Genomic DNA, 57671 nt, shown 5'->3' with positions numbered 1-57671 from the left:
GTCGATACCGGGGAGGTTGGGCATGGCCGGCCGGGAGAGCTGGCCGACGGCGGAGATCAGGACGTCGGTGGTGAGCCGGTCACCGTCGGTGGTGCGGATCTGCCATTTCGCGGCGCTCTCGTCGTATTCGGCGTCGCTGATCTCGGTGCCGAAGCGGATCTTGCGTTCGAGATCGTATTTGCCGACGACGCGGCGCATGTACTCGTGGATATCGGCCTGCTCGGAGAAGCGGCGGGGCCAATCGGAGCGTGGTTCGAAGGACCAGGAGTACAGCGGGGACGGCACATCGCAGGCCGCGCCCGGGTAGGTGTTCTCGCGCCAGACCCCACCGAGGTCCTGGGCGCGTTCGACGATGGTGAAATCGTGCACGCCGGAACGCAGTAGCTCCAGTCCCATGCCGAGCCCACCGAACCCGGCCCCGATGATGACGATCGACGGCGATGGCGTCGGCGACGGAGATGACATCTTCTCAGAGTAGGACCGGCGGCAGCCTGTCCGAAGATAACTGAGGACAGTGAATAGAGATTTCCGGCCACGAAATCGACCGCCGGGGGTGATGCGCGTGCATATGTAAGCGAGCGCTCGACAAATCCGGGCGATATGTCCACGAGGGCTGAAACCGGTGGTCTACGGGCTCTGGAGCTGCGGGTATTCATCCCATCAATGGGTCATGAACTGGGTTCGTGTCTCGTTTGGATGTCATTTCGTTATCTGACTTGGCGGCGGGCCTGATTCCCCGCTATCACAGTGGAGTGCTCGGCGGCGATGGCGCAGTGCCGGTGGCCCGCAGGGGGCGTCGCGGGCATTGCGTCCCATCCGGCCGTCGGGCGCGTTCACGGAATCCCGCTCCGGCCCGTATCGGCCGTTGAACGCGGGGAACTTCTCCCGTTTCCGTCGACCCTCACCGCTCCCGGCTACTCCACGGTAGTGTTCGGCGGTGTGATGTGAGTCATGTCTGTTCCTGTGTCTCACAGGGGTGCGATCGGACTCGCCGCACCGTCGCCCGCCGCCCAGATGAGTTAGGGGTATTCCCGATGTTGAGCACCATGATGGACGACCAGCTGTCCTTGGCCACGCTGCTGCGCTACGCGTCCACCTTCGTCGGTGATTCCACGGTGTCCACCTGGACCGGGGACGGGGTGCGCACCATGACCTATCGCGAGGTCGGCGCGGATTCCGCACGACTGGCCAACGCGCTGACCGACCTGGGGATCGGGGAGGGCGACCGGGTCGGCACCTTCATGTGGAACAACAACGAACATTTCCTGGCCTATATCGCGATCCCGGCCATGGGGGCGGTGCTGCACGCGCTGAACATCCGGCTCTCGGCCGAGCAACTCGTCTTCGTGGCCGACCATGCCGAGGATCAGGTGGTGCTGGTGGACGGCAGTCTGCTGCCGATGTTCGCGCAGTACCTGCCGAATCTGAAAACGGTCCGGCATGTGATCGTGGTCAACGGTGATGCCGCGGCGCTGACCGCCCCGGCGGGCGTGACCGTGCACGACTACGCCGAACTGCTGGCGAAATACCCTGCCGAATACGACTTCCCGGTGCTGGACGAGCGCACGGCCTCGTCGATGTGCTACACCTCCGGCACCACAGGCGATCCGAAGGGTGTCGTCTACTCCCATCGGTCCAACTGGCTGCACGCCATGCAGGCCACCGCACCGTCGTCGATGGGGATCACCAACGACGACACCATGCTCGCGATCGTCCCGCTGTTCCACGCCAACGCCTGGGGCCTGCCCTACGCGGCGCTGCTGTCCGGCGCGAATGTGCTCATGCCGGACCGTTTCCTGCAGCCGGTGCCCCTGCTGGAGATGATGGCCGCGGTGCGGCCCACGTTCGCGGCGGCGGTGCCGACGATCTGGGGCGGGGTGCTGGCCGCGCTGAGCGCCGCCCCACAGGACATCACCCATCTGCGCTCGGTGGTGGTGGGCGGGGCGGCCGCGCCGCCGGCGATGATGAAGGCATTCGACGAGAAGCACGGTGTGCAGGTGATCCATGCCTGGGGGATGACCGAGACCTCCCCGCTGGGCAGTGTGGCGCAGCCGCCGCAGGGGGTGACAGGTGAAGCGGCCTGGGCCTACCGCGTCACGCAGGGGCGGTTCCCGGCCGGGGTCCGGGCGCGGCTGGTCGGTGACGACGGCGAAGTGGTGCCCAACGACGGTAATTCGCTGGGCGAGGTGGAGGTGCGGGGTCCGTGGATCACCGGCTCCTACTATTCGCCCGACGGCGCCGAGGTGGATCCGAGCAAATTCGACGACGGCTGGCTGCGTACCGGTGATGTGGGCAAGATCAGTCCGGACGGTTACCTGACCCTGGTGGACCGGTCCAAGGATGTGATCAAGTCCGGCGGCGAATGGATCTCGTCGGTGGATCTGGAGAACGCCGTGATGGGCCATCCGGCCGTGGCCGAGGCCGCGGTGGTCGGTATCCCGGACGCGAAATGGGACGAGCGCCCGCTGGTGGCGATCGTGGTGGTCGAGGGCGCGACGGTGGAACCGGGGGAGCTGCGGGAGTTCCTCGCGGACCGCTTCGCGAAATGGCAACTGCCCGAATACTGGACCTTCATCGCGGAGGTACCCAAGACCAGCGTCGGCAAGTTCGACAAGAAGCGCCTGCGGGCGCAGCACGCGGACGGGGAACTGGATGTGACGGTCTTCGGCTGATCCCGGCCCGCGGTCGATCCCCGGCGCACCGAGCGCCGGGGATCGCACCGATCAGCAGTTTCGTAGTTCCGGGCTCTGGTTGAGTAACTGGTTACGGGGGCTGATGAACCGGCTGTAGGTCTCGCCGCCGACTGCCGCCAGCGGGAACGCCGCCACCCGGTGGCAGTTCTGGAAGGCGAGTTTCACGCCGAAATGCCGTTCCAGGCCACCACGGATGGCATCGGAAGCCAGGGCGCGCAGCAGCTGACCGCGTGCCGTCTCATCGGGCGGTTCGACCTCGTTGTCGGCGAATTCCGCGGTGCCGGAACCCAGTTCGCTCGCGACGCGACTCACGACCTCCCAGGCGTAGGGCAGCGAGGTACGGACACATTCGACGAATTCGGCGTCGGTGACATCACCGCGTTCGGCACGTTCCAGCAGAGCGGTGGGGACATCTAAGGACACGGCGACCTCCTGAGGTCAACTCGTCTTCGGCTGATGGCGCGGAAACCCGCGTGCAGATCTGCCGGGCCGAGTCTAATCGAAATTGGTTGTCAATAGCAGTGGATTGGCCGTGAAAGTCGTTAGAAGAGCCAGGTTTTCGGATTTGCGGCATCATTGCCCCGGCCGGTCCTTGGGGTGGTGGACGTCGGTGGGGAGGTCTTCCTTGTGGGATGTCCTGTCGGGTATGTGAGGTTGCCGGCGGATGTCCGTGCGAGTTGCGGGCCTGTTCACGCGGCAGGTAAATGTTACGAAAAGGGCAGTGTTCACAAGGTGGTCGCGGAACTGTATTACCCGGTTGAACTGGGTGTTTGCCGAAAAGGTTGCGATATGATCACGGACCGGTAGAGTTACCGTCACAACGGATGCCGAAACGTTACGTTTTCCGGCTCGAGTAGCTGGATCCGCGTACGGCGTTCGTGACCTTGATGATCGGACAGCGAGGACGGACCTTTGGCGCACCATCGATTAGGCCCCAGCTCCATCACCGTCATGAGTCTGATCGGTGACGAGGTGCAGGTCCGTCCCCGGCGCCATCGCGCGGATGCCACCGCGGCCGAAAAGGTCCGCGCCGCCGCCGGAGCCGCCGTCGCGGCCGGCGCGCTGATCGGTACCGCTTCCCAGATCGCTCCCGCCATCGCCTACGCCGCGCCGCTGCTGCCCGGTAACGGAAACGACGAAGCGGTGCGGGCCGAGCCGGTCGCGCCCGTCGTGGACGAGGTGGCCCGGGTCGCCGAGCGGATGACACAGGCCGCGCCGGTCGCCGATACGCAGCCCGCTCCGGTGCAGGCGGCACCGATCGCCGCACCGGCGCCGGTGGCCGCGCCGTTCGGTCTCCAGAATCTGCCGCCCGAGGTCGCCGCCCCGCTGACCCAGGCCGAGCAGGCGATCGAACAACTGCATCAGCAGATCGCTCCGGCGGCCGCGGTCCGGCCGGTCGCCGGTGTCGTGAGCTCCACTTATGGGAGCCGATGGGGCGCCATGCACTACGGTATCGACTTCGCCGATACACTCGGCGCGCCGATCAAATCCGTTGCCTCGGGCACGGTGATCGAGGCCGGTCCCGCTTCCGGATTCGGAATGTGGGTCCGGGTGCTGCACGACGACGGCACCACCGGCGTCTACGGGCACGTCAACGATATCTACGTCAGCGAAGGACAGCGGGTGAACGCGGGTGATGTGATCGCCACCGTGGGCAACCGGGGTCAATCCACGGGCCCTCACCTGCATCTGGAGATCTGGGATCAAGGTGGTAACAAAATCGATCCGATGACCTGGATGGTGTCAAAGGGGGTGCCACTGGAGTGGGGACCCTCGCACTGAGATCGACAGAATCGCTCGACCGTCCGATCCTTGCCACCCCCGCGGGGTTGCCGGGAGAACTGCGAGCGCCCGGCGTGACCGAACTGGCCGAGATCTTCGAACCCGACTCGATCCACGGCCGCGTATACGCGGCCCTGGTCCATCGGCCGCGGTCGGGTCTCGCCGATATCGCCCGGCATACCGGGTTGTCCGAAACCGAGGTCGAGAACGCGCTGGACGACCTGTGCGGGTTGCGGGCCGTTATCCGGCTCACCGACCCGGACGGCACTCCACGCTGGGATGCGCACGCCCCGGAATCGCTGTCGGAAGCCGAAGCCCGGCGGCGGCGCCAGGAGATCAGCACCATGCACGCGGCCGCGGCCCGGCTCAGCGAGACCTTCCGGTCCGTCCGGCGCTCGCAGGGTTGGAACGGTGTGATCTCGCCGGTGTTCGAACGCGCCGAACTGCTCGCCGATTTCGAATCGCTGCACGCGAACGCCGACTACTCGGTGAAGATGGTCGAGCGCAGCCCGCATCTGAGCGACCCCGAACGGGACAGCCGTATCGCGGAGCTAAAACAGGCCCGGATGGCCGAAGGCGTGCGATATCGGATCCTCTACCAGGACACGATCTATCAGGACGCCGACCGGCTGCGTCACACCCTGGCCACCAACGCCCGTGGCGCGCAGGCGCGCACGCTGCCCGATCCGCCGTTCAAACTCATCATCGCCGACGACGAACGCGCGAGTCTGGTACTGCACACCGACGAGCGCCGTCCCGATCCCATGGCGCTGCGGATCAACGGATCGCCACTGCTGGATATGTTGATCCGCAGTTTCGATGTGCTCTGGACGCTGTCCGCGCCGATTTCGGTACAACCGGAAGCCGACGAACTCGACGAACGCGACCGCGCGATCCTCACCATGATGGGTATGGGGGCGACCGACGATACGATCGCCCGCCGGCTGGGGATGTCGCGTCGCACGGTGGTCCGGCGCACCGCTCGGCTGCTGGAACGGCTCGGGGCCAGTACCCGATTCCAGGCCGGCGTGCAGGCGATCCGGCGCGGCTGGCTGTGAAACGGCTTCCGTGCCGGGTGCCGACGGCGGTATCCGCGCCGCTCGTCCGGGGATAGCCGGTACCGATCCGCCGGCAGTTCCGCAGGACGGGCGGGTGCCGCCGGTCGGGCTCGCTGCCCGAGCGGCGGTCCGGCGCACTCCCGAATATGATGGCCACACCGCGCCGGCCCGATCGTTATGCCCTTCCGCCCCCACAGGGCACGCAGGAGGCCGGGTCCCGGCTCGATGCGAGAGGTGAACGCACCCGAATGCAAACTGCCCGCCGTCCTTTCAGTGTCACTCGACGGCGCCGTTCGGGCAGTCCGCTGTTCGCACAGCTGCTGACGGCCGCGGTCGAATCCGCGGCCGCGGAAGTCGCGATTCGCTACAACCCGACGGGCCGGTCCGCCGACCAGCGGGAAATGACCTACCAGGAGCTCGACGAAGCGTCCTCGCAGCTCGCGCGCGAACTGATCGAACGCGGAATCGGGCCCGGCGATGTGGTGGCGATCGGTCTCGCGCGCAGTCCGGAATCGGTGCTGGCGGTATGGGCTATCGCGAAAGCCGGCGCCGCGCACGTCCCGATCGACCCTGCCCTTCCCGGCGACCGGATCGACCGGATCGCCGCGGGTTCCGGGGCCGCGCTCGGCCTGACCGATTCGAAACATCGCTCCGCGCTCGGGCGGTCGCTGTACTGGATGGAGCTGGACGATCCGGTGCAGTCGGCCCGGATCGCGCGGCGGCCGCGGCATCCGATCTCCTACGCCGACCGGGTGCGGATGCTCGATGAGCGTCACCCCGCCTATATCGCGCACACCTCGTGCGCGGCCGGTGATCCGGTGGGTGTGGTGGTGGCGCACAGCGGACTGGCCCCGGTGGTCGCGGCGGCCACCGACCTCTACGGGATCACCAGCGATTCCCGGGTGACCCATATCTGTTCCCCCGACTCCGATATCTCCGTTCTGGAACTGCTGCTGACCTTCACCTCCGGCGCGACGCTGGTGATAGTCCCGGCCGGTGCGTTCGGCGGGCAGGGGGTCGCCGAACTGCTGGCGCGGGAGCAGGTGACCCATATGATCACCACCCCGGCCGCGCTGGCAGGCGTGGATCCGGCCGGACTCACCGAGCTGGAGAGCGTCGCGGCGATCGCCGACGAATTCGACCCCGAACTGATCCGGCGCTGGGCCCACGGGCGCAGCGTTTTCATCTCCTACGGCTCCACCGAGACCACCATCGTCGCGACCGGTACCGGCACGATGCACCCGGGGGAGAAAATCACCGTCGGTACCGCGCTGAACGGGTTCGGTGCCTTCGTACTCGACGACCGGTTGCGGCCGGTGCCGCCCGGTACCGCGGGTGAGCTCTATCTGTCCGGGCCGGCGCTGGCGCACGGTTACCTCGACCGGCGCGGACTCACGGCACAACGTTTCGTGGCCGGGCCCTTCGGTACGGATCCGGGCCGGCCGGGGACCCGGATGTACCGGACCGGTGCGCTGGTGCGCCGGATCCGGACGGCGCAGGGTGCGGAAATCGAATATCTGGGCTGTGCCGATTCGCCCGTGCCGAGGCACGGTTCCGGCGCGATCGTCGAAGCGCCCGCCCCGTATCCCGCGGTGGACCGCACGGTCGCGCGTCCGCGAACACCGGAACCGGCCGCTCCGGCGGTGGGAGCGCTACCGTACGGGGAGCCGGACCACGGCACGGACGAGCGGGTGCCCGTACCGGAACAGCTGTCCGAGCCTGCCGGTTCGCGCCCGCCGCTCAGCGAGCCCGGGGCCCGGCTGGCCGGCCTGTTCGCGGCGGTACTCGGGGTCGAGCACGTCGGCGCCGGGGATTCTTTCGTCGCGCTCGGTGGTGATACCGCGAAGGCGGTCCGGTTGGTCGAGCGGGCGCGGGCGGCCGGGATCCGGTTCACCCCGCGCGATGTGTTCGAGTGCCGGACGGTCGCCGGGCTCGCCGAGGTCGCGGAGTTCGGGGCCGCGGTGGCGGCCGTTCCGGCGGAGTTGCCCGGAGGTGGTATCGGCGAGGTCCCGACGACCCCCATCCTGGCCGAATACCTGGCCGGGGGAGTGCATTCCGGTTTCGCGCAGACCGTGGCGCTGGCCCTGCCGAAGGGTATCGATCGCGCCGGGCTGGCGGCCACCCTGGGAGCGGTGGTGGACCGTCACGATATGTTGCGGGCCCGGCTGGTGGCCGAGGACGGGCGGTACCGGCTCGAGGTCCCCGATACCGGTCCTGTCGCGGTGGGCGCGCGGGTCTCGGAGGTGGAGGTACCGGCGGGCACCCGATCTGCCGAGTTCGCCGGGATCACCGATGCGGCCATGAAATCCACTGTGGCGCAACTCGATCCGCTGGGTGGCCGGATGGTCGCGGCGACCTGGTTGCGCCGGCCGGACGCCCGCGACGCACTGCTGCTCGCCGTTCATCACTATGTGGTGGACGGTGAGTCCTGGCGGATCATCCTCGCGGATCTGACGCTGGCCTGGTCCCGGGTGCGCCAGGGGCGGCGTCCCGAACTGCCCGCTGTCGCCACCTCGTTCCGCAGGTGGGCGCATGCGCTGACCGAAAACGTCACCGGATCCGAGAGCGAACTCGCCCACTGGCGTGGCGTATTGGACACTCCGGACCCGCCGCTCGGGTCGCGGGCACTCGATCCCACGATCGATACCCGCGCGTCGATGCGCAGGTTCACGGTGGAGATCTCCGCGGATATCGCGGAGGTGGTGCGTACCGAGGTACCCGCGTTGTACCGGACGGGGCCCGCCGAACCGCTGGTGGCCGCTCTCGCCCTGGCGGTGCGCAACTGGCGGTCCCGGCGCGGCGTGGACTGCGCGACCACCCGTATCCGGGTGCACGGTGACGGGCGCGCCGAACCGCTCCTGCCGGGCGCGGATCTCAGCCGTACCGTCGGCTGGTTCACCTCGGCTCATCCGGTGGCGTTGGATCTCGCCGCCATCGATCCGCGCGCCGCGCTGGCGGCGGGCCCGGTGACCGCCGCACTGGTGCGTTCGGTGAAGGAACAGCTCGTCGAAGCGGCCGGCCGGGGTGCCGGTTTCGGGTTGTCGCGGCAGACACCGGAGGGCGCCGCCGAACTCGCCGGCCCCGTGGCGCAGCTCGGTTTCGGCTATCTGGACCGCGCGTTCGCCGGACCGCCCTCCGGAACCGGTGACGCGTCCTGGCTGCCCACCGGTGAGCTGGGCGGTTTCGAGACCGAGTCCGATCGGGACATGCCGGCCGAGCTGGTGCTCGACACCTGCGCCGTGACCCGGCCCGACGGCGGGATCACCCTCGCGTTCGACTACGCCCGCGATATCGTCGACGAACCGGCGGTCCGGGAACTCGCCGACGAATGGCTGGCTGCCGTCCACGCCATCGCCCGGCACACCTCCGACCCCGCGGCGGGTGGCCTGACGCCGTCGGATCTGCCGCTCGTCCGGGTCGGGCAGTCCGAACTCGACACCTGGCGTACCGGCTATCCGGGTCTGGCCGAGGTGCTGCCGCTGTCGCCGCTGGGCGAAGGGCTGTACTTCCGTGCGCAATTCGCCGCGGACGAACCCGGCGACTACGTGATGTTGTTCGCTGTCGAGCTCGGCGGTGTCATCGATCCGGAGCGACTGCACCTGGCGGCGCAGCGGCTCCTCGATCGGCATCCCGTGCTGCGTACCGCGTTCGGCACGGCCGCCGACGGTGCGCCGGTGCAGTTGGTGCTCGAGGATGTCGAGGTGCCGTGGCGGGTGATCGACGATGTCGGCGACTACGAGATCCCGGAACTGCTGGACGCCGAGCGACTCACCCGCTTTCCCCTCGATACCGCGCCGTTGTTGCGGATCACGCTGTACCGCACCGTTTCCGGCCGCACCCATCTCGTGCTGGCCGCCCACCATCTGCTGTTCGACAGCTGGTCGGTGCCGATTCTCGTCCGCGATCTGCTGACCGCTTACGCCAGGCACGGCGGTCTGTCGGCGCTACCCGCGGTTCCCGCCTACCGCGACTATCTGCACCGGATATCGCAGCGGGACCGGGCGAATGCCCGGGCCCGCTGGTCGGAGGTGCTGCGCGGGGCCCGGCCGACCGAACTCGCGCAGGTGCTGACACCGCCCGAACAACCGGAAACCGGTATCGGAGAAGTCGATCTCGTGCTGGACGGAGGCGAGGCCGCCGTCCTGGCGGCCTATGCGGACGGGGCCGGCGTGGGTGCCGACACCGTGGTGCAGGCCCTGTGGGCGGTACTGCTGGCGGGTTTGACCGGATCCGCGGATATCGTGTTCGGAGCCGTAGTCCCCGGGCGACCGCCCGAGCTGACCGGGGCCGGCGAGATGACCGGCCTGTTCGCCAACACGATTCCGGTGCGGGTGCGATTCGAGGTCGAGTGGACCGTGCGGGATCTGCTGGCCCGTATCCGGTCCGAACAGGACGCCCTCGCCGAACACCACTATCTGGGCCTGAGCGATCTCGCGCCCGGCGCGGCCGGACTCTTCGACACCCTCGTGGCCTTCGAGGCCCGTCCGGCGGGTCCCGAGGTACTACGCGCCGCGGCCGGGGGTGTGGACGGTCTCGAAGTGGTGGATCTGATCTCGCGCACCTTCAGCCACTATCCGCTGACCCTGGTGGTGGAATCGGCGGACCGTTTGGTGCTGCGACTGTGGTATCGGCGTGATCTGGTGGCCGAACCGGCCGCGCGGGCCCTGTCCGTACTCCTCCACGCGCTCGTGGGACAGCTGCTGGCCGTGCCCTGGGCACCGGCGTCGCAGGCACCGGCTCAGGCGTGGTGGCGGGGGGTCGTAGCGGCCGGCGGGTACGGCGAGCTGCCCGCCGACCGACCGCGTCCGGCCACCCCGTCCGGTCGCGTCGGTCAGCTGTCGCGGGAGCTACCGCTGGATCTGCTCGATTCGCTCGACGATATCGCGGCACAACAGGGAGTGACCGCGTTCACGGTGGTGCAGACGGCGCTGGCTATTCTGCTGGCCCGGCTCTCCGGGAACCGCGATATCGCGGTCGGCGCGTTCAGCACCCACGAATCCGCGCCCGGTCTGTCCGTACTGCACACGACCATGGATCCGGCCCTGCGTTTCGGTGAACTGCTCGGTATCGCCCGGGCCGCCGGTGGAATGGCGCCGACGGGTCGCGGGGACGAGCAGCTCGGCCACCTGATCGATACGGTGCGCACCGCGGCCGGGCGGCCGCCCTTCCGGGTGCTGCTGGCCGCCGGGGACGCGCCCGCGAAGCTGCCGGCCACACTGGATCTGCGCGTGAACCTGGTGGAGGCGGGGGTCGATCCGCAGCTGACCTTCACCTACGCCCGCGATCTGTTCGATGCGCCCACCATCGGCGACCACGCCGACCGGCTGCTGCGGGTCCTGCACGCCGTGGTCGCCGATCCCGGTCGCGTCGTCGGCGATATCGATCTGCTCGCCCCCGGGGAACACGATCTGGTCCTGCGGGAATGGAACAGCGGCGGGGTCCGGGTACCGGCGGTGACACTGGTCGATCTCATCGAGGCCCAGGCACGGTTGCGGCTGCGGGCACCGGCCGTGCGATCCGGCGAGACCACACTGAGCTTCGACGAACTGCTGCGCCGTTCGTATCGGGTGGCGCGGGCGCTGATCGGCGCCGGTGCGGGCCCGGACGATCTGGTGGCCGTAGCGGTACCGCGTACCGAGGAGCTGCCGGTCGCGCTGCTCGGCGTGCTGCTGTCCGGTGCGGGCTGTCTGCCGATCGATACCGCGCACCCCCGGCAGCGACTGGAATTCGTACTCGCCGACGCTCGCCCGGTCGCGGTCCTCACCACCGCCACCGAACGGGACGCGGTACCGGCCGCGGGAGTGCCGGTGGTGTTGCTCGAAGGCACCGTGCGCCACTCCGCGGCGCCGGTCACCGATGCCGAGCGCCGTTCGCGGCTGCGCCCGGACAACCTGGCCTATGTCATCTACACCTCCGGTTCCACCGGCATGCCCAAGGGGGTGGGGGCCGCACATCGGAATGTGGTGGAACTGTTCGCCAATACCCAGCTGCTGTTCGAATTCGACGATGCCGATGTGTGGACCCTGTTCCACTCCTTCGCCTTCGACTTCTCGGTGTGGGAGTTGTGGTGCGCACTGGCCAGCGGCGGTTCGGTGGTGGTGGTCGACGAACCGGCCACCCGCTCGCCCGAGTTGTTGCGCGAATTGCTCGTCCGCGAACAGGTCACCGTGCTCGGCCTGACACCGTCGGTCTTCTACGAACTCGACGAGGCCGATCGGGCCGCCGCGTCGGACGAGGCGGCCGGGCTCGCCCTCCGGTACGTGGTGTTCGGGGGCGAAGCACTCGATCTGCGTCGCCTGCGGCCCTGGTACGAACGCCACGGCGCCGAACCCGATGCGCCGTGGCTGGTGAACATGTACGGCATCACCGAGACCACGGTGCACGTCTCCTTCCTGGCGCTCGACGAGCAGCTGGTGGACAGCCCGGCCAGTGTGATCGGCCGGGCGATACCCGGTCTGGACGCATTCGTACTGGACGAAAGGCTGCATCCCGCGCCGGTCGGCGTACCGGGTGAGATCTATGTGGCCGGGGCGCAACTGACCCGCGGCTACCATGCCCGCCCCGGTCTCACCGCGACCCGGTTCGTGGCCGATCCGTTCGGTCCGCCGGGATCGCGGATGTACCGTTCCGGCGATATCGGCCGCTGGGCCGGTCTCGGTGGTCGCGCGAATCTCGAGTACGCCGGACGTGGCGATGCGCAGGTGCAGGTGCGCGGGTTCCGGATCGAACTCGGCGAGATCGAGGCCGCCCTGGCGCGGTGCCCCGGGGTGGGCCGCGCGGTCGCGCTGGCGCGCGGCGACGAGGCGACCGGCGAGCGACTGCTCGGCTATGTGGTGCCCGCCGCGGACTCGGAAGTGGCGCCGGAACCGGGGTGGCTGCGCGAGCGAGTCGCGGAATTCCTTCCGGGCTATATGGTTCCCGATGCTGTCACCGTCCTCGATGCGCTGCCGCTGACTCCCAACGGGAAGCTCGACCGGCTCGCGCTGCCCGATCCGGCCGCCTCGGATGTGGTGCCCTACACCGCGCCGGCGGGCCGGGTGGCGAAGGTCGTGGCCGATGTGTTCGCCGAGCTGCTCGGTGCCGAAAGGGTCGGTGCCGACCACGATTTCTTCACCCTCGGCGGGAACTCGATGCTCGCTACCCGGGCCGTGACCCGGATCAATGCCGCCCTGGCGGCGGAGATCACGGTACGGACCCTGTTCGACGCGCCGACGGTCGCCGCACTGGCCGCGCGGGTGGTGCCCGGGGTCCCGGCCGAGGTGGAGCGGCCGGCGCTGGTCCGCGCCGACCGGCCGGAGCGGATTCCGCTGTCGCCGGCCCAGCACCGGATGTGGTTGCGCCACCGGGCCGATCCGGATTCCGTGATCGACAATCTCGCCCTCACCATCGGACTCACCGGTGCGCTCGATATCTCCGCGCTGCGCTACGCCCTCTCCGATGTACTGGAACGCCATGAACCGCTGCGTACCCGCTACCCGGCCGATCCGGAGGGTGTGCCGTACCAGGAGACCCTGCCGGTGGCGCAGGCATTGCGCGGCGGACTGGAATCGGTGAGCACCGGCGATCTGCCCGGCCGGATCGGGGAAATGCGCTCGGCCGGTTTCGATATCGTCACCCAGGCGCCGATCCGGGGCCTGCTGCTCACCACCGAGACCGACGAACATGTGCTGGCCCTGGTCGTGCACAATATCGCCGCCGACGAGACCTCGCTGAAACCGCTGACCCGGGACCTGATGATCGCGTACCGGGCCCGGGTCGGCGGGGAATCCCCGCGCTGGTCGCCGCTGCCGGTGCTGTATTCGGACTACGCCATCTGGCAGCGCGCGCTGCTCGGCACGGACAGCGACACGAATTCCGTCGCGGCCACTCAATCGGCCTACTGGCGGGATCGGCTCCGCGACCTGCCCGGCGAATCCGGGCTTCCGCTGGACCGCCCCCGCCCGGCCCGGCCCTCGATGCGAAGCGGCACGACCGGTTTCGCGGTGCCCGGCGAGGTGCGCGAGGCCTTGGACCGGCTGGCGCGTGACCGCGGCGCGACCCTGTTCATGGTCCTGCACGCCGCGGTGAACGTGCTCGTGCACCAGGTGACCGGTGCCGTCGATATCGCCGTGGGTACCCCGGTCGCCCGCCGCGACGAGCGAGCGCTCGACGATCTGGTCGGAATGTTCGCCGATACGGTCACGCTGCGCACCCGGATCGAACCCACCCTGTCCTTCGCCGAATTGCTCGACCGGGCAAGGGAAACCGACCTGGACGCGTTCGCGAACACCGATATCCCGTTCGAACAGGTCGTGCAGGTCGCGGCGCCGGACCGGGCCGTCGCCCACGATGCGCTGTTCGGGGTGGTGCTCTCGCTGCGGAGCGACGAACAGGCCGCCCTGAACCTGCCCGGGCTGGCCGTGCGGGCGCCGTATCCCGGCGCCCTCGCCGCGAAATTCGAGCTGCGGATCGATATCGACCCCGGACCTGATACCGACGACGCGCCCGGTGAGCTACGCGCCGTGCTGACCTTCGCCACCGATCTCTTCGACGAGCCCACAGTGCGGTCGTTCGGCCGTCGGCTGGCCCGTATTCTCACCGCGGTCGCCGCGGATCCCCGGCTTCCGGTGGGCGGTCTGGATCTCCCCGATACGGCCGTGCGCCGACGCGGTGCCGTGCCCACCGGCCCGGTCGCACCCGCCGCCACGGCGGGCACCGCGCTGGCCCAGACCCTCAGCGCGTCGGTGGAGGACGATCCGGACGGCCCGGCGGTGGTGTGGGGCGAGGCGGCGGTGACCTATCAGGATCTCGACGCGCGGTCCTCGCGCCTGGCACGGGCGCTGATCGCCCGCGGCTACGGGCCCGGCACCGGTGTGGTGAGCGCGCTGGAACGCGGTGTCGATGCCGTGGTGGCCGTCTGGGCGGTACTCAAGGCCGGCGCCACACTGGTACCGGCCGACGCCCAGGATGTCGCGGCCGCCGCGGATCTGGTGGTCGAGGCGGGGCTGGCCGTGGGACCGGCACCGGATCTGCCGCCGGTGAAGTGGTTGCTGCTCGACGATCCGATGGTGGCCGGCGAGATCGCCGCGGAATCCCCGCGTCCGGTCACCTATGCCGACCGGGCGCGACCACTGCGCGGTAGTGATCTCGCGGTGCTGGACGGTACCGGAACACTGGTGAGCTACGACCAGTTGGCCGCCGCGGTGACCCGGGTGCACTCCGCCACGGAGCTGACCTACGAGGCCCGGACCTACCGGGCCGGTCGCGGCGACTCTCCGGCGGGGCTGCTGGAAACCGTGGCCGCGGGTGCCGCCGGCGCCTCCATGGTGCTGGTCCCCGAGGACGCGCCGGGCGTGACCCCGGTCGGGGAGTGGGTGACCCATCTGTGGTCCGACAGTATGAGCCTGCCCGCGCTCGACCCGTACGCACTGGAGGATCTGTGCGCGCTCGTCCTGGACGAGCCGGGACAACCGGGCGCGGCCTGGGCGGAAATCGACACAGTGCTGGATCTGCCCGCCCTGCTGGAGGGCTGAGGAATCGGTATCCGGCGGCTGCCGACTCCCGCGGAATGTAGCTGTGCGCGTCCCCGCCCGGTAACCTGCCGGGTGCCATACCGGGTACCGGCGCATTGTGGCAGGCTGCTGTCCAAGCTGCGACCACGGTAGGGCGCGGCGGTGAAGTGCGATAGGCAGGCGAGGCGGACAGATGGATGCGGTAGTCGGTCAGCGGTGTGACCACCTCCGGAGGGCGAAGTCGGTATGACGCGGCCAGTCCGGACCCGGCCCAACCGAACCCGGCGGCCCCGCGTGACCACCCTTCCGCAGCTGATCGCGAACGCTGTCGAGACCAATCCCGACGGCGCGGCGCTCGTCCTCGCCGACGGCACCGGTCCGTTGGAACAGGTCAGCTACGCCGATCTGGACGCCTGGTCCAGCCGGTTGGCCCGAGCACTCATGGCGCGGGGTATCGGCCCGGAGGATCTGGTGGCCGTGGCCATCCCGCGTTCCCTGGACGCGGTACTGGCCGTCTGGGCGGTCGCGAAGACGGGCGCGGGTTTCGTACCGATCGATCCCGCTTATCCGTCCAACTGGATCGCGCATCTGCTGGTCGATATCGGTGCCGTCTACGGCCTGGCCGTGTCGTGGGTCCGCAACGAACTCCCCGACGAGATCGAATGGTTGCACGTCGATACGGTCGACGCCGCCCGGACACTGGAACAGTTCTCCGCCGAGCCCGTCACCTATGCCGACCGGATCCGCCCGTTGCGGGCCGAACACCCCGCCTATGTCAGCTACGCCAGCGACGGGGAGACCTCGCCCGACGGCGTCGTCGTCACCCAGGCCGGCCTGTCCGGTCTGTGTTCCGAACAGCAGGGCCGCTATCGGGTCGAACCCGAGGACCGCACGCTGAACTTCGCGCCGCTGCCCTCGGATTCGTCCGTACTGGAACTGCTGCTCGCGCTCGGTGGCGCCGCGACCATGGTGGTGGTGTCGCCGCTGGTGTCCACGGCCGACGAACTGACCGAACTGCTGCGCCGCACCGGGGTGACCCACGCATACCTGACTCCCGAAACCCTGCAGGTTGTCGATCCGGCCGGGCTCGACGAGCTGGGTGTCGTGATCGCCGGGCGCCGGCCGTGCCCGCCCGAACTGGTGTCGCGCTGGGTGATTCCGGTCGGCGGGGGTTCGACCAGGGTGCTGTACCAGGGGTACGGGCCCGCCGAATCCACCGTCATGACCAATATCAGCACGGCGCTGACACCCGGTGGACCCGCGACCATCGGTGCCCCGATCCGCGGCGTGACGGCCCATATCCTGGACGAACAGCTGGCACAGGTGCCCGACGGCGCGGTGGGCGAGCTCTACCTCGGCGGCCCGCAGCTCGCCCGCGGCTATCACCGACGGCCCGGACTGACCGCGCAACTACTCGTCGCGGATCCCCACGCCGGCGACGGATCCCGGCTCTTCCGCACCGGTGACCTGGTATGCCGCGCCGGTGACGGTGAGATGGAATTCGTGGGCCGGATAGAGCTGCCGGCCATACAGCAGGAGGCGCTGGACGCCGCGGTGTGGCCTGCCGATACCGAGCCTCCGCCCGCTACGGAGCCGGCGGCCGAAACGGAACCCGAGCCGGCCGGAACAGCGACCGATTTCGAACGGAGCCTGCCGATCCGCGAGACGCCGGCCGAACGGCCGGATCGTGCGGTCGAACCGGAGCAGCCGGCCGGCGGTGCCGGTCACGGATACGGGCTGCCCCAGCGCGACTCCGGTGGCGCGGACGCGGTGGCCGAACTACCCGCGCGCCCCGATACCGACAGCCGGCTGGCGTCCGAGAAACGTGATCTGGAGTTGCCCGGGCGCGGTTATCTGGAGATGCCCGACCGTCAGCATCCGCTGGGCGGCCGCGGTGGGCGGACCGCGGACATATCGGAACAGCCCGCCCCCGAGGTGGTGGAACCGGAAGCGCAACGGTCGCCGGAGGCCGCCGCCGATACCTGGCTGAGCGGCGGCTACCAGTTGCCCGCGCCGGTCGATTCGCCGACCACTCGCGGGGGGTCGTTCCCGCCGGTCGGTGGTGACGCGCTGGCGTTCTACGAGAACACGCCGGAGCGCCCGGCACCGTCCGAGGCGGCCGCGAACCGGGCCCCGCGGCCCGCTGTGCGGCCGGAGGAATTGCACGCCTCCGATTTCCCGTTCGGCGCCCGCGAGACCGATTCCCCCAGCCCGCTGTGGCCGCGTCCCGGCGGCGATCCGGTCGTGGCGGCCGAATCGCCGGCGCCGGAACCGATACCGAGCCGGATCACCGAGTCGGTGCGGCGTCCCGCGTCCATCCCGCTCTCCCCGGGCCAGTTGCGGCTGTGGGAACGTAACCGGTTCACGCCCGAAGAAGGCTCCGATACTGTCATCGCCGCGATGACGCTGACGGGCACCCTCGACGCGACGGCCATGCAGGCCGCCGTCGCCGATGTGGTCGACCGGCACGAAACTTTGCGCACGGTGTATCCGGAGGTCAGTGGCGTACCGCATCAGGTGGTCCTGCCACGGGAACAGGCCGTACCGGAAGTGGTCGCCGAACCGGTCGGCCCCGCCGAACTGGCGGGCTGGCTGTCCGCGTTGTCCCGGACCGACTTCGACGCCGCCGACCCCGAACAGGTGCCGGTGCGGTTCGCCCTCGCCGAAACGGGTCCGCGGGAACATGTTGTCGCGGTGGTCGTGCACCGCATTCTCGCCGACGAAGTATCGGCCGGGCTGCTGCTGCGCGATCTGCTGCGCGCGTTCCTGGGCCGGCGCAACCGGTCGCGGCCGCTGTGGCAGCCGCTGTCCGTGCAGTATCTGGACTATTTCCTACGCCGGCGGGCCGAACTCGGCGAGGTCACCGATGCGAGCTCGCTCGCCGCGCGGCGGCTGGCGTTCTGGCGGGAATACCTGGCCGGATTACCGCCGCGCCTGGAAATCCCGGCCGCGGCCCCGCGCTCCGGCGCCACCGGCCACGGTGTGCACAGTTTCGAGATCGGCACCCGGACCCATCGGCGGATCGCCGATATCGCCCGTCGCGGCGACGTATCGGAATTCATCGTGGTCCGCGCGGCGTTCGCGGTGCTGCTGGCCCGTTCGGCCGCGGTCGCCGATATCGTGCTCGGCAGCTCGGTGCGCGGCCACGACGAACGCGAACTCGACGATGCCATCGGCCCCTACGCCAATACGGTGGTGCTGCGTACCCGGATCGACCCGGCGGAATCGTTCCTCGACCTGGTCGCCCGGGTGGCGGAATCCGATCGCGGCGCCTTCGCCCACGCGGATCTGCCCTTCGAGATCCTGGACGCGGTGATCGGCGGCGGCGCACCCCTGTTCGATATCGCGATATCGTTGCGGCACAACGATATTCCGCGACTGGAGATGCCGAGCCTGGCGACCGAGCCGATCGATATCGCGAGTACGTCCGCGGAATGCCTGCTGCGGCTGGTCATCGATCCGCATCGCGCGCCCGACGGTTCGCCGGACGGGATCGCGGCGGCATTCCACTACACCGCGGCTCGATTCGATGCCCCCACCGTCGCCGAGATCGCGCGCCGGTTGCAGCGGGTGCTCACCGTCGCCGGTGGTGATCCCGACGGTCCGGTCGGGGATATCGACCTGCTGTCGCGGGCCGATCTCGACCGGTTGCTGGTGGTCTGGAACGACACCCGATACCCGGTGGCGCCGGATCTGCTGCTCGACGGGTACCGCCGCACCGTCGCCACCCGCCCCGATACGGTGGCGGTGGCCGACGTGGAAACCGAGCTCACCTATCAGGAACTCGACGCCCGGGTGAACCGGGTGGCCCGGCGACTCGTCGCCGCCGGGGTCGGCACCGAAACACCGGTGGCTGTCGCGCTGCGGAACTCGCCCGACCTGCTGGTGGCGATCTACGCGGTGCTGACCGCCGGCGGGGCCTGCCTGCCACTGGATCCGGACGATCCGGCCGCCTGGAACGCGCAGGTCATCGATTCCGCCGGTGCCGCCTGCGTACTCGTGGGCCGGGCGGACGAACCGCGCCTGGCGGCGGTGACCGGAGCGCGACCGGGGATACCGCTGCTCCTGATCGACGACGACGAGCTCGCCGGGTACTCGGCCGACCCGGTACGGCCGGAGGAACTGATCCGCCCGGTGCGCCCGGGCAATACCGCATATCTGCTGTGCGCATCGGTTTCGCCGGACGGGCCGGAGCTGGCGGCGCTCTCGCACAGTGCGATCAACAACCAGATCACCCTGATGCTCGCCCAGCACCCGATGGGTTTCACCGACGTCTATCTCCAGCAGAACCCACCGACCCGCGACACCTCGCTGTGGGGGACCTTCCTGCCGTTGCGCGCGGGCGCGGAACTGGCCCTGGCTCCGGCCGGAACCGGAGATCCGGAGCGGATCGCGGCGACGATCGCCGCACGCGCTGTCACGGTCACCGATTTCGGGCCCGACGAACTCGCCGCATTCGCCGGCCACGCCGATCCGGGTCCGGTGCGCAGTCTGCGCGAGGTGTTCGTGACCGGTGGGCCACTGGCCCCGGAGACGGCCGCGACGGTGCGGCAACGGTGCGGTGCGCGAGCACAGAATCTGTACGGAACCTGCGAGACCGCCGTATCCGCGACATCGTGGCCCGCGGCCGGCTCGGCGGATCGGTCGGTCCCGATCGGGCTGCCACAGTGGAACACCCGGGTGTACGTTCTGGATTCGCGGCTGCGACCGGTCCCGCCCGGGGTACCCGGTGAGCTGTATCTGGCCGGTGACCAGCTCGCCCGCGGGTATACCGGCCGGCCGGACGCCACCGCGGACCGGTTCGTGGCCAACCCCTTCGGATACGGCCAGCGCATGTACCGGACCGGAGATCTGGTGCTGTGGCACGAGGTCACCGCCGGTACACCGCAGCGACTCGAGCATCTGGGCCGGACCGACGGCCGGTTCGGCTACCGGGGTCATCGGATCGATCCCGCCGCGATCGCGGCGGCGCTGCGCGCCCTGCCCGGTATCGCCGACGCCGCGGTACTCACCCGCAGCACGGGGCCGGTCGTATCGTCTGCCGCACGGCCCGGCGCGCGCCTGGTCGCCTATGTGGTGCCCGAGCAGACCGGAGCCGAGCCGGACCTCACCGGGATCCGCGCCGCGCTCACCCGGATACTGCCGGTGCAGTTGGTGCCCGCGGCTTTCCACGCGATCGAGCGGATTCCGCTGACCGGCGCCGGCGCACCCGACCGCGCCGGGCTCCCGGATCCGGACGGCATCGCGCCCCTGCCACCGGATCCGGGTCCGTGGGCCGGGGATATTCCCGCCGAGCCCGTCGGTACCCCGACGGCCCCGGAGCCCGAACCGCCGGCGGATCCGGCAGTGGCCGCCACCCCCTCGCCCGAGGTCTCCGCCGGTGCCGCGGCGGAGTCGTTCGCCGCTACCGCGCCGGAGGCCACCGGTGCGATTCCCGCCACTCCGACCGCCGCCCGGCTGCTGGACAACCCGGTCCCCGGTGTCGAGATCCGGTCGGTCGTGCTCGAGTTGCCCGCCGACCAGCCGCTGAGCCGTACCGAAGCGGCGGTGCGATCGCTGGTCGCCCGGCATCCGATGCTGTCGGCCCGGCTCGACACCGGCGATCGGCCACCTACGCTGCGGATTCCGCCACGGGAGCAGCGCGGCGACCGTCAGTACTGGTGGCTCGGACCGGAATCCGGCGAGAACACCGTCGCCACCGACGATGTGGTGCAGGCGGCGGCCGACGCACTCGACCCCGCGTCCGGCCGGAACATCCATTTCGTCGTGACCGGTTCCGAGCCGGAACGCCGGCTCGTGGTGGTGGCCAACGGACTGGCGGTCGACGATCGTTCGTGGCGGATCATCGTCGACGAACTGATCGCCGGCTGGACCGCCGCCGAGCTCGGCGCGGCCGCGCCGGAGAGCAAACTGACGCAGCTGGCGCACGCCCTCGACGCGCGCGCCCGATCCATCGAACTGCTGGACGAATCCGGCTGGTGGCGGCGCAACCTGGCCGGCGCCCAGATCGCGACCCCGCTCGGGACCACCGATCTGCGGCCCCGGCGCCGGGTCTCGCTGGCCATCACCGCCGAGGGCACCTCGGCCGTGACCGCCGCGGCCGATGCCTATCGGGCCACCGTGCCCGAGGTGCTGCTGACCGCCGTCGCTCTCGCGCTGCGTACCGCGGAACAGGGCACGGTGGCCCGCGCGATCGGCTCGCTGGTGCGCTGTGTCGCCGACGCCCGCTCGTTCGCCGCCGGAACCGGTGATCTGGTGGGCGGTTTCGGCACCGAATTCCCACTGTCGGTGCGGATCGTCGATATCGATACCGCCGAAGCCCTGGTCGGGGGACCCGCGGCGGGAATCGCACTGTCGCAGATCCGCGATCTGTTCCGGTCCGTTCCCGACGGTGGCGCGGGTTACGCGCTGCTGCGATACCTGAACCCGGAGACCACCGCCGAATTCGCCGCCGCCGAATCGGGCCGGCTCACCCTGCGCTACCGGGATCTGCGTCCGGCCCGGGTCCATACCGACGGCCCGGCCGACGGTGTGCCGCTGGTGCTCACCGTCGACGCCACCGACGACGGCCTGCTGTGCCGATTCGACTACGCGACAGAGGTGTTCGCCAGCGAGGATGTGAAGACCTTCGCCGAGCACTGGGTCCGCGCGCTGGGCGGTCTCGCCGAACACGGGCTGCGCCCGGACACGGGTCGTACAGACCCCGCCCCCGCACCCGAACCGGAACCAGTGCGGGAAACCCCGGACGCCGAGGTCACCTCGCTGCTTCGTCCGGTTACCGGCCCACCCGATTCGGCCGGGTTCGCCCCGGAGCGCAGTGCCGCACAGCAATATTCATCCGCCGAAGATCCGCAAACCGGTGGGGTCGGTGCCGCGTCCGGTGGGTTGCCGCGGCGTGGGTCTACCGCAGGTTCGGTTTCGGGCGCGTCGGGTGCCGTGTCGGGTGGGCTTCCGCAACGCTCGTCCGGTGATCCGGATGCGGGTGAGGTGGGTGGTGGCCTACCGCGGCGTGGGTCTACCGCAGGTGCGCTCCCGGGCGTGCCGGATTCCGCCTCCGACGTGCTTCCACAGCGCGGATCGGGCGTGGATCGACAGTCGGATGCCGAGGACGCACCCGGTACCGGTGGGCTGCCGCAGCGCCGGTCCCGGTCCGCCGAGCCCGCGCCGGCCGCGGAGTTCGAGTCCGGAGCGTCCGCGTCCACCGGTTTGCCGACCCGCCGACCCGCCGGCCCGGCGGGTTCGACCGCCGAGCCGGGCATTCGGGCCCGGTCCGACGCGAGCGCGCTGCCGCGTCGTGACGCCACGCCGGGCACCGGGGCGGGCCCGGGCGAGCTCGACGCGGATTCGCCGTCGCTGCCGCAGCGCCGTCCGCAACCCGGAGACGACCACGCCCCCGTATCGGATGCCGGCCCGGGCGCACTCCCGCGGCGCCGCCCGCCACTCGAATCGCCGTCGGCGCCGGCCGACGAGGCCCCCGCTCCGAGCGGTGTACTGCCGCAGCGCCGTGCGCGGTACGACAGTGGTCCCGCCGCCGGTCCAGTGCCTGCCGACGGCCCCGATACCTCGGCGTCCCGGTCTCGTTCCGGGGACCGGGACGGGTCCGTTCCGAACTCGGCACCGGTCGACGGTGCCGACCGGCCGCCGCTCGGATTGCCCCGGCGCCGCTCCGGAACCGCCGGAGCCCCGGAGCCGATCGGTACGGGCGCGGAGCCGGACTCCGCCGCCGCGGCCCAGGGTGGGCTGCCGCAGCGCCGTTCCCGGCTCGACAGCGGATCCGCCGCGGAACCGGTGGCAGCGGCCGCCGATCCGCCGTCGCTGTCGTTGCCGCAGCGCCGGCCGCGGTTCGGTGCGCAGCCCGACGCCGAACCCGCGGCGACCACGTCGGAGTCCGCGGATGTGCTGCCGCGCCGGGATCCGGCATCGGCCGAGCCACCCACGTCCGCCGGAACGGATTCGGATTCAGGGCTCCCGGGGCTGCCCCGGCGCACATCCCGGCCCGCCGCCGGACTCGCCGATCTCGCCGATCCCGCGCGGGACCCGAGTCCGGGTGCGCTGCCGCAACGCGGGACCCGGGATCGAGTGGAACCGGAATCCGTGGTGGAGTCCGCGCCGGCGCCACTTCCACAGCGCCGCCCGAAACCGCTCCGGGACGAGACGGGATCGGACGGGCCCCGGGACTGGACTCTGAAGCGTTCACGGGCCGCGAAGCCGCCGGAGCCCGAACTCACCGCTGTCCCGGAACTCACCGCTGTCCCGGAACTCACCGCTGTCCCGGAACTCACCGCCGATCCGGAACTCACTGCTGTTCCGGAGCTCACCGCCGATCCGGAACCCACCACCCTGCTGCGGCCGATCGCCGACGTGGAGACCACCGCGTACATGTCGCCGATCGTCGATCTCGGCGCACACGACGATCAGAGCACGCTGCTGTCGCTGTTCGACGAACAGGTGACCCGCACGCCCGCCGTCCCGGCGGTCCGGCAGGGCGCGCGGGTGCTCAGCTACAGCGAACTGGACCGTAAATCCCGGGCGCTGGCCGTGGAGCTGATCCGCTTCGGTGCCGGGGCGCAGACCCTGGTCGCGGTGGCCATGCGTCCCGGTATCGACCTGGTGGTCGCGGTCTGCGCGGTACTGCGCGCCGGTGGCGGTTACGTACCGGTCGATCCCGGCCGGCCGGCCGGGGAACTCGACGAGTTGCTGGCGGCGGCGGCACCGATCTGTGTGCTGAGCACCTCGGACGAGGGGGTCACCACCGGTACCGGTATCTCGGTCGTCGCCATCGATCTGCTCTATCTGGACCTGCCCGCCGATCCGGCCGCGGACCCGATCGTCGCCGCCGACGATCTGGCCGATATCCGTTTCGTCCCGGGCGGGGTAGCCGGTGTCACCAGTACCCATCGCCAGCTGGTCGAGCGATTGCGGCGGGCCCAGCGCAGCCATCCCTACGATTCGGCCGATCTGGTACTGCACGCCGCGCCGGCCGTTACCGATATCACGCTGTGGGAGCTGTTCCGCCCGTTGCACCACGGTGCCCAGATCCTGATGCCCGATCATCCCGGCCGGGCCGCCGACCTGTCGCGTTCGATCACCGCCAACAGGGTGACGGTCGTGCACGTGGTGCCATCGCTGCTCGACCGGTTCCTGGATTCGGTGACCGACGGTGGCGGCCGTGCCGCCCATCCCAGTCTGCGGCGGCTGGTCGTGGACGGGGCGGCGCTCCCACCGGGTGGGGTCGAACGGTTCATGACGTTGCTGCCCGGCGCGGAACTGGTCATCTGGTACGGCCACAACGAGACCGGTGTCATCACCGTGGGCTCGGTCGGCGGGCGCCCGGTCACCAACGACCGGGTGTACCTGCTCGACGAACAGCTGCGTCCGGTCCCGCCCGGCACCGTCGGGGAGATGTACATCGGCGGACCGCAGCTGGCCCGCGGTTATCATGGCGTCGCCGGGGAGACGGCGGCCCGGTTCGTCGCCACCGGTGGCGGTGGGCGGCTGTACCGGACGGGGGACCTCGTCCGCCGGCGGGACGGTGTGCTGGAATACCTCGGGCGTGTCGAACGTGTCGGCGGGTCGCTGATGAGCGGCTCCCGCCGGGGCGGGCATGATTGACCCCGGTACGGAGTGTTCCGGAGCACAGTGCGGACGGGCATTCGTAGCGAATCGCCACAGCGCGCTCGACCGGAACGAGATATTCGAGCAACGCTACGGTAACGATATGTCCGCAAAGTACGACTACAGGTACAGAAGCGCCGGGGCGGGCGAAGCCTGCCCGGCTACTGTGAGGCGTTCGGGACCTGGAGCCGGTTGTTGCGGTGCGGAAAGAGCCCGGATGAAAATTCGAGACGAAGCGAAGGTGCGAAATTGATACGTCGACTCACCCGGCGTGGCGGTAAGCGCGCCGCGGCGATGGTCGCGGCCACAGCAGTGCTGACCGGTGTGATGACGGGGCTCGGCGGTAGCACCGCCGGAGCGGACCCGATCATCGAATCCAAAACCCTGCTGGCCGATCCCACCGCGCCCGACGGGTCACGCATCGTCAAGGCCGAGTACAAGGACGACCGCAGCCTGCGGCTCTACGTCAACTCGGTCGCCATGGACAAGGACATCATCGTCGACGTCCAGCGCCCCGCCGATGCTTCCGAGCCCCGGCCGACGCTCTACCTGCTCAACGGCGCGGGTGGTGGCGAGGACTCGGCCTCCTGGCAGGCGCAGACCAACACTCTCGAATTCCTGTCCGACAAGAACGTCAATGTCATCCAGCCGATCGGTGGCTCCTGGAGCTACTACACCGACTGGATCAAGGACGATCCGGCTCTCGGCCGCAACAAGTGGAAGACCTTCTTCACCGAGGAGCTCCCGCCGCTGGTCGACGGCGCGCTGGGCACCAACGGTGTGAACGCCATCGCCGGTCTGTCCACCTCGGGCACCACCGTGCTGGCCCTGCCGATCGCCAAGCCCGGTCTCTACAAGGCCGCCGCCGCCTACAGCGGTTGCGCCCAGACCAGCGACCCGGTCGGTTCGGAGTTCGTGAAGCTCACCGTCAACACTTGGGGCGGTGGCAACACCGACAACATGTGGGGTCCGCAGGGCTCGCCGGAATGGGCCGCGAACGATCCGTACGTCCACGCCGAGGGGCTGCGCGGTCTCGGCCTATACGTCTCCACCGGTAACGGCCTGCCCGGCCAGTGGGACACCCTGAACGGCCCGCATACCCTGCCCGGTGCCTACGGCCTGGCCAACCAGGTCCTCGTCGGCGGTGTCATCGAAGCGGGCACCAACTACTGCACGCACAACCTGAAGACCCGGCTGGATTCCCTCGGTATCCCGGCGACCTTCAACTTCCGTGATTCGGGCACCCACTCCTGGGGCTACTGGGAAGACGAGTTCAAGGTTTCCTGGCCGGTCCTGGCCGGCGGCCTGGGCATCTGATCCCACCCGCTTCGCTCACGCCCGTGCCGGGGCGGCCACGTGCCGCCCCGGCACGGGCGTTTTCGCGCCCTGGGGTGCTGCTCCCGCGAGCCCAGGGAACGGCCGGCCGGAACCCGCGGCACGAGAAAACCTCCCGGCCCGAGTTCGGGCCGGGAGGTTGCCGGGTGATTCCGTGCCGTCCGATCGGCAGTGGCCGGGGCCGTGTCTACTCCGCGAAGACCGCTTTGCGCTTGCCGAGCATGGCGCCGGCGCCCTCGAAGAAGTCGGGGGACTGCAGCAGTTCCACCTGTCCGGCCTTTTCGTCGGCCAGCGCCGCGTCCAGAGCGGTCAGGGTGGCCCGGTTGAGCGCCTTCTTGGTGAGTTCGAGCGCCCGGCGCGGACCGTGCGAGATCTTCTCGGCCGCGGCCTCGACGGCTGTGTCCAGTTCCTCGGTAGTCGCCAGGACTTCGGTGAACAGTCCCTCCGCATGTGCCGCGGGGGCGGGTAGGCGTTCGCCGAGCAGCGCCATCCGCGCCGCCAGCGGGCGTCCGGCGGCCGCGGCGACCAGGGCGGCGGCGCCGCCGTCGGGCATGAGGCCGATATTGATGAAGGCCAGCAGCAGGTAGGAGTCGGCTTCGGCGTAGACCAGGTCGGCGGCCAGCGCGATACCGACACCCACTCCGGCGGTCGCGCCCCGGAGCCGCACGATCACCGGTACCGGTAGGTCGACGACGGCGCGGACGAGCCGGTTGGCGGCATCCATCACCTGGTCGGGGGTGATACCGCGGGCACCTTCCGCGGCGCTGGCGGCGAGGTCGGCGCCGGTGCAGAAATCCCCGCCCTCACCGGTCAGTACGACCACCCGCACCGCTTTGTCCTGTGCGGCGGCGAGGAATGTATCACCCAGTGCGACCATGGAGTCGTAGTCGAGCGCGTTCTTGCGTTTGGGCTTGGTGAGGGTCACCCGCAGTACACGGCCGTCCTGCACCGCGGCGAAACCCGTCGGCTGTGTTTCGGAGGGTACGGGGGAATCTGTGTTGACCATGCGCGCTCCATCGGGTGCGGTCCGGTGCCAGCCGGGCGGCGAATAGCGGTTAACGTTGCGAATTGTGGTTAACTTAGGTTGACTTGTCGGGCGCTGTCAACACCGGCGGCGCCGCCGAGGCGAACGGAGAATGCATGGTCGCGGATAGCAGCCGGGTGGACCCGGTGCGCGTACGTCCGGCCGACCGTGGCAACGGCCAGGGCGGGCGGCGCCGGCCCAAGGACCGCAAGGTGCAGATCATGCGCGCCGCGGCCCGGGCCTTCAGTGAGCGTGGCTACTACCCGGTCGGGGTCGACGAGATCGCCGCCGAGGTCGGGATCTCGGGTCCCGCACTCTACCGCCATTTCGCCAACAAGTACGCCCTGCTGGTCGCCGCCGCGGAAGAAGGTGCCCGGCAGTTGCTGGAGGCCGCGCGCGCCGCGGACGAGCCCGGGGCGAGTGCGGACGAACGCCTCGACGCCCTGATCCGGGCCGTCGCCGAGCACACCATCGAGATCCGCCGCGAGGCCGGTCTGTACCGCTGGGAGGGCCGCTATCTCGAGCAGCCCGATCGCGCCCGGATCCGCACCCTGTACAACGAGATCAACGACACCTTCGCCGCGCCGATCGAACAACTGCGTCCCGGCGCCCCGCCGGAGGACATCGCACTACTGGCCGCGGCCGTGCTCAGCGTGATCGGCAGTATCTCGGCTCATCGCACCGCGCTGTCCAGTGCCAAATTGCTCCCGTTGCTGCACGATATGGCCTGGTCGATCGTGCGCGCCGACCTACCACCCGCTCCCGGAGCCGGTGAGCCGAACAACGCCCCGCGCGGTCTGCCGGTGACCTCCAAACGGGAGCAGCTGCTCACCGAGGCGATCCGGATCTTCGGTCGCCGGGGCTATCACGAGGCCAGTATCGAGGAGATCGGCGCGGCCGTCGGAATCAACGCGTCCAGCGTCTACCGGTACTTCAGCAGTAAATCCGATCTGCTGGCCGCCGCCTTCCATCGCACCGGTGACCGGCTGGCGTTCGCCATCACCGAGGCGCTGGCCGAGGCGAGCGGCCGCGCCGACGCGGTGGACAAGATCGCCGACCGCTATGTCCGGCTCAGCTTCACCATGCCGGAGATCATGCCGGTGTACTACGCGGAGTTCCCGAACCTGCCTCCGGCCGAACAACACAAACTCCGGGCCATCCAGCGGCAGAACGTGCACGAATGGGCCAATCTGCTCGACGGTGATCCCATCGAGGCCCGCTTCCGGGTGCATTCGGCGATCGGCCAGGTCATCGATGTGGGCCGGTTGATCCGCTTCGATTCCCGGCCGCAGCACATGGTCCGGGTGCATGCCCTCATGATGGCCGCGCTGCTCGGGTCTCCGACCGCCTGATCGAGCCGGCCGGGCCACTGCGCGCGGTCCGGCGCCGAACAGGTGCCGCCGCGGAATCCTGTCCATCGGTTCGTGCATTCGGGGCGGTGACCTCGTCCTACTCGGTTCACCGCCCCCTTCGATTCCGGATGCCCGGGACAGGGTCTTGACCTTGCCCCAGGGGTAAGGTTCGAGGATCTGTTCCATGAACGAAATGGAACAGGAACTCGCGGAATTCGTGGCAGCTTCGGCGACGGGACTCGGGGTGCCGGGCGTGGCGGTGGGCGTCTGGGCCGGCGGCCGGGAGTATTTCGCATGCCACGGTGTGACCAGTGTGGACAACCCGCTCCCGGTCGATCGGGATACCGGCTTCGTGATCGGGTCCGTGAGCAAGACGTTCACCGCGACCGCGCTCGTGCGGCTCGCCGACCAAGGGCTCGTGGAGCTGGACGCCCCGGTGCGCCGCTACGTTCCGGAATTCGCCGCACCCGGTGTGGCGGCGCGCGATATCACGGTGGCGCAGCTGCTGAACCACACCGCGGGTCTGGAATGGAAACTCGGTGCCGATACCGGCGAGGGCGCCGATGCCCTGGCCCGGCACGCGGAGTTGCTCGCGGCGGCGCCGCTGCTCGCGGAACCGGGTACTCGGGCGTCCTACAGCCAGGCGGGATTCAACCTGGTGGGCCGGATCATCGAGAACGTCACCGGCGCATCCTTCGAAAGAGCCGTTCACGCCCTACTCTTCGAACCCTTGGGCCTCACGGGCAGTTGCTACGCACACAACGAGGTGATGACCCGGCGATTCGCGGTGGGGCACAACACGGCCGCCGACGGCACACCGGCGGTGGCGCGGCAGTGGAAGGACAGCCGCGCGGACAATCCCGGCGGTGGCGCGGTGTCCTCGGTCGGTGATCTGCTGCGGTGGGCCCGATTCCACCTCGGAGACGGCCGGACCGCCGGCGGCGAACAGCTGATCTCGGCCGGGGCACTGCGCCGGATGCGGCAGCAGACCGTGGAACTGCGTGGGAGCACGCTGGGCGACGCCTTCGGGACCTGCTGGTTTCTGCGCGAGATCGACGGTGCGGCCACCTTCGGGCACGGGGGGTCGGGTAACGGCCAGTTCGCGGACCTGCTGATCGTGCCGGAGCGGGATTTCGCCGTGATCGTGATGTCCAACGCGGGGCCGGATGCGGGCCTCGAATTCGATCGCGGCGTGGTGCGGTGGTCGCTGGAGCATTTTCTCGGTGTGGTGGACCGCGATCCGGAACCGCTGCCCCATGACGTGGTGCGTGCGGCGGAGGTCGCCGGACACTACGAGAACGAGATGATGCGGCTCACCCTGGAAACGGACGGATCGGGGATGACGATCGGCTGTGCCGTCAAACCGGAGGTTCGCGCCGCCGCGGGGTCCGAACTCCCGCCGGATCTGCCGCCCGCTGCCCTGGGGCTGCTCCCCGGCGGTACCGACGAATACATCGTGACCACCGGTGGCCTGATCGGGCAACGCGGGTACTTTACCCGGGACGCGTCCGGTGCCGTGCTGGCCATCGATCTGGCCGGCCGGACCTTCCCCCGGACCCGGTGACAGATCCGGGTCGCGCGGCGGCTGTCGAAAGGGAAACACCGTGATCACCATCGGTCAGCTCGCGCGATACGCGGGCGTCACGACCAAGGCCGTACGCGTCTACCATGAGCGCGGCCTGCTTCCCGAGCCGCCGCGCGACTCCTCCGGCTACCGGCGCTACGGGGCCGCGGACGCCGTCGAACTGGTCCGGATCGCGACGTTGGCGCGGGCGGGTGTACCGCTGGCACGTATCAGCGAGCTGCTCGCCGCCGACCCCGGCGAGTTCGCTGCCGCGGTCGCCGAGATCGATGCCGCCCTGGTCGAACGCGCCGAGGAGATCCGGCGCACCCGTGCCCGGATCGCCGAGCTGGCGGAAGGGGACCGGCTCTTCGTCACCGCGGAGGTCGCCGGGTATCTCGATCGGTTGCGCGGACTGGGTGCCAGTGTGCGGGCCGTTCGAATGGAACGCGATATCTGGATCCTGCTGCAATCGGTATCGCCGGAGCAGGCCGCGGAGTGGGTCGCCGATAAACTGGACGCGCTCGACGATCCGGAATTCGGCGTCCTGTATCTGGATTTCGATATCGCCTTCGACTGGTCGCCCGATGATCCGCGACTTCCCGGCCTGGCGCAGCGCGCAGCGCGCTGGATGACCGAGCGCGGCGTCGGTGCGACTCCGGCGCTGGATCCGGAACTCCTCCGTCTGGTCACCGGTTCGATCGGCAATACGTCACCCGCCTGGGATCAACTCACCCGGCTCGCCCGGCACTCCGATATCTGACGGCGAGCAGTACCGCTCGCCGTGAGCTGCGAGCGGTACTGCCGGTGGTCACAGCGTGGGTACCGCGGCGGTTTGCAGTCCGCGTTCAGCCGTGGCGGAACCGGAAAACCGTGCGTGCCAGGCGCAGCCGCCGGCCGTTGCGGTTGAAGCTGGACAGTCTCAGGGGTTCTCCGTAGCGGTTGCGCGCGATGGAGAGGGTCCGGCTGAATTCGCGCAGACCGTGTACGCCGTGGCTGTGCCCCTGACCGTACTCACCGATCCCACCGAACGGCAACGCCGGGATACTGGCGTAGGTGGTGGCCGTATTGACCGTGACCACACCGGCCCGCAGCCGTTCGGCGTAGATCTCGACCTCGGCGATATCCCGGGTGAACACCGAGACCGCGATACCGCGTCCGGCGTCGTCGATCCGGGTCACCGCGTCGTCGAGATCGCGCACCTTGTTCACGATGAGTACCGGGCCGATGCCCTCATCGGTGATGGCGATGCTCTCCTCCGGTACGTCGACCAGCACGATGGGCTCGACATACGGTTCCCGGATGGAATCCAATCCGCCGACGACCGCGCGGCCACCGCGCGCCAGCGCGTCGCGGACCTGTTTGCGCACCACCTCGGTCTGCGATTCCAGGATCATCGGCCCGTAGGAAGAGCGCCGGTCCGCTCCCGGTTTCAGTGCGCGTGCCCGATCGGCGACGAGGTCGAGGAACTGGTCGTAGACCGAGGCCGCGACATAGGCCCGCTGGACGCCGGTCGCGTTCTGCCCCGCGTTCGCCATCGCACCGAACACCGCGGCGTCGGCGGCGTCGTCTAGTTTCGCGTCGACATGCACGATCATCGCGCCCTTACCGGAGTTCTCCACCACCACGGGGGTCATCGTCTGCGCGCACAACGAGATCACCTCGCGGCCCTCGGCTTCCGGGCCCGCGTACGCGATCTTGTCGACGCCGGACCGGCACAGTGCGGCCGCGGTGGAATCGTCGCCGGTGACCGCGCCGAGGACCGGCCGGTCCGGGGCCACCTCACGCCAGGTGTCGGCCAGCCACAGGCCGGTACCGCTGGTCACCTCGTGCGGTTTGAAGACCACCGCGTTACCCGCGGCCATGGCGTAGGCGATCGAACCCATGGGGGTGAAAACCGGGTTCTGCCAAGGCCCCAGGACGCCGATCACCCCGAGCGGCAGGTAGCCGACCGACGCCCGTTGATTGCGGGTGAGCCAGTTCGAGGCGATCGAACGCCTGCCCAGCGCCCGGTTCGCGTTCCGGGCCGCCCAATCCAGATTCTCCACGGCGAGCATGACCTCGATCGCCGCATCGGCCTCGGGTTTACCGGTCTCCTCGCGCAGGACTTCCACCAACTGCCCGGCGCGCCGGGCGATGACCCGTTTCCATTCCAGGAGCAGTCGTCTACGGGTCCCGAAACCCGCTGTCGACCACCAGCTCTCGACTGTCCGCGCGGCATGGACCGCACGTTCGAGATCGCTGGGTCCGGCAACGGCATAACTGCCCACGACCTCGCCGGTGCGGGGGTCGTGGGATGTGAGCACGCTCGGTCGGCCGGATCCTCCCGAACGCGCCGCCACCTCGGGCTGCGCGGTATCGGCCATGACGCTCAGATTATGGTGGTGGCGTAGCGCCGACAAGGTACCGGTACTGCCCCTCGACTGTCCTTGCACCGCCGACCAGGGGTGGATGACCGGTCCCGGCGCTGCTGTGAGCAAAGGCACAATTGATTTACCCCGGTCCGGGGTATCGGCGGCGCCCCGGCGCACCGAATCCGGGCCGGTAACATCGCGCCCGGCGCCAGGGATCATCCAGGGGGATACCGATGCGCCGGTCACCCCGCAGCCCCATCAGGCCGATAGTGGAGAGTTGATGCCGAGTTCGAATGAAGCCGGGACCGTCACCGGCGAGAATGCCCCGCCGATTCGTGCGGCGAATTCCCGCCCACCCGGTGGCGACGTACCGGAGTCCGGGACCGCCCACACCCAGCCGGCCCCCGCGCGCACCCACACCAACGGTTCCGGTCCCGCCGCGACCGCTTCCCGGGATGCCGTCCGGGTCGAGGAAATCACCAAATCCTTCGGCGATGTGCATGCGCTACGCGGCGTGAGTTTCTCCGCCGCGCGCGGCTCCGTCCTGGGAATCCTCGGGCCCAACGGCGCGGGCAAGACCACCAGTGTGAAGATCCTGTCCACGCTGCTGCGGCCCGATTCGGGGACCGCCGTCGTGGCCGGACACGATGTCCGCAAGGATCCGGCAGGGGTACGCCGGTCGATCATGATGACCGGCCAGTACGCCGCCCTCGACGAGAATCTGTCGGGCCGGGAGAACCTGGAACTGTTCGGCCGGTTGATGGGGCTGGGCAAATCGGCGGCCCGTAAGCGCGCGGACGCGCTGCTCGCCGAATTCGATCTCGTCGACTCCGGTCGCCGTCCGGTGCGACAGTACTCGGGCGGTATGCGGCGGCGGGTGGATATCGCCTGCGGTCTCGTGGTCCGGCCGGAGGTGGTGTTCCTGGACGAACCGACCACCGGTCTGGATCCGCGCAGTCGCCAGGGCGTCTGGGATCTGGTGAGCGCGCTCAAAGAGCAGGGCATCACCGTTCTGCTCACCACCCAGTACCTGGAAGAAGCCGATGTGCTGTCGGACAACATCATCGTGATCGACCGGGGCACGGTGATCGCGGAGGGTACCGCCGACGAACTCAAGGAGAAGACCGGCGGCAGTTACTGCGAGATCGTGCCGCTGGACCCGACCCACCTGGACCGGGCCGCCACCGCCCTGGGGGATCTGGTTCCACCCGCTCTCCGGCGCGATCTCGGTGGTGCCGAACGACTGTCGATCCCGGCCCCCGACGGCGCCGCGACGCTGGCCGAGGCGCTGCGCCGGCTGGATACCGCCGATATCGCGCTCGCCGATATCGGATTGCGCCGTCCCTCGCTCGACGATGTGTTCCTGTCCATCACCGGGCACCCGGGCCGGTCCGAACAGCCAGGCTCCCCATCATGAGCGGGTCGGGCCCGGAGACGGTAGCGGAGCGTAACCACGCAGGGCCTTCGTTCCTACCCGACAGGCACGGCACGGACGGGTCGGGGACGGTTGCGGAACGTGAAAAGGGCGGGCCCTCGCCCATGCCCGAAGGGCATCTCGTGAGTGCTCCGGCGGTTTCGCGACCGGACCTGTTCGCCGAGGCCTCGCGGACGCGGATGTCCTCGTTCGCGCAGTGGCGGGCGCTCACCGGTCGCGTCGTCTGGACCATGGTCACCAAGGGCGAACTGATCGCCGCGATCGTGATGCCGCTGGTCTTCACCGTCGGTTTCTATCTACCGCTGCGCTATGTGATGCAGTTCCAGGGCATCGACTACGCACAGTTCGTCATGCCGATCGTGGTGTTGCAGACCATGGCGTTCACCATGATGTCGAACGCGCAACTGGCCGCCGTCGAGGCGCTCACCGGGTTCAGTACCCGGCTGCAGACCATGCCGATCGGCCTGCTGGTACCGCTGAGTTCGCGGATCGCGGCGGGTCTGTTCCGTTCGACCGTCTCCCTGACCGCGGCTCTGATCTACGGCCACATCATCGGTTTCGAGTTCACCGCGGGCTGGGGGCAGTCGATCGCGTTCTGCGCCTTCGCGATCGCGGTCGGGACCGTGCTGGCGGTCGGCGCGGACGGGCTGGGCAGTCTGACCAAGAGTCCGGCTTCGCTGAGCCAGGCGCTCACCCTGCCGACCTTGATCTTCGGCATGATGTCGTGCGGTTTCGTGCCCGAGACCGGCTTTCCCGAATGGGTCCGGCCCTTCGTGCGCAACCAGCCCATCACCCAGTTCGCCTACGCGCTGCGCGATATGGCCGGCGACGGCGTCACCTGGGAGGTATTCCGCGTGGGATTGTTCTGGCTGATCGGTGCCGCCGCGGTGTTCACACCGTTCGCGGTCTGGGCGAGTGTGAGGCGGTCATGAGCGAATCGGGCCCGGAGGCGGTAGTGCGATATCTTCGCCTGCGCTTCGGCCTCCGCATCAGCATGTCGACCGATCGCAGGTCTCGCACCGACGCAAGGGGCACGGTATGAGTGTTATCGAAGGACCCACGGCGATCGGAACCGAAGAGCCGCCGGTGGATATCGCCGCGCTCGACCTGCCACGGGTGGAGCCGCGGTCCGAGCGGTCGCCGGTGGTGTGGGCGGTGCACAGTTCCATCCAGTGCAAACGTCTGCTGACGGCCTGGCTGCGCGATCCGGCCACCAGCATCCAGACGATCGTGTATCCGGCGCTGACCCTGGTGATGTTCTGGATCGTGCTCGACGATTCGATCTCCGGTTTCACCGGTAAGCCCGCCATCTACGGCACCGTTCCGATGATCACCCTGGTGGCGGCGATGACGGGCGCGGTGGTCAGTGCGCTGGGCTTCAAGGTCGAGAAGGCCACCGGACTGCTCGGCCGGTTCTGGACCATGCCGATCCATCGCGCGGCGGGCCTCACCGGCCGGTTGTTCGCCGAGGTGATCCGGATCGCGATCACCACGATCATCATCATCGCGGTGGGCTTCGCCCTCGGGTTCCGTTTCGACCAGGGCCCGTGGGCCGCACTCGGCCTGATGGGGATCCCGATCCTGTTCGGGCTCGCGTTCGCCGTGTTCATCACCGCGATCGCGACCATCACCCAGGGCCCGCTGCTGGTGCAGCTGGTCGGGATCGTCATGAACCTGCTGCTGTTCTTCAACTCCGGTTTCGTCCCGGTGCTCGCCTACCCGAGCTGGTTGCGGTCGACGGTGGAGAACCAGCCGATGAGTTGCGCCATCGAGGTGATGAAGGGGCTGTCCTACGGCGGTCCGGTCGCCGAACCGCTGGTGGACACTCTGCTGTGGGTGGTCGGGGCCATCGTGGTGTTCGGCTATCCCGCGATCCGCGGCTACCGGAAAGCCGCCGAGAACAGCGGCTGATCGCGCGGCCGGCTACTTCCGCGATCCGGTGGACCGGGTCTCGGAAGTGGCCGGTGCGAACGGGTAGTCGAGCCAACGGTCACGATTGCGCCAGCCGACCAGGTCGTAACGCCAGCGGAACGGCCAGGTGCGGGAGACCGTGTTGAACAGCACCGCGCCCAGCGCGGCGTAGTCGTCGTGCGCCGACAGCAGGGCGCGCTGTCCGCGCGGCGAGGCGGAGAAGAAGGAATCGAACATCGCGATCGACTGTTCGGTGGTCAGCCGGCCCAGCCCCCACAGGCCGCGCATCCGCATCCAGTAGGTGAGGCGGGCCTGCCACGGCCACAGCGCGGCGATCGGATCCTCCCCGGCCAGGATCGCGGTGATCGCGGTATCGGCGAGCGCGAAGGAATCAGCGACGCTGTAGCCGGTGCAGGGGTGCATCATTCCGCCACGCGACCCGTAGGGCACCACCTGTCCGACGCCGTTCTTCGGGGGTGGAGTGTCCAGTGGATAGTGCGCGGCCTCGCTCGGCTCGGTGCCGGTCAGTTCGATACCGTGTGCGGCCAGCCGCGCGAGGGTGCGCCGGCGGAGTTCGTGCTGGGGCATCCCGCCCCGCAGGCCGAGACTGGTCTCCTCGAAGATCACGGTGCCGTCGCCGAGGGGCACCGAGTACAGGAACGACGGCGGCTCATCGGGTCCGGCACCGTTCTCCGGACGCCAGTCCAGCAGCAGACCCTCACCTTCGGCGACCATCGGCGCCGCGGTTTCGGCGTTCACGAAGATTCCGTGCGCGCTCGCCGCGCGGCGGTCGCCGAGTGGCGGCATACCGCGCGCATCCACCACCACCGCCGCGCGGATCACGGTGCCGTCGGCGAGTTCGACCTCGCGTGCGTCCACCCGGCTCGCCCGACCGGTGTACACCTGGGCGTCGTCCAGCGGCAGCGCGTCGCGCAGGAGCGGTTTGGACAGCACACAATAGGGGCGTTCGATCTTGATCTCGGTGGTCGTCCAGACCACGGGCGCGGGGATCCGGCTCGCGATCACACTGTGCGGCAGCCAATCCGGGAGTTCGTCGATCCAGCAGGAGAAGGTCGGCGGCCACAGGCGGTCGGGGCGGGGGTCCACGGCGGCCACGCGGAGGCCGGCCACGACGGCGCGATAGGCGAGCGCCCGGCCGGAGGGACCCAGCCCCACGACACAGATATCGAACTCACGGACCACGTTGTCTGCCATGTACTGCATTCAACGGTGTGGGGCGGGGGAGAGCAACAGGGGGTGAGTCCTACCAGATGGGGCTGTGGGGTGGGTGTCGGCGGGCGCCTCGCAACTGTCGTGCCGGACATGGATGCACTGCCGTGCCGGACATGGCTGGGCAGGGGCTGGTTCGGGGGCTCGGTCGGTCGAGGTGAGGGGGCAGGCTTGTTCGTGAAGGTGCTGTTTTTTGGCGCCGCCTTCGGCGTCGGGGGGTCGAGGCCCCCTGGTGTCCCGCCGTTCAGGCCTCGAGACTCGCGCCTTCGGCGCATGCGACGTGCGGTGGGCCGTTCGCGGAAGGTGACCTTTGAGCACCTTCGGCCAGGGGCGGGACGGGCCTCAACCCTTGGAGGTGTCTCGTAAGACTCGACTCGGGCGGTTCCGGTGGTACGCGAGGTCCGGGTCGGCATGCGGACCCTACTGGTGTGGGGCCGGCGCCAACCTCCGACTTGTTCGTCCCTTTACGACCCCTCCGGATGGTTGCCCATCCATGGCGGGGCCCGCCCCGGTTCTGGAGCGACAGAGCGAAGGAGTGAAGCGACCGAGTGCCGGAGTGAAGAACCGGGATCGACAGGGCCCCGCCCCGCCGAAGGCGGGGCAACCAAACACAATCAGGTCCTCGGGGTTACCCAGGTGGTGATGTCGGCGTGGACGACTTCGCTGCCGGTCTTGTCGTAGATCGAGACCGGCACTGTGAGGTCGCGGCCCTCGGTGATCGCGGTGAAATCCGGGACTTCGGTCAGCTCGGCTACCGCGCGCAGGCCGGTGGTGGCTTTGGTCAGGTATCGGACCTGCATCGCTTTGGGAATCCAGCGGTGGGTGGTGGGGACCGTCGCCTCGCTCAGCATGCCCATCGCGATCTCCGCGAGGTTGCAGGCGGCGATGGCGTGGAAGGTGCCCAGATGGTTGTGTACGCCGAACCATTTCGGGGCCTTGACTTCGCACAAGCCCGGTTCCAGCCGGACCACGCGGGGCAGCACCGTGGCGAAGTACGGCACCCGGGCCACCATCGACAGAGAGAACAGGCCGTGGCCGAAGGGATTGTCCGGCAGTTTGCGCCAGCCGCGGTAGGTACCGGTCTCGTTCGTCATATCGCTATCTTACTCATCGGTAAGATAGCGACGGCGCGGTAGGGTTGCCGCAGTGCCGGACCTCGGCCGACCCCGATTTGAAACGCCTCGGGGGGCTCGTGCATACTGTTCGGGTTGCCTTGCCCCGGGTGGCGGTTGTTTCCATGAAACAACCTGGCCGGGCGGGGTGAGCAAAACCAGCGAGTACCTCATCGTTCGCCGATGTGGGTACGTCCGGGACGTAGTTCCGAAGGCCATGATGAAGTTTTCTTCCGGGGCCGAGGAATGAGCGACGGGGCGACACGCCCGACCGCGTGGACCGGAGAACCATGACAGATGAACAGCGGCACGGACTGGGTCGATCCCCGGTCGTGGTCTCCACTGCGCCGGATTCATCCTGGTCGGGGCCCTGCGTGGTTACGCAGGCTGCCTCCTCCGGGCCTGATCCGCCCAGGACGGGACGTCATCGTGTGTTCGGGCTGTGCAAATGAAGGTGGTACGGACGCCCTAGCCGGTATCCGGATCACGGACGAAAGCGGAGAAAAGGACACTTAGCGTGGCGGGACAGAAGATCCGCATCAGGCTCAAGGCCTACGACCACGAGGCGATCGATGCGTCTGCGCGCAAGATCGTCGAAACGGTGACCCGCACCGGGGCCCGGGTCGTCGGGCCGGTGCCGTTGCCGACCGAGAAGAACGTGTACTGCGTCATCCGTTCGCCGCACAAGTACAAGGACTCGCGCGAGCACTTCGAGATGCGTACGCACAAGCGGCTGATCGACATCCTCGACCCGACGCCGAAGACGGTGGACGCGCTCATGCGCATCGACCTGCCGGCCAGCGTCGACGTCAATATCCAGTGACGGGGACTCGAGCTATGACTGACAACAAGAGCAGGCCCGCGGCCGGCATCCTGGGCACCAAACTGGGCATGACCCAGGTGTTCGACGACAAGAACCGGGTCGTCCCGGTCACCGTCGTCAAGGCCGGACCGAATGTGGTCACCCAGATCCGCACCGTCGAGCGCGACGGCTACAGCGCCGTGCAGGTCGCCTTCGGTGCCATCGACCCCCGCAAGGTGAACAAGCCGGAGTCCGGCCAGTTCGCCAAGGCCGGTGTCACCCCGCGCCGGCACGTGGCGGAGATCCGCATCGCGGACGCCTCGACCTTCGAGGTCGGCCAGGAGATCTCGGCGGAGGCCTTCGAAGAGGGCACCTACGTCGACGTGACCGGCACCAGCAAGGGCAAGGGCTTCGCCGGCACCATGAAGCGTCACGGCTTCAGTGGTCAGGGCGCCTCCCACGGTGCGCAGGCCGTGCACCGTCGCCCGGGTTCCATCGGTGGTTGCGCCACCCCCGGCCGCGTGTTCAAGGGCATGCGCATGTCGGGCCGTATGGGTAACGACCGCGTCACCACGCAGAACCTGTCGGTTCACAAGGTCGACGCCGAGAACGGCCTGCTGCTGATCAAGGGTGCGATCCCGGGTCGCAAGGGCGGCGTCGTGATCGTCAAGAGCGCCGTGAAGGGTGGTGCGCACGCATGAGCAGCTCCGCTGTGAGTACGGAGAAGAAATCCGCCGACCTCACCCTGCCGGTGAAGGAACTGGGCGGTAAGACCAACGGCACCGTCGATCTCCCCGCGGAGATCTTCGACGTGACCGCCAATATCGCGCTGATGCACCAGGTGGTCGTGGCCCAGCAGGCCGCCGCTCGCCAGGGCACGCATTCCACCAAGACCCGCGGTGAAGTCCGCGGTGGTGGTAAGAAGCCCTACCGGCAGAAGGGCACCGGCCGCGCCCGCCAGGGTTCGACCCGCGCGCCGCAGTTCGCCGGTGGTGGCATCGTGCACGGCCCCAAGCCGCGTGACTACAGCCAGCGCACCCCCAAGAAGATGATCCAGGCCGCCCTGCGTGGTGCGCTGTCGGATCGGGCGCGTAACGAGCGGATCCACGTGATCAGCGAACTCGTCGCGGGCCAGGACCCCTCGACCAAGACCGCGAAGACCTTCCTGTCCGAGCTCTCGGATCGCAAGAAGTTCCTCCTGGTCGTCGGCCGCGATGACATCGCCGCCTGGAAGAGTGCCCGCAACCTGGAATACGTGCACACCATCGCACCGGACCAGCTGAACACCTACGACGTTCTGGACAGCGACGTAGTCGTGTTCAGCGTCGAGGCGCTCAACGCCTTCGTGCACGGCCCGGCTGAGGCTGCACAGGAGGAGAGCAAGTGAGCACCACCATCGCCGATCCGCGCGACATCCTGCTGGCGCCGGTCATCTCGGAGAAGTCCTACGGACTGATCGAGGAAGGTACCTACACCTTCATCGTCCACCCGGACTCCAACAAGACCCAGATCAAGATCGCGGTCGAGAAGGTCTTCGGGGTGAAGGTCACCAGCGTCAACACCGCCAACCGTCAGGGCAAGCGCAAGCGGACCCGCTTCGGTTACGGCAAGCGCAAGGACACCAAGCGCGCGCTCGTGACCATCTCGGCCGACAGCAAGCCCATCGAGATCTTCGGAGGCCCGGTCGCGTAAGCGGCGGGGAATCCAGAAAGCAGAGAAGAACTCATGGCAATCCGTAAGTACAAGCCGACTACCCCGGGCCGCCGCGGGTCGTCCGTCTCGGACTTCGCCGAGATCACCCGGACGACCCCCGAGAAGTCGCTCGTCCGCCCGCTGACCAAGAGCGGTGGCCGTAACGGCCACGGCCGGATCACCACCCGGCACCGCGGTGGCGGTCACAAGCGCGCCTACCGGCTGATCGATTTCCGTCGGCTGGACAAGGACGGCGTGCCGGCCAAGGTCGCTCATATCGAGTACGACCCCAACCGCACCGCCAATATCGCGCTGCTGCACTACCTGGACGGCGAGAAGCGCTACATCATCGCGCCCAAGGGCATCGCGCAGGGCACGAAGATCGAGTCCGGTCCGACCGCGGATATCAAGCCCGGCAACAACCTGCCGCTGCGCAATATCCCGACCGGTACCACCATCCACGCGGTGGAGCTGCGTCCGGGCGGCGGGGCCAAGATGGCCCGCTCGGCCGGTGCCAGCATCCAGCTGCTGGGTAAGGAAGGCCCCTACGCCACGCTGCGTATGCCCTCCGGTGAGATCCGCCGCGTCGACGTGCGCTGCCGCGCCACCGTCGGCGAGGTCGGCAATGCCGAACAGTCGAACATCAACTGGGGCAAGGCCGGCCGTATGCGCTGGAAGGGACGCCGTCCCACGGTCCGTGGTGTCGTCATGAACCCGGTCGACCACCCGCACGGTGGTGGTGAGGGCAAGACCTCCGGTGGTCGCCACCCGGTCTCGCCCTGGGGCCAGCCGGAAGGCCGTACCCGTAAGCCGAACCGTCCGAGCGACAAGCTCATCGTCCGTCGCCGTCGTACCGGCAAGAAGCGCTAAGGAGGAGGTAAGAAATGCCACGCAGCCTCAAGAAGGGCCCGTTCGTCGACGACCACCTCCAGGCGAAGGTGGACGTGCAGAACGACAAGGGCACCAAGCAGGTCATCAAGACCTGGTCGCGTCGTTCGACCATCACCCCCGATTTCATCGGCCACACCTTCGCCGTCCACGACGGTCGCAAGCACGTGCCGGTGTTCGTCTCGGAGAACATGGTCGGGCACAAGCTCGGTGAGTTCGCGCCGACGAGGACGTTCCGCAGCCACGTCAAGGAAGATCGGAAGAGCAAGCGGCGATGAGCACAGAAACTCAGAATCCGACTGCGCGCGCGACCGCCAAGCACGTGCGCGTGACCCCGATGAAGGCCCGCCGGGTGGTGGACCTGGTCCGCGGTAAGCGCGTCTCCGACGCGCTCGACCTGCTGCGGTTCGCCCCGCAGGCCGCCAGCGAACCGGTCGCCAAGGTCGTGGCCAGTGCCGCGGCGAACGCCGAGAACAACCTCGGCCTGAACCCCGACACCCTGGTCATCTCGACGGCGTATGTCGACGAGGGCGCGACCATGAAGCGGTTCCAGCCGCGCGCCCAGGGCCGGGCGTTCCGGATCCGCAAGCGCACCAGCCACATCACCATCGAGGTCGAGAGCGTCCCCACCGCCGGTGGCACTCGTGGCCGCCGGAAGGGAGGGGCAAAGTAAATGGGACAGAAGATCAACCCCCACGGCTTCCGCCTCGGTATCACCACCGACTGGAAGTCCCGTTGGTACGCCGACAAGCAGTACGCGGACTACGTCAAGGAAGACGTCGCCATCCGCAAGCTGCTGAGCACCGGTATGGAACGGGCCGGCATCTCCAAGGTGGAGATCGAGCGCACCCGTGACCGGGTCCGCGTCGATATCCACACCGCGCGTCCGGGTATCGTCATCGGCCGCCGCGGCGCCGAGGCCGACCGGATCCGTGCCGAGCTGGAGAAGCTCACCAAGAAGCAGGTCCAGCTGAACATCCTCGAGGTCAAGAACCCCGAATCGGATGCGCAGCTGGTCGCCCAGGGTGTGGCCGAGCAGCTGTCCAACCGTGTGGCCTTCCGTCGCGCGATGCGTAAGGCCATCCAGTCGGCCATGCGTTCGCCGAACGTCAAGGGCATCCGCGTGCAGTGCTCGGGCCGCCTCGGTGGCGCCGAGATGTCGCGCTCGGAGTTCTACCGCGAGGGCCGCGTCCCGCTGCACACCCTGCGTGCCGATATCGATTACGGCCTGTACGAGGCCAAGACCACCTTCGGTCGTATCGGTGTCAAGGTCTGGATCTACAAGGGCGATATCGTCGGTGGCAAGCGTGAGCTGGCCGCCCCGAGCGCGCCGGCCGGGGATCGCCCGCGCCGGGAGCGCCCGAACCGCCCGCGTCGTTCCGGTTCCTCCGGCACCACTGCGACCAGCACCGAGGCCGGGCGCGCCGCTACCGCGGTGGCCGAGCCCCCGGCAGAAAAGCAGGAGGGCTGACCAATGCTGATGCCCCGCAAGGTCAAGTTCCGCAAGCAGCATCACCCGAGCCGCAGCGGTCTCGCCAAGGGCGGCACCTCGGTGACGTTCGGTGAGTTCGGTATCCAGGCACTGGAACCGGCCTACGTGACCAACCGGCAGATCGAGTCGGCGCGTATCGCGATGACCCGCCACATCAAGCGTGGCGGCAAGATCTGGATCAACATCTACCCGGATCGTCCGCTCACCAAGAAGCCCGCCGAAACCCGCATGGGTTCCGGTAAGGGTTCGCCGGAGTGGTGGATCGCGAACGTCAAGCCCGGCCGTGTGATGTTCGAGATGAGTTACCCGAACGAGGAGATCGCTCGTGAGGCCCTGCGCCGCGCGATGCACAAGCTCCCGATGAAGTGCAGGATCGTGACGAGGGAGGAGCAGTTCTGATGGCAACCGGTACCCCTGCCGCAGAGCTCCGCGAGCTGACCGAAGACGAGCTCGTCTCCCGTCTGCGCGAATCGAAGGAAGAGCTGTTCAACCTGCGCTTCCAGATGGCGACCGGTCAGCTGACCAACAATCGCCGGCTGCGTGTGGTGCGTCACGAGATCGCGCGTATCTACACGGTCATGCGTGAGCGCGAGCTCGGTTTGGCCACCGGACCCGCTGACAAGGGAGATGCGGCATGAGCGAGAAGGTGGAGGAGCAGCGCAGCACCCGGAAAGTCCGGGTCGGATACGTTGTTTCCGACAAGATGCAGAAGACGATCGTCGTCGAGCTGGAGGACCGTCACCGGCATCCGCTCTACGGCAAGATCATCCGCACCACCTCCAAGGTGAAGGCACACGACGAGAACGAGGTCGCCGGTGTCGGCGATCGCGTGCAGCTGATGGAGACCCGGCCCACGTCGGCCACCAAGCGGTGGCGGCTGGTCGAGGTCCTGGAGAAGGCCAAGTAAGGTCGCTCTCCGGCCGCGAAGGTCGTAAACGTAAGGCCCGCTTCCCGTTCCGGGAAGCGGGCCTTCGTCGTCGGCGGACGAATATCTGCCGCCGGATCGAGCAGCGAACGTCGCTTCCGGCACGCGGGTAGCATCCGGTGGTGTGGACGAGGCAACGGCCGGACTACTGGCACCGTTGACCGAGACGCGCCGCGCCCATTCCCTCGCAGTGGGGCGACGGATGGAAAGTGTCTCGCACCTGCTTCCCGCGCATCTGCGCGCGGACGCGATCACGGCGGCTTACCTGCACGATGTCGGCTACGGTTACCCGGATACCGGTTTCCATCCGATCGACGGGGCGCGACTGCTGCATTCGCTGGGCTATCCGGGCATTGTCTGCCATCTCGTCGCCTTCCACACCGCAGCGGAGACCGAGGCGCAAGTTCGCGGTCTGGATCCTGCTGTCTTCGAGCCCTTCAGGTTCGTGGAGGTGCCGGGTTTACCGGTCGCCGATGATTTCCTCTGGTGGGCGGATCTATCCACCGGCCCGAGCGGTGAGGACTACACCGTGGATCAGAGGCTCGCGGAGATATTGCAGCGATACGCGTCGGGAAGCATTGTCCACACTGCGATCTCGAAGGCTGAGCCACTGTTGAGATCGGCTGTTCAGCGAGTCGCTGGATCGATATAGGGCTCATCCCGGGCCAACGCCCAGTCGATCCGTTTTCGCTGACTGGGGTCCATCGGCAGCTCGCCGATCCGGTCCACCGGAACCCATTCGACCTGGGTGCTCTCGGAGCTGGAAGTCGGCGCACCCCCGGTGGGCTCGGCCCGATAGATCACAGTGAATTCCTGGCGCACTTCATCGTTGCTCGTGTAGTGGATGACATGGCTCGGGTCGGTGAAAATTCCGACCAGGCCGGTAAGGCTGATATCGATCCCGGTCTCTTCCAGCGTCTCGCGGACTGCGGTTCGGCTCAGCGACTCACCCGGATCGTGTGCCCCACCCGGCATGGACCAATTGCCGTTGTCCGATCGACATATCAGCAGGACGGTGTTCTCGCGGCGGACGAAGGCTCCCGCGCTCGGGCGCACGCTGTTCGCGGCCGGCGCCTCGGGGTCCTGGTGGTAATCGATTCGTCGTCCCATGAAGTCAGAGTAGAGCCGGGCGTCCTGTGGCCCATACCGCTTCGAACGATGACCGGTAGTAATCGAACAGGTGGCCACCGGGGACTCGCTGCAAGTGCTGGACAGGTGATTTGGCCGCGTACGCACCGTAACTGTGCGTATTGACCAGCATCGAGTCGTCGAATCGGTAGATACTGTTGTACAGCGGAGTGCGATGGGTTCGGATATCGACCATTGGTGACGACATGGTTTCCCGGAGGTATTCGAGAGTCGAGCGGCAGCGCTCAGGCAGCGATCGCAATCCTTCTTCACGCGCGCGGGCGATGACTTCGGGTGATTCGGCTTCACCGAGGAGAACCCTGATCTCGACGTGGGCTGCGGCTTTGGCTCGCACCACATTCACGAAGTCCAGTGATTCGACCAGGAAACCTCCGGCGTAGACCAGAACATCGATATGGTTCGCGGCTCGAAGCATGAGCGAGCGCCAGACATCATGCGGGACCGTCGGGCGGGTAGGCCAGATCTGGACTATCTCGGAAAGTGACGCTCTCGCCGCCCGATCCTCGGACAGGAGTTCCGGCCAGAGGTAGGTCTCGTCGCGGTCCAGCGCCCGAGCCACCGCAAGCCTGAGGCCCGGGTGCGGTCGGCGGTTCTGCGTAATCCACCGCTCGACTGTCTTGACGTTGACCTGGAGTTGCTCGGCGAGCGCGTACTTCGTGAGCCGAGCCGCGTCCATCGCACCTCGAAGGCGTTCGTTCGACATCACTTGATGGTGCTCGAAATGTCCCTCTGCGTCCTTGTTTTCGGGTTACGTCGTCCCTATATGTACCGGAACTCTGGGGTGAGCGAGTTGGCAGGTTTCGGTTCGCTGTCGAACAGTGTTTCAACGATGAGCCGACCTGCGGTACCTGTCCACAATTCCTATCGAGGGCTCGATGACAGATATGCACGCAGATCCCCTGGACGTCGATTCGAACGTTGTCGCACGCACCGGTGACAAGCGCCCGCCACTGCCGGTCCGCATCTCGTTCGGAAATCAGGCGATGGCGACAACCCTGCACCTGTGGAATGGAGCGGGAGGCGCCGATCGGGTCACCTTGGAAAGGGTAGCGGCGGGGCTCCGAAACCTGAATCCGCAGGTCATCTCCGATCATCCGCAGCGGGAGGTCGACGGCGTCATTGCGCGGTGGCGAGCGGCATCCGGCTCTGCTGGAAATGCTACGGATACGCGCACCGTGCGAAACGCAGGTGATAGGTCATGACAAGCGCAGATCGTGCTCCTGCGCTCGTATATATGCGCATCGATCTCAGCGGGCATGCGCGGAAGCTGGACGAGTGCCGGATGAGGCGGTTGGCCATCCGGTTCGGGTACGAATTGTGCGAGATGCTACTGGTCGACAGCACCTGGCCGCGGCGGCTGCTCCTTCTCGAAGATCGAGTCGGGGTGCACGCAGCGGAGGCGATCTTCGTTCCTACGGTCGATCATCTGGATGGACAGCTGGGTCGGATCGTGGCGCAGGCCGATGTGATCGAGCAGAGCGGTGAGACTTACGCGCGCTGGTCTCCGATCGCGCTCATGTTGGGTGATGTGTTGCTCGAGCGGTCTGTCGGATGCGCGCCCGAATCGCGTTCTGCCCGAGAAAAGTTTCACCTTTGAGGTGAAGGCGCGCGACGAGAACGAGATCGCCGGGGTCGGCGATCGACGTGCAGCTGATGGAGGCATGGGCGACGTCGGCCACCGAGCGGTGGCGGCTGGTCGAGGTCTCGGAGAAGGCCGAATAAGGTCGCTCTCCGGCTGGGAAGATCGTAAACGTAAGGCCCGCTTACCATTTCGTAAGGTCGGCCTTACTGCTTCATAGTTCTCTGAAGGAGACCGGAATGCCCGGCCATGTGTCGACGCCCCGGTCGCCACCCGGGATGCCGTAGAGCACATCATCCGGATTCGTGTTCGTCCGCTGGTTCCGCCACGAGACGACCAGTTCTCGCCTGCTCGGGCAGGTGTTGTGCCAGTGGATGGTGGTCGTCGGAGTGTTGCTTTCGGTCCACCACCACTCGATGCAGCTCGCCGTGCCTTCGTGCTTGTGCACCGCAGCTTCCGGCCCGCCTTGTGCGGAGCCCGCGAGCGACGCTATCGAGGCAGCAGCCGCCGCGAGGATCACTGCCAGCTTTCCTGTCGAGGTCATGTTCTGGATCCCTGTTGGTCGTGAACTCTCGCTGTGTATTCAGTTCTAGCGTCTTCCCTGGTCTGGAAAGTGCTGTCGCGTCGCGAATCCGTCTCCGCGACCGCTCCATCCGGTAGCACCGATCAGGTAGGTGTTCGAGGTCGAGAGTGGCGGCCGGGCTGTTCGGGACACCCGGGTGAAGAGATGCCGCGGCCGGATCGGTGGTTTGCTCCGACGAAGGGGTTATCCAGTCGCTCCGCGCCGGTAGTGCTCGCCCCATGATTCGAGCAACTCGGCTATCGGGCGCAGGCTCGCGCCCAGGTCGGTGAGGTCGTATTCCACCTTCGGTGGTACCTCGGCGTAGACGGTTCTGCGGATCAACCCGTCGGCTTCCAGTTCGCGGAGCTGGCGGGTGAGCATGCGCTGGGTGACCGAGGGTATGGCGCGGTGGAGTTCGCCGAAGCGCAGGGTGCCGTCGAAGAGATGGTTGACGATCGCCATCTTCCATTTGCCGCCGACCACTTCCATCGCCGCTTCGACGGTGCAGTAATCCGGTACGTCGTCGTGCACGTGACCTCCATAGGTATACAGAATGTGCCTACCGCACAGAAAAGACCGTACTTGTATCAAGAGCGGGTAGCGCGGAATCTGTTCCCGATCGAGTTTCCGGTGAGTGCGAGGAGTTTCCCGTGACCATCCATCCTGTTCTGTCCGAGGTGCGGATCGGCGCGCTGCGGTTGCGTAATCGTGCGGTGGTGGCGCCCATGTCGCGGGTCAGCACCGCGGGTGACGGTGTGCCCACGGCCGCCATGGCGGAGTACTACGCGCGGTTCGCCGCGGGGGGATTCGGGCTGATCACCACCGAGGGGACCTATATCGATGCGGAGTTCAGCCAGGCCTATCCCGACCAGCCCGGGATCGTGACCGGGCAGCAGATCGACGCCTGGCGGGCGGTCACCGACGAGGTGCATGCGGCGGGTGGGGCGATCGCGTTGCAGTTGATGCATGCCGGTGCGCTCGTACAGGGCAATCGTCACAGTGACCGGAGTATCGCGCCGTCGGCAGTCCGGCCGAAGGGCGTCAAGATGGCGGCCTACGGTGGTGAAGGTCCCTTCGGGTTGCCCGGAGCGGCCACCCTCGCGGATATCCGCCGGATCCTGGGTGGGTTCGCCGCGGCGGCGGAGCGGGCGCGGGTGGCCGGGTTCGACGCGGTGGAGATCCACGGGGCGAACGGGTATCTCGTCGACCAGTTCCTCACCGACTACACGAATAGCCGGGACGACGAGTACGGCGGTGATCCGGCCGGGCGGGTGCGGTTCGCGGTGGAGGTGGCCGGATCGGCGCGGGCGGCGGTGGGGCCGGAATTCCCGGTGGGGTTGCGGCTCTCGCAGACCAAGGTGAACGATTTCGGCTACCGGTGGTCCGGAGCCGCCGAAGCCGAGACGATCTTCCGCGCGGTCGCCGGGGCGGGGGTCGACTATCTGCACCTCGCGAGCGAGGGACGGGACTGGTACGAGACCGCCGTTCTGGACACCGGTGAGACCGTGACCCGGCTGGCGAGGTCGATCACCGGGCTTCCGGTGATCGCCAACGGGGGTATGCACGCACCCGATCTCGCGCGGAGGGTCCTCGGGGAAGGGCATGCGGATCTGGTGGCACTCGGCCGTGGCGCGCTCGCGAATCCGGATTGGCCGCGGGTGGTCGCCACGGACGCTCGGCCGGTCGACTTCGATCGCGCGATGCTCGAGCCCGCGGTGACGCTCGCCGGTCAGGCATCCTGGGAACGTGCGCACGGCGGCGATCGCCACGTGCTCCGATAGGAGGTGGCGACGATCGCGGAGGCGACGGGGTTCGCGCGGGCCCGGCTGGCGGCGGGGGCGTTGTTCGTGCGGGCGGGCGGCGGCGAAGTGCTGCTGGTGCACAAGACCTACGGCATCGGCTGGGACCTGCCGGGCGGATATGTGGAACCGGGCGAATCCCCGGTGCGGGCGTGCCGGCGAGAGGTCGCCGAGGAGCTCGGAATCGATTGTTCGCCCGGACTTCTGCTGGTGCACGACTGGGCGCCGAACCCGGGCGAGGGGGACAAGGTGCTGTATGTGTTCGACGGCGGGGAACTCGATGATCGCGGCATCGTGCTGCCGGACGCGGAGCTCGATCGGTGGGAATGGATCGCGGCGGATCGGCTGGGCAGCCGGGTCGTGCCGCGGCTGGGGCGCCGGTTGCGGTGGGCGCTGGCGGCCCGGCTGCGGGGAGCGTGCATATACCTCGAACACGGTGAGCCGGCGGTGGGAACGCAGGCGCCGGGTGCGGACTGCGGCCTGTGACGGATGTCGTATCCGGGTCTCGAAATGTGATATAGGGGAGGGCGGTTGACGAACCGGGGGCCCTCGAGGCTACGGTGTACGAGCTATGAGGGACGCTGCGACAACGATTTCGGGGGCCTGGCAGATCGAGGACGGCACAGCGGTAACCTTCCGCGATGCCGCGGTGGCCTGGGCGATGGCTGCCTACGAGGTGCTGGGCGAGACCGCCACAGAGTACGGGTGCTACGTCACCGTGCAGGAATTGGCCGACCGGGTGCAGGAGATGTCGGGGGTGCGTACCGACGCCCCGACCCGTACCTGGATGGACGCGATTCTGCGCAAGGTGGCGCGGCGCTGCCACAACGCGGGTGAGCCGCCGCTGACGGCGCTGTGCGTCAAACGCAATCTGAAGGTCGGCGACAGCTACAGATATGTGCTCGAACTGGCCGCGTTGCCCATCCCGGCCGATATCGAGACCCATGCCGCCTACGCCCGCTGGGCCTGCTACGCGGCCTACGGTGCGGATGTCCCGGCCGACGGTGGCACGCCGCCGCTGATCCCGCGCGGCGGGAGTGCCCGGCAGGCCGCGGCCGCCACCCGGCAGGCGGCGGCCAAATCGGATCCCGGGGCGCGCACCGTGGTGTGTTCCAGCTGTTTCATCCAGTTGCCGGCCACCGGGATCTGCGAGCACTGCTGACCCGGTGGGCCGGTGTGCTCACGCCAGCGTCGTATGCCAGAGCAACGCGGCGGTGAGGGCGCCGGCCCCGTTGACTGCCCAGTGCAGGGCGATGGGTGCCAGCAGGCTGCCGCTGCGGTGCCGTAGCCAGGTGAACACGACGGCGGCGGCCGCGGTGGCGGCGACGGCGATCAGCACACCGGCGATCTGCCCGAATGTCCCGCCGCCGATCAGATCGGACAGACCCCGGTTCCCGGCGGTGAGCCCCAGCGACGAGGCGATATGCCAGAGCCCGAACAGCAGTGATCCCGCCGCGAATACACCGCGGGCGCCCCATGCCCGATCCAGGGTGCCGTGCAGTACTCCGCGGAACGCGAGCTCCTCGGGGATCACGGTCTGCAGCGGGATCACGATCATCGAGGCGATGAGCGCGCCCGAGATGGTGGCGTAACGGTCGGCCAGGAAGAACGGGCGGGTCAGCGGTAGTGCGGCCCCGATGGCGACCGCCGCCAGCACCACCCCGACCGCGCCGATCGCGTACTTGGTCCCGGTCCGCCAATGACGGGGCGAGAGCCCCAGCTCCGCCCAGTGCAGACCGCGCCGGCGCATCAGCCCCAGCAGCACCAGGGCGGCGATCGGCACGCTCACGATGTTCGCCCACGCGGTGGTGAAATGCGCGATGAGATTGGTGCAGGTGAGCACCACCACGACCACCGCCACATCGGCATAGGCGTGGATTCTGTGGCGCGGAGCTGCTGTTTCCGCGGTAACCGGGTGGAGCATTGGGCCCAGTGTACGGATGGGTGCGGGGCGCTCGGCGCCGGTACGGAACCGGTACTCAGCGGGCCGGAGCCGGGCCGGTGGTCCCGGCCCAGCCCAGTGGGTCGGTCCAGGACTGGAGGGCGCGGGTGCTGTCGAAGCGTCTGTTCTCGCCGGTCACCGGGTCGGTGAAGGCGAGAGTGGCGGCGAGCAGTTGTAGCGGACGGCTGAAATCGTCGACGGGTTTATCGGTGATCACCGGATAGAAATCGTCGCCGAGAATGGGGATACCCAGCGAGTTCATGTGCAGGCGCAGCTGGTGGGTGCGGCCGGTCGCGGGATACAGCCGGTAGCGGGCGATATCGTCGCGCTGTTCGAGCAACTCCACCCGGGTGCGTGCGTTGGGTGTGCCGGGCACTTCCTGGGCGGCCAGGACGTGCTTCTCCTTGATGATGCGACTCTCCAGCGAGAGCGGGAAGACCAGGCCGCTCCGGTAGGCGGCGACGGCCTCGTATTCCTTGCGCACCTGCTGTCGCTGGAACAGCGTCTGGTACGCGCCGCGGCGGACCGGGTCGACGACGAACAGGACCAGACCGGCGGTGGCGCGGTCGAGCCGGTGCGCGGGGATCAGTTCCGGTAGGTCGAGTTCGCGACGGAGCCGCACCAGCGCGGTCTGCAGGATATGACTGCCGCGCGGAATGGTGGCCAGGAAATGTGGTTTGTCGACCACCAGGATGGTCTCGTCGCGGTAGACGATCGGCAGGTCGAAAGGTACCGGTTTCTCGTCGGGCAGGTCGCGATGGAACCAGACCGCCCCGCCCGGCACGTAGGGTGCGTCGGGCGCGAGCGGTCCGTCCAGGTCGACGATCTCACCCGCGCGCAGCATTTCGTCGATCCGGGCGGGGTCGACGCGGGGCAGCCGGTGGACCAGATGGTCGCGTACGGTCGCCCAGTGCGCCTCCTCGGGCAGCCGCAACCGGGCCGGGTCCAGCCCGAACCGTTTCGGCAGCGGCGGCTGCTGCCTTCTTCTCACCGTTCGGAGCTTAGTTCGCGCGAGGCGGAGCGCGTCCGGCCCGTACGCGCCGGGGTGACGGTGGTTACTTCCAGTAGCCCTGGGCTTTGATCTGCGTTTTCGGCAGCGCGTGGGTGGTCCGCAGGCTTTTCACGATGGCCCGGGTGCTGGCGGCATCGCAGGCGACCCAGGCGAAGGCGTCCGGCGCGACGGTGAGTTGTTCGGCCTGCTCGCGCATGCCGCGGCCGTCGTCGATGCGCTGGATCCAGGTGACCTCGTGCTGCGGTTTGTTGCGTACGGGCAGCTCGGTATCGGATTCGTACTGCCATTCCAGCCAGACCCGGGCCGGGACGTCGCCGATCGCCTCGAGCAGTGTGTTGACGGCGGGCAGCGAGGCGGAATCGCCGAAGACGACGTATTCGCCGGGCACGCTCGCGGGCAGTTCGAACTTGGAGCCGAGCACTGAGGTTTCGATCACATCGCCGACCCGGGCACGTTCGGCCCATTGGCTGGCCGGACCGCTGTGCACGGCGAATTCGATGTGGAAATGGTCGTTGTCGGGGTCCTGGTCGATCAGGGTGTAACCGCGGTGGTGCAGTTTGTCGGTATCGGCGTCGGGGATCCACAGGCGGATGAACTGGGTGGGGTGCACCGGATGGTCGGCGAGCAGACCCCCGGCGGTGAAGCCGATCCGAACGTAGTTGTCGGTGATCCGCTCCGTGGAGGTGACCGTCAGCCGGTAGTCGTCGGCCCGCCACACTTTCATGATCACGCCATTACTGCCTCTTCCCATGGAGGTTAGCTTAACCTAAGTTCTAATCGAGATGAGGGTTTCGCGGCGGGGTTCGAGGTGGCCGGGAATGGGCTCGGCTATCAAGTTAGCCTTACCTATATTTTTGCTCATCGCTGTGTGAGGATGAGTCGCGATCCAGCACAACGGCCGAAAGGCGAGGACATGACGGTGGAGGCCGCGCCGCTGACGGCGGTGGAAACGGGGAATCGGCCCCCGCGCGCACAGCAGAAGGCGCAGAAACAGCGGGAAGCGCAGGCGCGTAAGGAGATCCTGGCGCCGGTGAACGGGGTGCTCACGGCGGCGAGCCTGATCGTCGCGGTGGCCTCGATCGCCAATGTCGTACCGTTCGTGCTGATCGTGGAGGCGTGCCGGGAACTACTGGTCGACCGGGCCGACACCGATCGTGTATGGGCGCTGCTGTGGGCGGCGGTGATCGTGCTGATCGTGCGTGGAGTGCTCCAAGCCGTCGCGCTGACCTGGTCGCATCAGGTGGACGGCGGTTTCCAGCTGGCTGTCCGGCGTTCGCTCGCCGATAAACTCACCCGCGTTCCGCTGGGCTGGTTCGGCGAACGCACCTCGGGGGATGTGAAGAAGTACCTGCAGGACGACGTCGAAGCCCTGCACTATCTGGTGGCCCATGCCCGGCTGGATTTCGTCGGCGGTGTCGTCGTACCGGTGGTGACCCTGGTCTATCTGTTCGCCGTGGACTGGCGGCTCACGCTGGTGCTGCTGATTCCGCTGCTGGCCTACGGGATCGTGTTGAGCCGCATGATGGATCAGACCAGCCGGGACCGGCTCGCGGTGTACAACCGCTGGGAGCGCCGGGTGCAGGCGGCGACCATCGAATTCGTGGATGGTATCCAGGTGGTGCGGGCCTTCGGCCAGGCCGGTAAGGCCCACCACGAGTTCCAGGCCGCCGTGGACGGGCAGACCGCGGCGTTCACCCGCTGGAAGACTCCGATGATCCGGCTGCAGGCGATCGCCGACATCACGGTGGCTCCGGTCTTCGTGATGATCGTGATCGTGATCGCCGGACTGGGCGCGGTCGGGCTGGACTGGGCACAGCCGCTGGATCTACTGCCCTTCCTGCTGGTCGGGCTCGGTCTGGGGAGTTCGCTGCTCGGGCTGGGTTACGGCGGCGAGGCATTGCGGGCGGCCGGTGCGGCCGCGGTGCGGTTGTACGACCTGCAGCAGACCCCGGAACTCCGGGCTAGTGCCCCCGAGCGGGCGGGGGAGCGGGATCCCGGTGAACCCGGTCTCGTCCGGTTCGACGGTGTGTCCTTCGGATACCGCGACGACCACTCGGTGCTGCGCGATATCGACCTGGAACTGCGCCCGGGCACGCTCACCGCGCTCGTGGGACCCAGCGGTTCGGGAAAGTCGACGCTGGCCAAGCTGCTGCCCCGCTTCTACGACGTCGGTGCCGGGCGGATCACCATCGGCGGCCGCGATATCCGCGATTTCGGTGGTGACGAGCTGTACCGCACGGTCGGCTTCGTCTTCCAGGACGTACGGCTGATCCGCGGTTCCATTCGGGAGAACCTGTTGCTGGCCCGGCCCGGCGCGGACGATTCGGCGCTGGAGTCCGCGGCCCGGGCGGCGCAGATCCACGACCGCGTCATCGCGCTGCCTCGCGGCTACGATTCCGAGATCGGGGCGGACGCGATCCTGTCCGGCGGTGAGGCGCAACGGCTCTCGATCGCCCGGGCACTGCTGGCCGATACCCCGGTACTCGTCCTGGACGAGGCGACGGCCTTCGCCGATCCGGAATCGGAAGCCGCGGTACAGGACGCGCTGGCCCGGTTGGTGGCCGGGCGCACCGTACTGGTGATCGCGCACCGATTGCACACCATCACCGGGGTCGACCGGATCCTGGTGCTGGAGGACGGGGCCCTGGTGGAACAGGGCACGCACGCGCAGCTGAAGACCGCGGGCGGCACGTATCAGCGGTTGTGGGAGATCAACGAGGCCGCGGTGGGTGCGGTCGCGACGGTGGACAGCGGGGATATCCGATGATCAAGAAGTTGCTCGCGCTGGTTCCCGCCGAGTTCTCCCCGCTCACTCCGAAACTGTTCGCCGCGATCCTCGCCCAGGCACTGTGCCAGGCACTGGCCTATCTGCTGCTGGTGCCGGTACTGGAGGCGCTGTTCGGCGACGATCTACCGCGCGCGTGGTTCTGGGCACTGCTGATGCTGGTCGCGGTCGGCGCGGTGGCCGTGTTCGGTTATCTGCAGACGATTTTCGGGCTCCGGATCGCCATCGGTATGCAGCGTGGTCTGCAGACCCGTATCGGCGACCATCTCAACGCGCTGCCCCTGGGCTGGTTCGAAACCCACGGCGCCGGGCCGCTGTCGCGGTTGACGGTCGAGAACGTCCGTGAGATCCAGCAGGCGCTGGCCTATCTGGTCGCGAAGGTACTCAACAGCGTCGTGGTGCCGCTGGGTGTCGCGGTGGGGATGTTGTTCGTGGACTGGCGGATCTCGCTGGCCATGCTGCTGTCGGCCCCGGCGCTGCTCCTGGTCAACAGTCTCGCGGCGCGGTCGTATGCGGCCGCCGACGCCCGGGCGCACGCCGCCGCGGCCGAGGCGGATGCCCGGGTGGTGGAATTCGCCCAGGCCCAGCCTGTGCTGCGGTCGCTGGGCGCGGTGGGCGCGGGCAACCGCGCCCTCGATTCCGCGCTGGCCGAACAGAAGTCGGCCTCGACCCGCGTGCTGTTCGCGTCGGTGCCGGGGCTCATGGTCTTCGCGCTGTGTGTCCAGGCGGTATTCCTGGTCCTCGCCTATATCGTCGTGAACCGGGTGACCGGTGGCTCCCTCTCGGTACCGGCGGCGATCGCGCTCATCGCGGTCAGCGCGCGGTTCATCGAACCGCTCAACCTGGCGGCGCAACTGGGCAACGGGCTGCGCGGCGCGGCGGCCGCGGTCGATCGGCTGACCGGACTCCTGGACGAGCCGACGCTGCCGGAGGCGACGGAGCCGGTCGTCCCGGGACCGCCGCGGGTGGTGTTCGAGGAGGCCGGCTTTTCGTATCGGTCCGGTGACCCGGTGCTGTCCGGAATCACCTTCGAGGTGGCACCGGGTACCACCACGGCGGTGGTCGGTCCGAGCGGTGCGGGAAAGACCACACTGCTGCGCCTGGCTGCCCGTTTCTACGATGTGGACGCCGGCCGGGTGACCGTGGCCGGGCACGATGTGCGCGATCAGCCGTCGGAGATACTGCTCGGCCAGGTGTCGCCGGTGTTCCAGAACGTCTATCTGTTCAACCGGTCGGTGGCCGAGAACATCCGGATCGGCCGACTCGGCGCCACCGACGCGGAAGTACGCCGGGCCGCCGCGGCGGCGCGGGTGGACGAGATCGCGCAGCGGCTGCCCGACGGGTACGACTCCGCGGTGGGAGAAGGCGGATCACTGCTGTCCGGTGGTGAACGGCAACGGGTTTCGATCGCCCGCGCGTTGCTCAAGGACGCGCCGATCGTGCTGCTGGACGAGGCGACCAGTGCGCTGGACCCGCACAGCGAGGCGGCGGTGGTGCGCGGGATCCACGAGCTCACCAGAGGGAAGACGGTGATCGTGGTCGCACACCGGCTGGCCACCGTCGCGCATGCCGATCAGATCCTGTTCCTCGACGGCGGCCGGATCGTGGAACGCGGGACTCATACCGAACTGTTGGAGCTCGGCGGGCGTTACGCGGACTTCTGGAACGAGCGGTCGCGGGCCGGCGGCTGGCGCTTGGAACAGACTGTCGGATAAGCGATTCCGGGCGTACGGGGCCGGAACGGGCGCGGTGGGCATGTCTGCGGCGACCCGCCCGAACCGGTGTGTTAGCTTAGCCTAAGCAATTCTTCGAAGAAGCGGGGGGACGCGGTCTGGAGAATCGCACTCTCGCAATGTAAGGTGAGCCTAAGCTCAGGCGAGACAGTGGTTCGGCGGTGGCCGTACCGAGCAGTGAAGGAGGTCCGGTGTTCGATCCGTTCGTGGTCCCCGCCACCTCCGCTGCCCGTAGCAGGAGGTGACTGATGACCGTCGTCGACGATATCAGGAGTGTCGAACCGCTGGTCGCGACCGGCCCGACCACGGCCGAACGTGAGCGGATCCTGGGGGAGTGGGCCACGGGGGTCGAGCCCTACGATGTGTCCGCCCTGGTCACCGTGATCCGGCACGGCCATATGGTCCCCGGCGGCCGAGCGGCCGCCCGCTGCGCCGACGAGCAACTCACCTACGGCGATCTCTTCGACGGTCGCGACCGTTTCCGGGGCGTGCACCGTTCCTCGGCCGTCCCCACCGCTACCGGCGTCGCCACCCTGCTGGCCGAGTTCGTCACCGCCGCGCGAGTGGGCGTCGGCCGTTTCGGCAGCGACGGCTTGTTGCTGGGCGCCGACGCGCTCGCGGTGGCCGTAGCGGATCGTCGCGGTGTGGCCGCGGACCGTCGGCTGCGCCGATACGATCCGGCGGCCCGGCCCGCGGATGTCCGACTGCTCGCACTCCCGTGGGGCGATCCGCAGAACGCGGTGGACCTGCTGGCGGCGTGGTCGGCCGGTGCCTCCGTGGTGGTGCCGACCGAGACCCAGCGCCGGGATCCGGCACTGCTGGCCGGGCTCATCGAGAGCTGTGGGGTGACCCAGGTCGTCGCGGGTGCCGAACTGCCGGTACTGCTGATGGCCGAGGGTGTCGAGCGGTTGCCGACGGTGGCCCGCTGGGACCTCGTCGGAACCTACGGCGGCTCGGCGCTGGGTGAGGCCGTGCGCTGTCTGTCGCCGGACGCGGTGGCGACGGTCGCGTTCCATTCGACCGCCTACCTCGGGGCCGTATCGCGCGGTCCGCTCGCACCGGACGGCTGGACCAGGCCGGTGCCGGGGGCGAAAGTGCTACTGCTGGACGAGGGCCGGTTGGTTCCGCCCGGGGTGGTGGGCGATGTTCATGTGGGCGGGCGCGCTCTCGCCGCCGAACTGGCCGGGGGTCGCGACCGGGAACGCTTCGTGAACGATCCCTGTGAACTCGGTGCCCGGTTGTTCCGGACATCGCAGCGTGGGTGGTGGACCCCGGAGGGCCGGTTGATCATCGAATCGTGACGACGCCCGGCCGGGCGGGGGGGCGGCCCAAAAAAGTAATTCCAAACATGCTTAAAA

45 protein-coding genes and 1 pseudogene (1 of these 46 running past the window's edge) are annotated in these 57671 nt (G+C 68.5%); 33 read left to right on the top strand and 13 right to left on the bottom strand.

The window, feature by feature from the left end; all coding sequences use genetic code 11:
* Window positions 1–465 carry the beginning of a flavin-containing monooxygenase gene (locus ACWEWT_RS23290; RefSeq protein WP_452561904.1) on the bottom strand. The gene continues 1014 nt to the left of window position 1, outside the view, so 465 of the gene's 1479 nt are visible here — the first part of the coding sequence; its start codon is at window positions 463–465; its stop codon lies beyond the left edge, outside the window.
* A 569-nt stretch (window positions 466–1034) separates the two neighbouring features.
* On the opposite strand from ACWEWT_RS23290, the gene ACWEWT_RS23285 reads away from it, so the two are divergent.
* Window positions 1035–2672 (top strand): long-chain fatty acid--CoA ligase, encoded by a 1638-nt coding sequence (locus tag ACWEWT_RS23285; protein WP_452561902.1) that lies wholly within the window; start codon window positions 1035–1037, stop codon window positions 2670–2672.
* Between the two features lie 51 nt (window positions 2673–2723).
* Here the strand turns inward: ACWEWT_RS23285 and ACWEWT_RS23280 are convergent, their stop codons facing one another.
* Window positions 2724–3116, bottom strand: a complete 393-nt coding sequence (locus ACWEWT_RS23280) for an SCO5389 family protein (protein WP_452561901.1) — start codon at window positions 3114–3116, stop codon at window positions 2724–2726.
* A gap of 528 nt (window positions 3117–3644) precedes the next feature.
* On the opposite strand from ACWEWT_RS23280, the gene ACWEWT_RS23275 reads away from it, so the two are divergent.
* From ACWEWT_RS23275 to ACWEWT_RS23255, 5 genes are all read left to right on the top strand, one after another.
* Entirely contained in the window at window positions 3645–4475 is an 831-nt protein-coding gene (locus ACWEWT_RS23275; protein WP_452561900.1) for a M23 family metallopeptidase, read from the top strand.
* Window positions 4457–5533: a LuxR C-terminal-related transcriptional regulator gene (locus tag ACWEWT_RS23270; protein WP_452561898.1), complete on the top strand. Its 1077-nt coding sequence runs from the start codon at window positions 4457–4459 to the stop codon at window positions 5531–5533. Before ACWEWT_RS23275 ends, ACWEWT_RS23270 begins: the two co-directional genes overlap by 19 nt.
* Before the next feature lie 248 nt (window positions 5534–5781).
* Window positions 5782–15045: an amino acid adenylation domain-containing protein gene (locus tag ACWEWT_RS23265; protein WP_452561896.1), complete on the top strand. Its 9264-nt coding sequence runs from the start codon at window positions 5782–5784 to the stop codon at window positions 15043–15045.
* A 273-nt stretch (window positions 15046–15318) separates the two neighbouring features.
* Complete coding sequence (locus ACWEWT_RS23260; RefSeq protein WP_452561894.1) at window positions 15319–24636, top strand: AMP-binding protein; 9318 nt, start codon at window positions 15319–15321, stop codon at window positions 24634–24636.
* 330 nt (window positions 24637–24966) lie between these two features.
* Window positions 24967–25956: an alpha/beta hydrolase gene (locus ACWEWT_RS23255; protein ID WP_452561997.1), complete on the top strand. Its 990-nt coding sequence runs from the start codon at window positions 24967–24969 to the stop codon at window positions 25954–25956.
* 205 nt (window positions 25957–26161) lie between these two features.
* On the opposite strand, the gene ACWEWT_RS23250 is transcribed toward ACWEWT_RS23255, so the two are convergent.
* Window positions 26162–26980, bottom strand: a complete 819-nt coding sequence (locus ACWEWT_RS23250; protein ID WP_452561892.1) for an enoyl-CoA hydratase-related protein — start codon at window positions 26978–26980, stop codon at window positions 26162–26164.
* Window positions 26981–27114: 134 nt separating this feature from the next.
* Here ACWEWT_RS23250 and ACWEWT_RS23245 point away from each other — a divergent pair, with 134 nt between their 5' ends.
* The 3 genes from ACWEWT_RS23245 to ACWEWT_RS23235 all read left to right on the top strand — a co-directional run bounded on the left by ACWEWT_RS23245 (window position 27115) and on the right by ACWEWT_RS23235 (window position 30674).
* Entirely contained in the window at window positions 27115–28350 is a 1236-nt protein-coding gene (locus ACWEWT_RS23245; RefSeq protein WP_452561891.1) for a TetR/AcrR family transcriptional regulator, read from the top strand.
* 184 nt (window positions 28351–28534) lie between these two features.
* A complete protein-coding gene (locus ACWEWT_RS23240) occupies window positions 28535–29914 on the top strand; it encodes a serine hydrolase domain-containing protein (RefSeq protein ID WP_452561889.1) in 1380 nt (459 codons plus the stop codon).
* 40 nt (window positions 29915–29954) lie between these two features.
* Window positions 29955–30674, top strand: coding sequence for a MerR family transcriptional regulator (locus tag ACWEWT_RS23235; RefSeq protein WP_452561888.1), 720 nt, complete (start codon window positions 29955–29957; stop codon window positions 30672–30674).
* Between the two features lie 85 nt (window positions 30675–30759).
* Here the strand turns inward: ACWEWT_RS23235 and ACWEWT_RS23230 are convergent, their stop codons facing one another.
* Window positions 30760–32277 (bottom strand): aldehyde dehydrogenase family protein, encoded by a 1518-nt coding sequence (locus ACWEWT_RS23230; RefSeq protein WP_452561886.1) that lies wholly within the window; start codon window positions 32275–32277, stop codon window positions 30760–30762.
* A 268-nt stretch (window positions 32278–32545) separates the two neighbouring features.
* Between ACWEWT_RS23230 and ACWEWT_RS23225 the strand changes: the two genes are divergently transcribed.
* From ACWEWT_RS23225 to ACWEWT_RS23215, 3 genes are all read left to right on the top strand, one after another.
* Entirely contained in the window at window positions 32546–33682 is a 1137-nt protein-coding gene (locus tag ACWEWT_RS23225; protein WP_452561884.1) for an ATP-binding cassette domain-containing protein, read from the top strand.
* 197 nt (window positions 33683–33879) lie between these two features.
* Entirely contained in the window at window positions 33880–34632 is a 753-nt protein-coding gene (locus ACWEWT_RS23220; RefSeq protein ID WP_452561996.1) for an ABC transporter permease, read from the top strand.
* Between the two features lie 106 nt (window positions 34633–34738).
* Window positions 34739–35611 carry an ABC transporter permease gene (locus tag ACWEWT_RS23215; RefSeq protein ID WP_452561882.1) on the top strand — a complete coding sequence of 291 codons (873 nt, stop codon included), beginning with the start codon at window positions 34739–34741 and terminating at the stop codon, window positions 35609–35611.
* Between the two features lie 12 nt (window positions 35612–35623).
* Here the strand turns inward: ACWEWT_RS23215 and ACWEWT_RS23210 are convergent, their stop codons facing one another.
* Window positions 35624–36826 carry a lycopene cyclase family protein gene (locus tag ACWEWT_RS23210; RefSeq protein ID WP_452561880.1) on the bottom strand — a complete coding sequence of 401 codons (1203 nt, stop codon included), beginning with the start codon at window positions 36824–36826 and terminating at the stop codon, window positions 35624–35626.
* Window positions 36827–37455: 629 nt separating this feature from the next.
* Window positions 37456–37935 (bottom strand): hotdog fold domain-containing protein, encoded by a 480-nt coding sequence (locus tag ACWEWT_RS23205; RefSeq protein WP_452561878.1) that lies wholly within the window; start codon window positions 37933–37935, stop codon window positions 37456–37458.
* 535 nt (window positions 37936–38470) lie between these two features.
* Here ACWEWT_RS23205 and rpsJ point away from each other — a divergent pair.
* The 12 genes from rpsJ (at window position 38471) to ACWEWT_RS23145 (ending at window position 44404) form a co-directional block, all read left to right on the top strand.
* Window positions 38471–38776 (top strand): 30S ribosomal protein S10, encoded by a 306-nt coding sequence (gene rpsJ, locus ACWEWT_RS23200; RefSeq protein ID WP_003938093.1) that lies wholly within the window; start codon window positions 38471–38473, stop codon window positions 38774–38776.
* A 14-nt stretch (window positions 38777–38790) separates the two neighbouring features.
* Window positions 38791–39456, top strand: a complete 666-nt coding sequence (gene rplC, locus ACWEWT_RS23195; RefSeq protein WP_265802596.1) for a 50S ribosomal protein L3 — start codon at window positions 38791–38793, stop codon at window positions 39454–39456.
* Window positions 39453–40142, top strand: coding sequence for a 50S ribosomal protein L4 (gene rplD / locus ACWEWT_RS23190; protein WP_452561876.1), 690 nt, complete (start codon window positions 39453–39455; stop codon window positions 40140–40142). Before rplC ends, rplD begins: the two co-directional genes overlap by 4 nt.
* Window positions 40139–40447, top strand: a complete 309-nt coding sequence (rplW, locus tag ACWEWT_RS23185) for a 50S ribosomal protein L23 (protein WP_452561874.1) — start codon at window positions 40139–40141, stop codon at window positions 40445–40447. Before rplD ends, rplW begins: the two co-directional genes overlap by 4 nt.
* A 33-nt stretch (window positions 40448–40480) precedes the next feature.
* Window positions 40481–41317, top strand: a complete 837-nt coding sequence (gene rplB / locus ACWEWT_RS23180) for a 50S ribosomal protein L2 (RefSeq protein WP_411945452.1) — start codon at window positions 40481–40483, stop codon at window positions 41315–41317.
* A 14-nt stretch (window positions 41318–41331) separates the two neighbouring features.
* Window positions 41332–41613 carry a 30S ribosomal protein S19 gene (gene rpsS / locus ACWEWT_RS23175; protein ID WP_030522695.1) on the top strand — a complete coding sequence of 94 codons (282 nt, stop codon included), beginning with the start codon at window positions 41332–41334 and terminating at the stop codon, window positions 41611–41613.
* Complete coding sequence (gene rplV, locus ACWEWT_RS23170; RefSeq protein ID WP_030522694.1) at window positions 41610–42008, top strand: 50S ribosomal protein L22; 399 nt, start codon at window positions 41610–41612, stop codon at window positions 42006–42008. Before rpsS ends, rplV begins: the two co-directional genes overlap by 4 nt.
* Window positions 42009–42806: a 30S ribosomal protein S3 gene (gene rpsC, locus ACWEWT_RS23165; RefSeq protein ID WP_062999054.1), complete on the top strand. Its 798-nt coding sequence runs from the start codon at window positions 42009–42011 to the stop codon at window positions 42804–42806.
* Window positions 42807–42809: 3 nt separating this feature from the next.
* The gene (gene rplP, locus ACWEWT_RS23160) at window positions 42810–43226 is read left to right on the top strand and encodes a 50S ribosomal protein L16 (RefSeq protein ID WP_452561873.1); all 417 of its coding nucleotides are present in this window, start codon (window positions 42810–42812) and stop codon (window positions 43224–43226) included.
* Complete coding sequence (rpmC, locus tag ACWEWT_RS23155) at window positions 43226–43465, top strand: 50S ribosomal protein L29 (RefSeq protein ID WP_452561871.1); 240 nt, start codon at window positions 43226–43228, stop codon at window positions 43463–43465. The genes rplP and rpmC overlap by 1 nt, the downstream gene beginning before the upstream one ends.
* Window positions 43462–43734, top strand: a complete 273-nt coding sequence (rpsQ, locus tag ACWEWT_RS23150) for a 30S ribosomal protein S17 (protein WP_452561869.1) — start codon at window positions 43462–43464, stop codon at window positions 43732–43734. The genes rpmC and rpsQ (ACWEWT_RS23150) overlap by 4 nt, the downstream gene beginning before the upstream one ends.
* Window positions 43735–43909: 175 nt before the next feature.
* The gene (locus ACWEWT_RS23145; protein WP_452561868.1) at window positions 43910–44404 is read left to right on the top strand and encodes an HD domain-containing protein; all 495 of its coding nucleotides are present in this window, start codon (window positions 43910–43912) and stop codon (window positions 44402–44404) included.
* Here the strand turns inward: ACWEWT_RS23145 and ACWEWT_RS23140 are convergent.
* Together ACWEWT_RS23140 and ACWEWT_RS23135 are read right to left on the bottom strand one after the other, a co-directional pair.
* Complete coding sequence (locus ACWEWT_RS23140) at window positions 44380–44862, bottom strand: NUDIX hydrolase (protein ID WP_452561867.1); 483 nt, start codon at window positions 44860–44862, stop codon at window positions 44380–44382. The two genes, ACWEWT_RS23145 and ACWEWT_RS23140, sit on opposite strands and share 25 nt — an antisense overlap.
* Window positions 44863–44866: 4 nt before the next feature.
* Entirely contained in the window at window positions 44867–45604 is a 738-nt protein-coding gene (locus tag ACWEWT_RS23135) for a helix-turn-helix domain-containing protein (protein WP_452561865.1), read from the bottom strand.
* 172 nt (window positions 45605–45776) lie between these two features.
* On the opposite strand from ACWEWT_RS23135, the gene ACWEWT_RS23130 reads away from it, so the two are divergent.
* The 3 genes and pseudogenes from ACWEWT_RS23130 to rpsQ (ACWEWT_RS23120) form a co-directional block, all read left to right on the top strand.
* Complete coding sequence (locus ACWEWT_RS23130) at window positions 45777–46103, top strand: hypothetical protein (protein WP_452561864.1); 327 nt, start codon at window positions 45777–45779, stop codon at window positions 46101–46103.
* A gap of 32 nt (window positions 46104–46135) precedes the next feature.
* Entirely contained in the window at window positions 46136–46498 is a 363-nt protein-coding gene (locus ACWEWT_RS23125; protein WP_452562001.1) for a hypothetical protein, read from the top strand.
* Window positions 46491–46623, top strand: a pseudogene (rpsQ, locus tag ACWEWT_RS23120) (30S ribosomal protein S17); the annotation flags it as partial. The gene ACWEWT_RS23125 and the pseudogene rpsQ (ACWEWT_RS23120), both read left to right, overlap by 8 nt.
* Window positions 46624–46694: 71 nt before the next feature.
* Here rpsQ (ACWEWT_RS23120) and ACWEWT_RS23115 read toward each other — a convergent pair.
* A complete protein-coding gene (locus tag ACWEWT_RS23115) occupies window positions 46695–47024 on the bottom strand; it encodes a hypothetical protein (RefSeq protein ID WP_452561862.1) in 330 nt (109 codons plus the stop codon).
* A gap of 222 nt (window positions 47025–47246) precedes the next feature.
* Window positions 47247–47573: a winged helix-turn-helix transcriptional regulator gene (locus ACWEWT_RS23110; RefSeq protein WP_452561860.1), complete on the bottom strand. Its 327-nt coding sequence runs from the start codon at window positions 47571–47573 to the stop codon at window positions 47247–47249.
* A gap of 119 nt (window positions 47574–47692) precedes the next feature.
* On the opposite strand from ACWEWT_RS23110, the gene ACWEWT_RS23105 reads away from it, so the two are divergent.
* From ACWEWT_RS23105 to ACWEWT_RS23095, 3 genes are all read left to right on the top strand, one after another.
* Window positions 47693–48823, top strand: coding sequence for an oxidoreductase (locus ACWEWT_RS23105; RefSeq protein WP_452561858.1), 1131 nt, complete (start codon window positions 47693–47695; stop codon window positions 48821–48823).
* Window positions 48824–48826: 3 nt separating this feature from the next.
* Complete coding sequence (locus ACWEWT_RS23100) at window positions 48827–49327, top strand: NUDIX domain-containing protein (RefSeq protein WP_452561856.1); 501 nt, start codon at window positions 48827–48829, stop codon at window positions 49325–49327.
* 85 nt (window positions 49328–49412) lie between these two features.
* Window positions 49413–50003, top strand: coding sequence for a hypothetical protein (locus tag ACWEWT_RS23095; RefSeq protein WP_452561854.1), 591 nt, complete (start codon window positions 49413–49415; stop codon window positions 50001–50003).
* A gap of 18 nt (window positions 50004–50021) precedes the next feature.
* On the opposite strand, the gene ACWEWT_RS23090 is transcribed toward ACWEWT_RS23095, so the two are convergent.
* The 3 genes from ACWEWT_RS23090 to ACWEWT_RS23080 form a co-directional block, all read right to left on the bottom strand.
* Complete coding sequence (locus tag ACWEWT_RS23090) at window positions 50022–50765, bottom strand: CPBP family intramembrane glutamic endopeptidase (RefSeq protein WP_452561853.1); 744 nt, start codon at window positions 50763–50765, stop codon at window positions 50022–50024.
* Between the two features lie 55 nt (window positions 50766–50820).
* Window positions 50821–51774 (bottom strand): RluA family pseudouridine synthase, encoded by a 954-nt coding sequence (locus ACWEWT_RS23085; protein ID WP_452561851.1) that lies wholly within the window; start codon window positions 51772–51774, stop codon window positions 50821–50823.
* Window positions 51775–51838: 64 nt separating this feature from the next.
* Window positions 51839–52546 carry a siderophore-interacting protein gene (locus tag ACWEWT_RS23080; RefSeq protein WP_452561849.1) on the bottom strand — a complete coding sequence of 236 codons (708 nt, stop codon included), beginning with the start codon at window positions 52544–52546 and terminating at the stop codon, window positions 51839–51841.
* Between the two features lie 162 nt (window positions 52547–52708).
* On the opposite strand from ACWEWT_RS23080, the gene ACWEWT_RS23075 reads away from it, so the two are divergent.
* From ACWEWT_RS23075 to ACWEWT_RS23065, 3 genes are all read left to right on the top strand, one after another.
* A complete protein-coding gene (locus ACWEWT_RS23075) occupies window positions 52709–54562 on the top strand; it encodes an ABC transporter ATP-binding protein (protein WP_452561848.1) in 1854 nt (617 codons plus the stop codon).
* Window positions 54559–56295: an ABC transporter ATP-binding protein gene (locus ACWEWT_RS23070; protein ID WP_452561847.1), complete on the top strand. Its 1737-nt coding sequence runs from the start codon at window positions 54559–54561 to the stop codon at window positions 56293–56295. The genes ACWEWT_RS23075 and ACWEWT_RS23070 overlap by 4 nt, the downstream gene beginning before the upstream one ends.
* A gap of 266 nt (window positions 56296–56561) precedes the next feature.
* Window positions 56562–57614: an AMP-binding protein gene (locus ACWEWT_RS23065; RefSeq protein WP_452561845.1), complete on the top strand. Its 1053-nt coding sequence runs from the start codon at window positions 56562–56564 to the stop codon at window positions 57612–57614.
* Window positions 57615–57671 lie beyond the last annotated feature (57 nt).

The sequence above is a fragment of the Nocardia sp. NPDC003963 genome (assembly GCF_053605105.1).
This window is presented reverse-complemented; position numbering and strand designations above follow the sequence as displayed.

Coding starts and splice junctions, on each gene's coding strand:
- ACWEWT_RS23285 (WP_452561902.1), top strand. CDS start 1,035: ATGTTGAGCACCATGATGGACGACCAGCTGTCCTTGGCCACGCTGCTG.
- ACWEWT_RS23275 (WP_452561900.1), top strand. CDS start 3,645: ATGAGTCTGATCGGTGACGAGGTGCAGGTCCGTCCCCGGCGCCATCGC.
- ACWEWT_RS23265 (WP_452561896.1), top strand. CDS start 5,782: ATGCAAACTGCCCGCCGTCCTTTCAGTGTCACTCGACGGCGCCGTTCG.
- ACWEWT_RS23255 (WP_452561997.1), top strand. CDS start 24,967: ATGACGGGGCTCGGCGGTAGCACCGCCGGAGCGGACCCGATCATCGAA.
- ACWEWT_RS23250 (WP_452561892.1), bottom strand. CDS start 26,980: ATGGTCAACACAGATTCCCCCGTACCCTCCGAAACACAGCCGACGGGT.
- ACWEWT_RS23245 (WP_452561891.1), top strand. CDS start 27,115: ATGGTCGCGGATAGCAGCCGGGTGGACCCGGTGCGCGTACGTCCGGCC.
- ACWEWT_RS23240 (WP_452561889.1), top strand. CDS start 28,535: ATGAACGAAATGGAACAGGAACTCGCGGAATTCGTGGCAGCTTCGGCG.
- ACWEWT_RS23230 (WP_452561886.1), bottom strand. CDS start 32,277: ATGGCCGATACCGCGCAGCCCGAGGTGGCGGCGCGTTCGGGAGGATCC.
- ACWEWT_RS23225 (WP_452561884.1), top strand. CDS start 32,546: ATGCCGAGTTCGAATGAAGCCGGGACCGTCACCGGCGAGAATGCCCCG.
- ACWEWT_RS23220 (WP_452561996.1), top strand. CDS start 33,880: ATGTCCTCGTTCGCGCAGTGGCGGGCGCTCACCGGTCGCGTCGTCTGG.
- ACWEWT_RS23215 (WP_452561882.1), top strand. CDS start 34,739: ATGAGTGTTATCGAAGGACCCACGGCGATCGGAACCGAAGAGCCGCCG.
- ACWEWT_RS23210 (WP_452561880.1), bottom strand. CDS start 36,826: ATGGCAGACAACGTGGTCCGTGAGTTCGATATCTGTGTCGTGGGGCTG.
- ACWEWT_RS23205 (WP_452561878.1), bottom strand. CDS start 37,935: ATGACGAACGAGACCGGTACCTACCGCGGCTGGCGCAAACTGCCGGAC.
- rplC (WP_265802596.1), top strand. CDS start 38,791: ATGACTGACAACAAGAGCAGGCCCGCGGCCGGCATCCTGGGCACCAAA.
- rplD (WP_452561876.1), top strand. CDS start 39,453: ATGAGCAGCTCCGCTGTGAGTACGGAGAAGAAATCCGCCGACCTCACC.
- rplB (WP_411945452.1), top strand. CDS start 40,481: ATGGCAATCCGTAAGTACAAGCCGACTACCCCGGGCCGCCGCGGGTCG.
- rpsS (WP_030522695.1), top strand. CDS start 41,332: ATGCCACGCAGCCTCAAGAAGGGCCCGTTCGTCGACGACCACCTCCAG.
- rplV (WP_030522694.1), top strand. CDS start 41,610: ATGAGCACAGAAACTCAGAATCCGACTGCGCGCGCGACCGCCAAGCAC.
- rpsC (WP_062999054.1), top strand. CDS start 42,009: ATGGGACAGAAGATCAACCCCCACGGCTTCCGCCTCGGTATCACCACC.
- rplP (WP_452561873.1), top strand. CDS start 42,810: ATGCTGATGCCCCGCAAGGTCAAGTTCCGCAAGCAGCATCACCCGAGC.
- rpmC (WP_452561871.1), top strand. CDS start 43,226: ATGGCAACCGGTACCCCTGCCGCAGAGCTCCGCGAGCTGACCGAAGAC.
- rpsQ (WP_452561869.1), top strand. CDS start 43,462: ATGAGCGAGAAGGTGGAGGAGCAGCGCAGCACCCGGAAAGTCCGGGTC.
- ACWEWT_RS23140 (WP_452561867.1), bottom strand. CDS start 44,862: ATGGGACGACGAATCGATTACCACCAGGACCCCGAGGCGCCGGCCGCG.
- ACWEWT_RS23135 (WP_452561865.1), bottom strand. CDS start 45,604: ATGTCGAACGAACGCCTTCGAGGTGCGATGGACGCGGCTCGGCTCACG.
- ACWEWT_RS23130 (WP_452561864.1), top strand. CDS start 45,777: ATGACAGATATGCACGCAGATCCCCTGGACGTCGATTCGAACGTTGTC.
- ACWEWT_RS23125 (WP_452562001.1), top strand. CDS start 46,136: ATGCGCATCGATCTCAGCGGGCATGCGCGGAAGCTGGACGAGTGCCGG.
- ACWEWT_RS23115 (WP_452561862.1), bottom strand. CDS start 47,024: ATGACCTCGACAGGAAAGCTGGCAGTGATCCTCGCGGCGGCTGCTGCC.
- ACWEWT_RS23095 (WP_452561854.1), top strand. CDS start 49,413: ATGAGGGACGCTGCGACAACGATTTCGGGGGCCTGGCAGATCGAGGAC.
- ACWEWT_RS23090 (WP_452561853.1), bottom strand. CDS start 50,765: ATGCTCCACCCGGTTACCGCGGAAACAGCAGCTCCGCGCCACAGAATC.
- ACWEWT_RS23080 (WP_452561849.1), bottom strand. CDS start 52,546: ATGGGAAGAGGCAGTAATGGCGTGATCATGAAAGTGTGGCGGGCCGAC.
- ACWEWT_RS23075 (WP_452561848.1), top strand. CDS start 52,709: ATGACGGTGGAGGCCGCGCCGCTGACGGCGGTGGAAACGGGGAATCGG.
- ACWEWT_RS23070 (WP_452561847.1), top strand. CDS start 54,559: ATGATCAAGAAGTTGCTCGCGCTGGTTCCCGCCGAGTTCTCCCCGCTC.
- ACWEWT_RS23065 (WP_452561845.1), top strand. CDS start 56,562: ATGACCGTCGTCGACGATATCAGGAGTGTCGAACCGCTGGTCGCGACC.